Below are 57252 nucleotides of genomic sequence, written 5' to 3' on the forward strand. Positions count from 1 at the left end.
GCGACCCTTGGCTTCGGGGGAGCGCCGACGGATACCGGCCCCCGGATCACGGCTCTCCGCTCCCCACCTCCCCGCTCCCGGGGCGCGCCGCACCCATCGCGATCCGCCGGCCCCCACCCACCGGGGGCAGCGGGCCCGCGTTCCCCTTCCCCGGAAACGCCGAAGACCCCCGGGCTTTCGCCTCGGGGGTCTTCGTCACTGTGGGGCTAACAGGATTTGAACCTGTGGCCTCATCCTTATCAGGGATGCGCTCTAACCAACTGAGCTATAGCCCCGCCGCGTCTTGCGGGATGTCCCGCGCGCCGACCTCTGAAGATTAGCGCACGGGACGGCCAGTCCCAAAATCGATAGCCGGACGGCTGTGAACTGCGGCTACTCGTCCTCGGCCAGCGTGAGCTCGACACCGCCCACGAAGCCCGCCGAGAGGTTGTAGATGAACGCCCCCAGCGTCGCCAGCGCCGTGGCGAGCACCACGTCGATCACCGCGATGATCGACGTGAAGAGCAGCACCCGCGGCAGCGACAGGAACGACTGGAGGTCGAAGCCGTTGGACTCGTTCGAGCCGGTCGCCTCGCTGATCGTGCCGCCGACCGTGGAGAACACACCCATCGCGTCCATGACCATCCACAGCACCGCCGCCGCGACGACCGTGCAGACGCCCAGCGCGATGGACAGCAGGAAGCTGACCTTCATCACCGACCACGGGTCGGCCTTGGCCACCCGCAGCCGTGCCTTGCGCGTACGGGGCGTGGTGCGTGCCCCGGTGCGCGGCCGCCGCACGCCCTCGGCGCCGCGCTGCGGCGCCGGGTAGGCCTGCGGCGGGTGGTAGGGCTGCTGACCGCCGTGCGCCGACTTCTCGCGCTCGCCGGGCAGGGCCCCGCTCTCATACTCCGCGCGGCCCTGTGGGCCCCGGGTTTCCGTCACCGTTACCCCCTGGGAGTCCGCGGCAGGGCCACGGGCACCGTTCGCTCCGGAAGCGGCCGCTCCGGCGCCCGTGGCTCCACTCACGCTTTACTCCTCGTGCTCCCCGGCCGAAGGCTGGACGCCCTCGGCAGCAGCCTCGGCAGTAGCGCCCTCGGCGTCGTCGGCCCCGTCGACCTCTACGGCCTCGCTGCCCGCCTCGGCGTTACGGGCGATACCGACGACGGCATCGCGCTTGCCCAGGTTGATCAGTTGGACGCCCATGGTGTCACGGCCCGTCTCCCTGACCTCGTTGACTCGCGTACGAATCACACCGCCGCCGAGAGTGATGGCGAGGATTTCGTCCGTTTCCTCCACCACCAGCGCGCCGACCAGCGAGCCACGGTCCTCCACGATCTTGGCGGCCTTGATGCCGAGGCCGCCGCGGCCCTGGACGCGGTACTCGTCGACGGGGGTGCGCTTCGCGTACCCGCCATCGGTTGCGGTGAAGACGAACGTACCGGGCCGGACGACATTCATCGAGAGCAGTTCGTCTCCCTCACGGAAACTCATGCCCTTGACGCCGGACGTGGCACGCCCCATGGGGCGCAGCGCGTCGTCGGTCGCCGTGAAGCGGATGGACTGCGCCTTCTTGCTGACGAGGAGCAGATCGTCGTCCGCCGACACCAGCTCCGCGCCGATCAGTTCGTCGTCCCCGCCGTCCGCGGTCTCGCGCAGATTGATGGCGATGACACCACCCGAACGGGGCGAGTCGTAGTCCTTGAGCGACGTCTTCTTCACCAGACCGGCCTTGGTGGCCAGGATCAGATAGGGCGCCGCGTCGTAGTCGCGGATCGCGAGGATCTGCGCGATCTTCTCGTCCGGCTGGAAGGCCAGGAGGTTGGCGACGTGCTGGCCGCGCGCGTCCCGTCCGGCGTCCGGCAGCTCGTACGCCTTGGCCCGGTAGACCCGGCCCTTGTTGGTGAAGAACAGCAGCCAGTGGTGCGTGGTGGACACGAAGAAGTGGTCGACGATGTCGTCCTGCTTCAGCTTGGTGCCCCGCACGCCCTTGCCGCCGCGCTTCTGCGAGCGGTAGTCCTCGGTCTTGGTGCGCTTGACGTAGCCGCCGTTGGTGATGGTGACGACGATGTCCTCTTCGGCGATCAGGTCCTCGATGGACATGTCGCCGTCGAACGGCACCAGGGCCGAGCGGCGGTCGTCGCCGAACTTGTCGACGATCGCGGCCAGTTCCTCGCTGACGATCCCGCGCTGCTTCTCGGGCGAGGCGAGGATCGCGTTGTACTCGTTGATCTTCGCCTGGAGCTCGTCGTGCTCGGCGACGATCTTCTGGCGCTCCAGGGCGGCGAGCCGGCGCAGCTGCATCTCAAGGATGGCGTTGGCCTGGATCTCGTCGATGGACAGCAGGCCCATCAGGCCCTCGCGCGCCACGTCGACCGTGTCGCTGCGCCGGATCAGCGCGATGACCTCGTCGATCGCGTCCAGCGCCTTGAGCAGGCCGCGCAGGATGTGGGCCCGCTCCTCGGCCTTGCGCAGCCGGAACTTCGTACGCCGGACGATGACCTCGATCTGGTGCGTCACCCAGTGCCGGATGAACGCGTCGATCGAGAGCGTGCGCGGCACGCCGTCCACCAGCGCCAGCATGTTGGCGCCGAAGTTGGTCTGGAGATCGGTGTGCTTGTACAGGTTGTTCAGGACGACCTTGGCGACCGCGTCCCGCTTCAGGACGATCACCAGGCGCTGACCGGTGCGCGAGCTGGTCTCGTCACGGACGTCGGCGATGCCGCCGACCTTGCCGTCCTTGACCAGGTCGGCGATCTTCTGCGCCAGGTTGTCCGGGTTGGTCTGGTACGGCAGCTCCGTGACCACCAGGCACTGGCGGTTCTGGATCTCCTCGACCGCGACGACCGCGCGCATCGTGATGGAGCCGCGACCGGTGCGGTACGCCTCCTCGATGCCCTTGCGGCCCACGACCAGCGCGCCGGTCGGGAAGTCGGGGCCCTTGATGCGCTCCATCAGCGCGTCCAGGAGCTCCTCGTGCGAGGCCTCCGGATTCGCCAGGTACCACTGGGCGCCTTCGGCGACCTCGCGCAGGTTGTGCGGGGGGATGTTGGTCGCCATGCCGACCGCGATGCCGGCCGAGCCGTTGACCAGGAGGTTCGGGAAGCGCGCCGGCAGGACCGTCGGCTCCTGGTTGCGGCCATCGTAGTTGTCCGTGAAGTCGACGGTCTCCTCGTCGATGTCCCGGACCATCTCCATGGCCAGCGGCATGAGCTTGCACTCGGTGTACCGCATGGCGGCAGCCGGGTCGTTGCCCGGGGAGCCGAAGTTGCCGTTGGAGTCCACCAGCGGCATGCGCATCGACCAGTGCTGGGCGAGGCGCACCAGGGCGTCGTAGATCGAGGAGTCGCCGTGCGGGTGGTAGGTACCCATGACGTCACCGACGACGCGGGCACACTTGTAGAAGCCCTTCTCGGGCCGGTACCCGCCGTCGTACATGGCGTACAGGACGCGGCGGTGGACGGGCTTCAGGCCGTCCCGCACGTCCGGCAGCGCACGCGAGACGATGACGGACATCGCGTAGTCGAGGTAGGAGCGCTGCATCTCCGTTTCGAGCCCGACGGGCTCGATGCGCAGGGCGAGGGCTTCCTCGGCAGCGGCTTCGGCCGCCGCGGCTTCAGTGGGCGTGGGAGTGTTCTCGTCGGCCATTGCTGGTTCTCAAGTCCTTTCGAAGCGGTCAGCGACAGACCGAGTCAGATGTCGAGGAAGCGGACGTCCCGCGCGTTGCGCTGGATGAAGGAGCGCCGGGCTTCGACGTCCTCACCCATCAGCACCGAGAACAGGTCGTCGGCCTGGGCCGCGTCGTCCAGGGTGACCTGGCCGAGCACGCGGTGCTCGACGTCCATGGTCGTGATGCGCAGCTCCTCGGCGTTCATCTCGCCAAGACCCTTGAAGCGCTGGATCGAGTCCTCGCGGATCCGCTTGCCGTTCTGCTTGCCGAGCTCCACGAGCGCGTCGCGCTCACGGTCCGAGTACGCGTACTCGAAGTCGTCCCGGCCCCACTTGATCTTGTAGAGCGGGGGACGCGACAGGTACACGTGCCCGGCCTCGACCAGCGGCCGCATGAAGCGGAACAGGAAGGTCAGCAGCAGGGTGTTGATGTGCTGGCCGTCGACGTCGGCGTCCGCCATCAGGATGATCTTGTGATAGCGGAGCTTCTCGATGTCGAAGTCCTCGTGGACCCCGGTACCGAACGCCGAGATCAGCGCCTGGACCTCGGTGTTCTGCAGGATCTTGTCGATCCGCGCCTTCTCGACGTTCAGGATCTTGCCTCGGATGGGCAGGATCGCCTGGTACATCGGGTTGCGGCCGGACTTCGCCGAACCACCGGCGGAGTCACCCTCGACGATGAAGATCTCGCACTTGGTGGGGTCGTTGGACTGGCAGTCCGAGAGCTTGCCGGGCAGCGACGCCGACTCCAGCAGGCCCTTGCGACGCGTCAGGTCGCGCGCCTTGCGGGCGGCGACGCGGGCCGTCTGCGCCTGGATGGACTTGCGGATGATGTCCGCGGCCTCGACGGGGTTGCGGTCGAACCAGTCGGTGAGGTGCTCGTGCACCACCTTCTGGACGAACGTCTTCGCCTCGGTGTTGCCCAGCTTGGTCTTGGTCTGACCCTCGAACTGCGGCTCGCCCAGCTTGACGGAGATGATCGCCGTCAGACCCTCGCGGATATCCTCGCCCGAGAGGTTGTCGTCCTTCTCGCGCAGCAGCTTCTTGTCCCGGGCGTACCGGTTGACCAGGCCCGTGAGCGCGGCGCGGAATCCCTCCTCATGCGTACCCCCCTCATGCGTGTGGATGGTGTTCGCAAAGGAGTAAACGCCCTCGCTGTACTGGGAGTTCCACTGCATCGCGATCTCGGCCGAGAGGAGTCGCTCCTTGTCCTCGGCCTCGATGTCGATCACGGTCGGGTGGATCAGCTCGCCCTTGCGCGAGTTGAGGTACTTCACGAAGTCGACGATGCCGCCCTCGTAGTAGTACGTCACCGAGAGGGGCTGCGGCTCCTCGCCCTCCTCCGCGGAGTCCGCGCCCGAGACCGCCTTGGCCGACTCGCGCTCGTCGGTGAGCGTCAGGGTCAGGCCCTTGTTGAGGAAGGCCATCTCCTGGAAGCGCCGCGACAGCGTCTCGAAGGAGTACTCGGTGGTCTCGAAGATGTCGCCGTCGGCCCAGAAGGTGACCGACGTGCCCGTGTCCTCGACGGCCTCGTTGCGGGCCAGGGGCGCGGTCGGGACGCCGAGCTTGTAGTCCTGGGTCCAGCGGTAGCCCTCGGTCCTGACGTCGACCGCGACCTTCGAGGACAGTGCGTTCACGACGGACACACCGACACCGTGCAGACCGCCGGAGACGGCGTAACCGCCGCCGCCGAACTTGCCGCCCGCGTGCAGGACGGTGAGGACGACCTCGACGGCGGGCTTGCCCTCGGAGGGGATGATGCCCACGGGGATGCCACGGCCGTTGTCGATCACTCGTACGCCGCCGTCCGCGAGGATGGTGACGTCGATCGTGTCCGCGTGTCCGGCCAGAGCCTCGTCGACGGAGTTGTCGACGACCTCGTACACGAGGTGATGAAGACCACGCTCACCGGTCGAGCCGATGTACATGCCGGGTCGCTTGCGGACCGCGTCCAGACCTTCGAGGACGGTAATCGCGCTGGCGTCGTACGAGGCGGTGACCTCGCCGTTCTCGCCGACGGCAGTGGACGGGGTGTTCTCGTTGGGGTTGCCGGAATCGGCCACGAAGCGCCCTTTCTGGCACAGCACAAGCCTTCCCCTGTAAAGGCCAAGGGCGGCTGCGTCGTTCAGCGATGGTCGGCGCCGGGCGTTGCCCCAGGGGGAAGCGTCCGGCCGCGTCTTTCGGTGGGTCCCGCGAGGACGGCGGGATTATTGACCAGTCTACCGGTAGCGCCGACATGAATGGGGGTTTGCCGGTACCTGAGTCCGCATGTGCCGCCCTGGGCGGGCGCCTTCCGACTCCCCATATCCGGGGAGGGGCCCCAAGAGCCTCACACGGGCATTCAGCGCTTCGGCCTGTCAACCTCCGACTACGGTGAGGGACGCCTCGTGCGCCGCACCCGTCACCGGAGCCGTCCCACACCTCGTTTTCGCACGTCACAGGGGGTACGGGCAGGGCCGCGCGATGGCATACGGCACGGGTTGCGCTCAGCCGTAGGTGTCGCCGGGCCCGGTGCTCCCGGGGGCGCGCAGTCTGCCGTAGCGCTGCGGCGGGCCGCTCGGGCCGTAGACCTTGATCAGCCGGACCGTGCCGTGGCCGAGATCGGCGTTGATGCGCGCCACCAGCTGGGGTGCGAGCAGCCGCAGCTGGGTCGCCCAGGACGTCGAGTCGCAGCGCACGACGAGGACCTTGTCCTCCTTGTCGTACGGACCCGGGACCGTGTGGTTGGCGAGCTCCTCGCCGACGATCTCCGGCCAGCGGCCGAGCACTCCGGCCACCGCCGTCGGCGTCTCCCAGCCGCTCTCGCTGATCAGCCGGTTGATGGCGGCGCCGAGCGGCAGCGGATCGCGCCCGTCCGCCCGGGCACCGGAGCGCAGCCCGCCGCCCCTGCGCGCCTGGTGCCGCTGCTGCGCGGCCTCACCGCGCGCCCTGGCCTGCTCCCTGGCCGCGCGCAGCGCGACCCGTGCCAGATCGATGCCGGAGGCCTCCGGCACCTTCGGCTGCTCGGCGCCCGGCGCTGCCTCGCTCATACCCGCGCCACCTCGCCCGCCGCGACCTCGTACCGGGCGCCCGCGAGGATCCCCGGCACGTCGTCGTCCACCGCGGCCGTCACCAGGACCTGCTCGCCCGGGGCGACCAGCTCCGCGAGGCGGTCGCGCCGCCTGGCGTCCAGCTCGGCGAACACGTCGTCGAGTACGAGGACCGGCTCATTTCCCTCGGCGCGCAGCAGATCGTACGAGGCGAGCCGCAGCGCCAGCGCGTACGACCAGGACTCGCCGTGGCTCGCGTAGCCCTTGGCCGGCAGGTCGCCCAGACGCAGCAGCAGGTCGTCGCGGTGCGGCCCGGCCAGCGTCACACCGCGCTCGATCTCCTGCTTGCGCACCTCCGCGAAAGCCGCGATGAGCTGTTCGTACAGCTCCTCGCGGGTGTGCCCGGTGCCGGGCGCGGACGGCTTGTACTCCAGGGCCAACGGGCCGCCGCCCGGCGCCAGTTGCTCGTACGCCTTGTCGGCCAGCGGCTGGAGCGCCGCGATCAGGTCGAGGCGCTGGGCGAGCAGCTCGGCACCGGCCTGGGCGAGGTGCTGGTCCCAGACGTCGAGCGTCGACAGGTCCATGCCGCGGCCGCCGTGCCGACGGGCCATCGCGGCGGACTTCAGGAGGGTGTTGCGCTGCTTGAGGACGCGCTCGTAGTCGGACCGTACGGCCGCCATCCGGGGCGAGCGCGCGGTGATCAGCTCGTCGAGGAAGCGGCGCCGCTCGCCCGGGTCGCCCTTGACCAGCGCCAGATCCTCGGGCGCGAACAGGACGGTCCGCACGATCCCCAGCACATCGCGGGGTCTGACCTGCGAGGACCTGTTAATACGGGCCCGGTTGGCGCGGCCCGGGTTCAGTTCGAGCTCGATCAGCTGGGAGCGCTCGCCCTGGGTCACGGCCGCGCGGATCACGGCCCGCTCGGCGCCCATGCGCACCAGCGGCGCGTCCGAGGAGACCCGGTGGCTGCCGAGCGAGGCGAGGTAGCCGACGGCTTCGACCAGATTGGTCTTGCCCTGGCCGTTGGCGCCCACGAAAGCGGTGACGCCCGGGTCGAGCGGAACCTCGACCCGGGCGTACGAGCGGAAGTCGGCCAGCGAGAGATGGGTGACGTGCATGGTGTCGCCGACCTCCCCCGGCTTACCTACTGCTCTTTGCGGCTACTTGGACTCGACCGCGTGGCCGCCGAACTGGTTGCGCAGCGCGGCGATCATCTTCATCTGCGGGGAGTCGTCCTGACGGGACGCGAAACGGGCGAACAGCGACGCGGTGATCGCGGGCAGCGGCACGGCGTTGTCGATGGCCGCCTCCACCGTCCACCGGCCCTCGCCGGAGTCCTGCGCGAAGCCCTTGAGCTTGTCGAGGTGCTCGTCGTCGTCCAGGGCGTTGACCGCGAGGTCCAGCAGCCAGGAACGGATGACCGTGCCCTCCTGCCAGCTGCGGAACACCTCGCGGACGTCGGTGACGGAGTCGACCTTCTCCAGGAGCTCCCAGCCCTCGGCGTAGGCCTGCATCATGGCGTACTCGATGCCGTTGTGGACCATCTTCGAGAAGTGGCCGGCGCCGACCTTGCCCGCGTGCACCGCGCCGAAGTCGCCCTCGGGCTTCAGCGCGTCGAAGATCGGCTGGACCTTGGCGATGTTGTCGGCGGTGCCGCCGTACATCAGCGCGTAGCCGTTCTCCAGGCCCCAGACGCCGCCGGAGACACCGCAGTCGACGAAGCCGATGTCCTTGATGCCCAGCTCGACGGCGTGCTTCTCGTCGTCCGTCCAGCGGGAGTTGCCGCCGTCCACGACGACGTCGCCGGGGGACAGGAGCTCGCCGAGTTCATCGATCGTGGACTGCGTCGCGGCACCGGCGGGGACCATCACCCACACCACGCGCGGTCCCTTGAGACTGTCCACAAGCTCCTTGAGGCTGTGGACATCAGCGACGTCCGGGTTGCGGTCGTAACCGATGACGGTGTGGCCTGCGCGGCGGATGCGCTCGCGCATGTTGCCGCCCATCTTGCCGAGGCCGACGAGACCGAGCTCCATCACATGATCCTTTGACGTTGTGGCGTTTCGTACCCACGTCCGAGCCTACGCCGGGACCCTGGTACACACCTGCGGGGTCAGCCGCTCAGACGTACGCCCCGGGTGCCCGGGACGCACGTCCTCAAGCCACTCAGCCGGACAGGCGCACCGGCATGATCAGGTACTTGTACGCGTCGTCCGCCTCGGCGTCCAGCGCGGGCTTGCCGCTGAGCAGGGCCGGCTTGGTCGAGGTGGTGAAGGCGAGCTGGGCGACCGGCGAGTCGATGGCGCTCAGGCCGTCGAGCAGGAAGGTCGGGTTGAAGGCGATCGAGATGTCGTCGCCCTCCAGGTTGGCGTCGACCCTTTCCACAGCCTGTGCGTCGTCGCTGGAACCGGCTTCCAGGATGAGGACGCCCTGCTCGAAGCTGAGCCGCACCGGGGTGTTGCGCTCGGCCACCAGGGACACGCGCTTGACGGCCTCGACGAACGGCGCGGTCTCGATCACCGCCACCGAGTTGAACTCGGTGGGGAAAAGAGTCCGGTACTTCGGCAGGTCGCCCTCAAGAAGACGTGTGGTCGTGCGGCGGCCGGCGCCTTCGAAACCGATCAGACCCTCACCGGCACCGGAGCCCGAGAGCGCCAGGGTGACCGTGTCGCCGCTCGTGAGCGCCTTGGCGGTGTCCAGGAGCGTCTTGGCGGGGACCAGGGCGACCGCGGAGGCGTCCGGGTTCTCCGGCTTCCACAGGAACTCGCGGACCGCGAAGCGGTAGCGGTCGGTGGAGGCGAGGGTGACCGTGTCGCCCTCGATCTCGATGCGCACACCGGTGAGCACCGGCAGGGTGTCGTCCCGGCCGGCCGCGATGGCCACCTGGGCGGCGGCGGAGGCGAAGACCTCACCGGGAACGGTGCCCGTGGCGCTCGGCATCTGCGGCAGCGCCGGGTACTCCTCCACCGGAAGGGTGTGGAGGGTGAAGCGGGAGGAGCCGCAGACCACCGTCGCCCGTACACCGTCTGTGGAAATCTCCACCGGCCGGTTGGGCAGGGCGCGGCAGATGTCGGCGAGCAGACGGCCGGAGACGAGCACCGTGCCGTCCTCGTCGACCTCGGCATCGACGGAGACCCGCGCCGAGACCTCGTAGTCGAAGCTGGAGAAGCTGAGCGCGCCGTCCTCCGCCTTCAGAAGAAGGCCCGCGAGTACGGGCGCGGGCGGACGGGCCGGGAGGCTGCGGGCCACCCAGGCCACCGCCTCCGCGAGTACATCGCGCTCCACCCGGATCTTCACCGGAACCGCCTCCTGCTGTTGCTGGCTCGCCCTGCTGGCTTTCGTCGTCGGCTGTATCGCCGGGGACCAGTCTGACGTACGCCGCTGACAGTCGGTGCGCGTCGGGGTCAAGTCGCGTCGAGCGGTGTCGGGAGCTCCGGCGGCCAGTTGTGCACAGGCCCCACTTCGAAACGGATTCCCAGCTAACTCTAAGTGGGAGTAGTAGTAGGGCCTGTGGAAACCGTGGATAACCCCGTTTGCGCAGGTCAAACCCACTTTTTTGTCCACTGCCCCTGTGGGTGGCACCGGTGGACAACCCGGGGTTTCTGTGGACGCCCGAAAGTTCTGCACATCCCGTGCACAGGACAGGGGTAGTTCTCCCCAGCCCTGTCCCCAGCTTTACCCCGGTTCCCCACAGCCCAACCCGTCTCCTTCGTGTGACGGCTTTCACTCGCCCCGGTGACCCCGGGCGTTTCGTTGCCGAACAGTGGACAGGGCTGTGGAGAAGCTGGGGACAACGGATCAAGACCTGTGGGCCGCCGGTGGAAAACTTCGCCCACAGGCTGTGGACAGAGGATTCGTCCACAAGCTGTGGAGCAGCGATGCCCACAAATCCACAGGCTGTTGACCTGGGGTGATGGAGTATCAGTCGTGGCGCCTGTGGAAGCAATCTGGACAACTTCGCGGTCCCCAGGGTGTGGACGGAAGAAAGTCCCCGGATCTGTGGAGAATCCCCTCTGACCAGCCGGTATTCGAACACCGGCGGCTTCGCCGACGTCGTACGCACGCTCCCTTCGCCGTCGTACGCACGGATTCCGGGGCCCCGCGGAGCCCTGTCAGAGCCGTTCCTGGGCCCTCAGGAGGTTCCCCACAAGCCCGGAACCGGGCCCGGGAACGCCGAAGGGCGCCCGGAGAATCGATCCCTGGGCGCCCTTCGGGGTGGCCGTGCCGGCCGCGTCAGCCGTTCTTGATGCGGTTGGTGAGCTCGGTGACCTGGTTGTAGATGGAGCGGCGCTCCGCCATCAGGGCGCGGATCTTGCGGTCGGCGTGCATCACCGTCGTGTGGTCACGGCCGCCGAACTGCGCCCCGATCTTGGGCAGCGAGAGATCGGTGAGTTCCCGGCACAGATACATCGCGATCTGGCGGGCCGTCACCAGCACGCGGCTGCGCGAGGATCCGCAGAGGTCCTCCACCGTCAGACCGAAGTAGTCGGCGGTCGCCGCCATGATGGCGCTCGCGGTGATCTCCGGGGCCGCGTCCTCGCCGCCGGGGATCAGGTCCTTGAGGACGATCTCGGTGAGCCCCAGGTCCACCGGCTGCCGGTTCAGCGAGGCGAACGCGGTGACCCGGATCAGCGCGCCCTCCAGCTCACGGATGTTCCGCGAGATCCGGGACGCGATGAACTCCAGTACCTCCGGCGGGGCGTTGAGCTGCTCCTGCACCGCCTTCTTGCGGAGGATCGCGATGCGCGTCTCCAGCTCGGGCGGCTGCACATCGGTGGTCAGACCCCACTCGAAGCGGTTGCGCAGCCGGTCCTCCAGGGTCATCAGCTGCTTGGGCGGCCGGTCCGAGGACAGCACGATCTGCTTGTTGGCGTTGTGCAGCGTGTTGAAGGTGTGGAAGAACTCCTCCTGCGTCGACTCCTTGCTCGCCAGGAACTGGATGTCGTCCACCAGAAGGATGTCGACATCGCGGTACCGCTTGCGAAAGGTGTCGCCCTTGCCGTCGCGGATCGAGTTGATGAACTCGTTGGTGAACTCCTCGGAGCTCACGTACCGCACCCGCGTGCCGGGGTAGAGGCTGCGCGCGTAGTGCCCGATCGCGTGCAGCAGGTGCGTCTTGCCGAGGCCCGACTCCCCATAGATGAAGAGGGGGTTGTACGCCTTGGCCGGCGCCTCGGCGACCGCGACGGCCGCGGCGTGCGCGAACCGGTTCGACGAGCCGATGACGAAGGTGTCGAAGAGGTACTTCGGGTTCAGCCGCGCGTGCGGCTCGCCCGGACCGCCCTGCGCGGGCGCCTGCCCGGACGGCGACGGCGCGAGGTGGCCGGAGCCGCCGCGCTGCGGGGGCTGCCCGTCCGGCAGCTCGCGCCGCTCGGAGCGCTGCTCGTGCCGCTGCTGCTCGTACGGCTGCGGCTTGGGCTGCTCGTAGGAGCCCCGGCCCTGGTCGTACGGGTTGTGGTCCTGGTCGTACTGGCCGCGCTCGGGCGGCGGGGGCGAGCGGTAGTCGTGCTGGGGCTGCTGCGGGCGGGCGCCGCCGTAGGGCTCGCGCCACTGCTCGCCCGAGGAGTCGCGGTCCTGGAAGCCGCCGAGGCGGGGCTGCTGCCACAGGTCCTCCTGGGCGCGCGGCCAGGCGCCGGGCTCCGCGCGCTGCTGGTACTCGCCGGGGTAGGCGGGGCGGGCCGTCGGCAGGCCGTCGTCGGAGGGCCGGCCGTAGGGGTCGTCCTGGTAGCGCGGCTGCTGGGAGGGCTGCTGCTGGGGGGCGGGCGGGGAGGGCTCGCCCACCGAGTCGTCGACGGTGATCGCGATGCGGATGGTGCGGCCGCACTCGCGGCTCAGCGTCTCGCTGATCAGCGGGGCGAGCCGGCCCTCCAGAACGCGCTTGCCCCACTCGTTGGGGACGGCGAGCAACGCGGTGTCGGCCACCAGTGCGAGCGGCTGGCAGCGCTCGATCCACTGCTTGTCCTTGGGCTCGATGCCCTGCTGCCCCTCCCCGAGGAGATGCTCCAGCACTCGTGGCCACACTGCGGCAAGATCGGCAGGTACATCAGCCACAGGGCACGCTCTCTCGCAGGTCCCACGAATGTGTGGTTCTCGGGACGGGATGGGATGGCACAGACAGACAGGCAAGGACACAACGGGAAAAGACCGGGAGTTCAGCCACGGTAGTCGGGCCGACTGACGTGGTTCAAGTTGTTGTCCACAGCCTGTGCATACCGGGGCCCGGCGAGACCCCGGTTTGACCGGATGGCGTAGCCGCGCGTACCGTAACCAGGTCGAGTTGTCGATGGCTGCTGCCGCCTGCCTCCGATGGGCAAAGATCACGATCTGTGATCGTGAAGCGGTGCACACGGGCGTATACGCGAGCTACTCGTGGGCGCACGGTGACAGCCAGGCGATGTCCCGCCGCCAACGAATCATTTCTGGAGCCCCCGAGTGAGCAAGCGCACCTTCCAGCCGAACAACCGTCGCCGCGCCAAGACCCACGGCTTCCGCCTGCGGATGCGTACCCGCGCCGGCCGCGCGATTCTCGCGAACCGCCGTGGCAAGGGTCGCGCGAGCCTGTCCGCGTAAACAGCAAAAGGTCATGACGTGCTGCCTACCGAGAATCGGCTGAGGCGGCGCGAGGACTTCGCGACCGCGGTACGCCGAGGACGCCGGGCCGGTCGCCCGCTCCTCGTCGTCCATCTACGCAGCGGTACAACGGACCCGCATGCGCCTGGGGAGAGCGCTCCCCCGACGCGTGCGGGTTTCGTTGTCAGCAAGGCCGTCGGCGTGGCTGTCGTCCGCAATCTGGTGAAGCGCAGGCTTCGCCACCTCATGCGCGAACGGCTGCCTCAGTTGCCCCCCGGTAGCCTGGTTGTCGTACGGGCATTGCCCGGTGCGGGCGATGCAGACCATGCACAGCTGGCCCGAGACCTGGACGCCGCCCTCGCGCGGCTACTGGGAGGGGGCGCGCGATGAAGTACCCGCTGCTGGCCCTGATCAAGCTGTACCAGTGGACGATCAGCCCACTTCTGGGGCCCGTCTGCCGGTACTACCCGTCGTGTTCCCACTATGGATATACGGCGATCGACCGGCACGGTGCCGTCAAAGGCACCGCCCTGACCGCCTGGCGCATTCTGCGGTGCAATCCGTGGTCGCCCGGTGGCGTGGACTACGTGCCGGAGCGCAAGCGACCTCGGTGGCACGAGGCGCTGCGCGCTGCCTGGCGAGGTGACAAGGGCGGGCAGTCCGCCGCTGAGACCGAGACAAGCCCGGCCGCAGAGACCCCGCCCAATGCTCAAGGAGCCTGATTAGTGGACACGATTGCCAGTCTGTTCAGCTTTATCACCTGGCCTGTTTCCTGGGTCATCGTCCAGTTCCACAAGTTGTACGGCGCGATCTTCGGGCCGGACACGGGCTGGGCCTGGGGCCTGTCGATCGTGTCCCTCGTGGTGCTGATCCGTATCTGCCTGATCCCGCTCTTCGTGAAGCAGATCAAGTCGACCCGGAACATGCAGGCGCTCCAGCCGAAGATGAAGGCGATCCAGGAGCGCTACAAGAGCGACAAGCAGCGTCAGTCCGAAGAGATGATGAAGCTGTACAAGGAGACGGGCACCAACCCGCTCTCCTCGTGCCTGCCGATCCTCGCGCAGTCGCCGTTCTTCTTCGCGCTGTACCACGTGCTCGCCGGCATCGCCAACGGCAAGACCATCGGCGTCATCAACCAGCCGCTGCTGGAGAGCGCCCAGAAGGCCCACATCGTCGGTGCCCCGCTGGCCGCGAAGTTCATGGACAGCGCCTCCAAGGTCGAGAGCCTCGGTGCCTCGCTGACCGATGTCCGCGTCGTCACCGCGATCATGATCGTGATGATGTCGGCCTCGCAGTTCTTCACCCAGCGCCAGCTGATGACGAAGAACGTGGACCTGACGGTCAAGACGCCGTTCATGCAGCAGCAGAAGATGCTGATGTACGTCTTCCCGGTCATGTTCGCCGTGATGGGCATCAACTTCCCCGTCGGTGTCCTCGTCTACTGGCTGACCACCAACGTGTGGACCATGGGCCAGCAGATGTACGTCATCAACCAGAACCCGACGCCGGGCTCCAAGGCCCAGGAGCACTACCTGGACCGCCTGATCAAGAGCGTCAACACGCACGGCGAGGTACGCGGCAAGAAGCGCCGCACCATCGTGCAGGCGATCGTGGCCAAGGGCCCGGACCGCAACGACAACGAGCGCAAGTTCATCACCGGACTCTCCAAGCAGGGTTACGCGGCTCAGGCCGACGGTTCCGTGGTGAAGAGCGACACGGCGCTGCTCGAAGCCGAGGGCGCGGCTCCCAAGCGCCAGCAGCCCAAGCGGCAGACCAAGGCGCAGCGCCAGGCCGGTGCGGTCCAGCAGGACGACGCGGCCGCGAAGACCTCGCTGACCAAGGACGCCGCCGAGACCTCGGATGCGGCGCCCGCGGAGAAGCAGGCCGCGCCGCAGGATGCCAAGCCCAAGCAGGACACCAAGCCGAAGCAGGGCAAGCCCACCGCGGGCCAGGCACGAGCCAAGTCGGGTCAGCGCAAGGGTCAGCAGCGGCCCAAGCACCCGACCAAGAAGTAAGAAGGAGTCCATCCGTGACGGAAGGCACCACCTCCCCGGCCGCTGAGGGCGTCGACACCCTCTCCCGCCTGGAGCAGGAAGGGGAGATCGCCGCCGATTACCTTGAGGGCCTGCTTGACATCGCCGACCTCGACGGCGACATCGACATGGACGTCGAGGCGGACCGGGCCGCGGTCTCGATCATCAGCGACAGCGGACGCGACCTGCAGAAGCTCGTCGGCCGTGACGGCGAGGTGCTTGAGGCTCTCCAGGAGCTCACGCGCCTGGCCGTGCACCGCGAGACCGGCGACCGCAGCCGGCTGATGCTGGACATCGGCGGCTACCGCGCCAAGAAGCGCACGGAGCTCGCCGAGCTGGGCGCCAAGGCCGCGGACGAGGTCAAGAGCACCGGTGCACCGGTGAAGCTGGACCCGATGACGCCGTTCGAGCGCAAGGTCGTGCACGACGCCGTCGCGGCCGCGGGACTGCGCAGCGAGTCGGAGGGCGAGGAGCCCCAGCGCTTCGTCGTCGTACTGCCCGCCTGAGCGGTCATTGCTTCGTCGGCCCCGTCTGTTCGCAGGCGGGGCCGATCTTTGTCAGCCTGATAGTCAGCCGCCGGAGTGCGGTCACGCATAGGTAGGGAAGGACGGTCCCCGTGACGGAGGCAGAGGCAGCAGCGGAGCTTCCCCCGGCGCCCGATGAGGCGCGGGAGGTTTTCGGGGAGTTCTTCCCCGAGGCCGTGCGGTATGCGGAGCTGCTCGCGGATGCGGGGGTCAAGCGAGGTCTGATCGGCCCGCGCGAGGTACCGCGCCTGTGGGAGCGGCATCTGCTCAACTGCGCGGTGCTCTCCGAGGTGGTGCCGGAGGGCGTCACGGTCTGCGACGTCGGCTCGGGGGCGGGGCTGCCCGGTATCCCGCTGGCGCTGGTGCGGCCGGACCTGAAGATCACGCTCCTCGAACCGTTGCTGCGGCGTACCAACTTCCTCCAGGAGGTCGTGGAGCTGCTCGGCCTCGACCATGTCACCGTGGTGCGCGGCCGGGCCGAGGAGATGCTGGGCAAGGTCACTCCGGTCCATGTGGTGACCGCCCGCGCGGTGGCCCCGCTCGACCGGCTGGCCGGCTGGGGCGTTCCGTTGCTGCGCCCCTACGGCGAGATGCTGGCGCTCAAGGGCGACACGGCCGAGGAGGAGATCGTCGGTGCCCGCGCCGCGCTGAGCAAGCTCGGTGTGGTGGAGACGACGGTGCTGCATGTGGGCGAGGGCGTGGTGGACCCGCTCTCCACGGTCGTACGGGTCGAGGTGGGCGAGAGCCCGGGCGGTGTGCGGTTCGCCGCGAAGCGCGCCAAGGCCGCCCGGACGAGCCGGACCCGACGTCGCCGCTGAACTCGGCTCACGGTATCGGGTGTTACGTGGACAAATGGTCCATAGAAGGCCGTATACGTACGCATTTCGGAGTGTCGTAACGGTCTCTCGGTAGCGCGGATGCATCGTGTTTCACGTGAAACGTCGCTCACTGCTGCATGGAATCATCAGCCGCGGCCGTGCGGCTTCCTCGCCGCGCGACCGCAAGCCGTTCGCGGGGGGCCTTGGGTCCCCCACGAGGGCTACGGAGTTGTCCACAGAGGTGGATTCATCCACAGAAGACCGGGCCTCGCTGGTTCACGACCCCGAAGACATGGGAGGCTCTGTTCATTGCGAGCCTGAAGTCGAGGAGAGTGAATCCTTGCGGTCCGACGCCAACATCGCGGGACCGATGACCGATCCGGTCCCCGGTCCCCGTACCGAATCGGCGGGGGAGGATGTTTCACGTGAAACACCGCCCCCGATGGACGACACCCCCATCGGTCGTGCTGCCCAGCTGGCGGTGGAAGCCCTCGGCCGGACCGGCGAGGGGCTGCCCCGGCCTGAGCAGACCAGAATCATGGTCGTTGCCAACCAGAAGGGCGGCGTAGGGAAGACCACCACCACGGTCAATCTCGCCGCTTCCCTGGCGCTGCACGGTGCCCGGGTACTGGTGGTCGACCTCGATCCGCAGGGCAACGCCTCGACGGCACTGGGAATCGACCACCACGCCGAAGTCCCGTCGATCTATGACGTACTGGTCGAGAGCAGGCCGCTCTCCGAAGTCGTCCAGCCCGTCCCGGATGTGGAGGGCCTCTTCTGTGCCCCGGCCACGATCGATCTCGCCGGTGCGGAGATCGAACTCGTGTCCCTGGTGGCCCGGGAGAGCCGGTTGCAGCGCGCCATCCAGGCGTACGAGCAGCCGCTGGACTACATCCTGATCGACTGCCCGCCCTCGCTGGGTCTGCTGACGGTCAACGCGCTGGTCGCGGGGGCCGAGGTCCTGATCCCGATCCAGTGCGAGTACTACGCGCTGGAGGGCCTGGGCCAGCTCCTGAGGAACGTCGATCTCGTGCGCGGCCACCTCAACCCGACGCTCCACGTCTCGACGATCCTGCTCACCATGTACGACGGCAGGACCCGGCTCGCCTCCCAGGTGGCCGACGAGGTGCGCAGCCACTTCGGCAAGGAGGTGCTGCGCACGAGCATTCCGCGCTCGGTGCGGATCTCCGAGGCGCCGAGCTACGGGCAGACGGTTCTCACCTACGACCCGGGCTCCAGTGGCTCGCTGTCGTATCTCGAAGCTGCCCGCGAGATCGCCCTGCGCGGTGTCGGTATGCAGTACGACCCCACGCACGCGCATGTGGTCAGCCAGAACAACCAGCACAGCATGTCGGAGGGGATCCAGTGAGTGAGCGACGCAGAGGACTGGGGCGTGGGCTCGGGGCGCTGATCCCATCAGCCGCGCAGGAGAAGCCGGGCTCCTCGGTGGGGACGGCTTCCACGTCTCCCTCGTCGGTGCCGGTACTGACCGCGGAGCGCGGGGTGGCGGCCGCGAAGGTGGCGACACTGCCGGCGGCCTCTGTTCCACGTGAAACAACGCCGGAACCGGAGCCGGAGGCCACACCTGAGCCGGTCAGCCCGGCCGGTGCGTTCTTCGCCGAACTGCCGATCGACTCGATCACGCCCAACCCGCGCCAGCCGCGTGAGGTGTTCGACGAGGACGCCCTGTCCGAGCTGGTCACCTCCATCAAGGAAGTCGGGCTCCTCCAGCCCGTCGTCGTCCGGCAGACCGGCCCCGAGCGCTACGAGCTCATCATGGGCGAGCGGCGCTGGAGGTCCTGCCGTGAGGCAGGGCTGGAGCGGATCCCCGCGATCGTCCGTGAGACGGATGACGAGAAGCTTCTGCTCGACGCCCTCCTGGAGAACCTGCACCGGGCCCAGCTGAACCCGCTGGAAGAGGCCGCCGCCTACGACCAGCTGCTCAGGGACTTCAAGTGCACCCATGACCAGCTGGCCGACCGCATCGGGCGCTCCCGGCCGCAGGTCTCCAACACGCTGCGTCTGCTGCGCCTTTCGGCTCCCGTGCAGCGCCGGGTCGCCGCCGGTGTCCTCTCGGCGGGCCACGCGCGAGCCCTGCTGTCGGTGGACGACACCGCGGAGCAGGACCGGCTCGCTCACCGCATCGTGGCGGAAGGGCTCTCGGTGCGGGCGGTCGAGGAGATCGTCAGTCTGATGTCCTCGGAGCCCCAGGCCGCTCCCAAGGCGAAGGGGCCGCGGGCCGGGACACGGGTCGCCCCCGCGCTCTCCGATCTGGCGCACCGGCTCTCGGATCGTTTCGAGACGCGGGTAAAGGTCGATCTTGGCCAGAAGAAGGGCAAGATCGTCGTCGAGTTCGCCTCGATGGAGGACCTGGAGAGGATTCTCGGCACCCTCGCCCCGGGTGAGGGGCGGGTCTTGGAGAAGGGCCTCGCCGAGGACACCTCGGAGGACGTCAAGAGCTGAGTCTCCTGCGGTGTCGCTTGACGGCGGGCCGTGTTCCGGTGCATACCGGAACACGGCCCGCCCTTTGCATGAGGACGCTGTCCCTGTCGAGAGGGGCTGGATACGATGCGTTCTGGTATGGCACATCCACCTTGATCCATCCTCTGAGGGAGGGCGGGGGCCATGCGAACGGTGAGCCGCACTCAATTGGTGACGGCGGGACTCGGTCTCGGGGCCGTCGGCGGATTCGTCGGCAGCCTGTTGCGGGAGCGGAGCGCGCTGTGGGCCGCGCAGGGTGCGGCAGGCGAGGGAAGTGAGGAACAGCCTCCATGGGGCGTCGGCTCGTACCGCTCACGCTGGACAACCTTCCGGACCTCCCCAAGCGCTGCCGTGGCTGCGTCTTCTGGGAACTCGACCCCGTCAGCGGAGAAGCCGCGGTAAAGGCCGGCCGACCCGAACTGGAGAAGGAGGCCTGGATCTCGGGCGTGCTCCTGGAATGGGGCTCCTGCGGCCGGGTCGTCTACGTCGATGACGTTCCGGTCGGCTATGTGCTCTACGCGCCCCCGGCCTATGTGCCCCGCTCCACCGCCTTTCCCACCAGCCCGGTGGCCGCCGACGCCGTGCAGCTGATGACCGCCTGGATCATGCCGGGCTATCAGGGACAGGGGCTGGGGAGAGTGCTGGTGCAGACCGTCGCCAAGGATCTGCTGCGCCGCAACTTCAAGGCGATCGAGGCGTTCGGGGACGCTCGTTGGACTGAGCCCGCCTGTGTGCTCCCGGCCGACCATCTGCTGGCGGTGGGCTTCAAGACCGTACGGCCCCACCCGCGGTATCCGCGGATGCGACTTGAGCTGCGGACGACGCTGTCCTGGAAGGAAGACGTCGAGCTGGCCCTGGACCGGCTGCTGGGAGCGGTCCAGAAGGAGCCGGCCCTCAGGCCGTTGTAGCCAGACCGCTGGAAACGGCGTTTCACGTGAAACAACGAACGTGGCGGAACTTACTTCGCGGTGATGAAGCCGTCGAGGTCACGCACCAGCGCGGCCTTCGGCTTGGCGCCGACGATGGTCTTGACGACCTCGCCGCCCTGGTAGACGTTGAGCGTCGGGATCGACATGACGCCGTACTTGGCGGCCGTGTCCGGGTTCTGGTCGATGTTGAGCTTGACGATCTCGATCTCGTCGCCGTGCTCGGCCGCGATCGCCTCAAGCGACGGAGCGATCTGGCGGCAGGGGCCGCACCACTCGGCCCAGAAGTCCACGAGAACGGGCTTGCCGCTCTTGAGGACGACCTCGTCGAAGTCGGCGTCGGTTACGTGCTTCAGGGTGCCGGCCACGGCAGTCTCCTAAGGGGTGTTGGGGGAGGAGGGAAGCTGAAAGGGCGGGATCAGACGCCGGCGGCGGCCTTCTCGCTGTCGGCGAGCGCGGCGAGGAAGCGCTCCGCGTCCAGGGCGGCCGAGCAGCCGGTGCCGGCCGCGGTGATGGCCTGCCGGTAGGTGTGGTCGACGACGTCACCGGCGCCGAAGACACCCGTGAGGTTGGTGCGGGTCGACGGGGCGTCGACCTTCAGGTAGCCCTCGTCGTCCAGGTCGAGCTGGCCCTTGAAGAGCTCGGTGCGCGGGTCGTGGCCCACGGCGATGAACAGGCCCGTCACGGGCAGTTCGGAGGTCTCGCCGGTCTTGGTGTTGCGCAGCGTCAGACCGGAGAGCTTCTGGTCGCCGTGGATCTCCGCGACCTCGCTCTCCCATGCGAACTTGATCTTCTCGTCGGAGAAGGCACGCTCCTGCATCGCCTTGGAGGCGCGCAGGCTGTCACGGCGGTGGACGATCGTGACCGACTTGGCGAAGCGCGAGAGGAAGGTCGCCTCCTCCATCGCGGTGTCGCCGCCGCCGACCACGGCGATGTCCTGGTCCTTGAAGAAGAAGCCGTCGCACGTGGCACACCACGAGACGCCGCGGCCGGAGAGCTTGTCCTCGTTGGGCAGACCCAGCTTGCGGTGCTGCGAGCCGGTGGTCACGATCACGGCCTTGGCACGGTGAACGGTGCCCGCGGTGTCCGTGACGGTCTTGATCTCACCGGTCAGGTCGACGGCGACGATGTCGTCCGGGACCAGCTCGGCGCCGAAGCGCTCGGCCTGGCCGCGCATGTTGTCCATGAGCTCCGGGCCCATGATGCCGTCCTGGAAGCCGGGGAAGTTCTCCACCTCGGTGGTGTTCATCAGGGCACCGCCGGCGGTGACGGCACCCTCGAACACCAGCGGCTTCAGCGACGCACGTGCGGTGTACAGCGCGGCCGTGTATCCGGCCGGCCCCGAGCCAATGATGATCACGTTACGGACGTCGCTCACGGGTTTCTTCCTCGTCTCTGCGGACTGCCTACTGCCTGTCGGGGCCCCGGTCCAGGACTCTCACCCCACCCAACGGATCCTACGGGGGATGCATTCCCGAGCCGGACGGGCGGCGCGGAGCCGGGTCCTTCGAGGCCGCTCAGCGCCGAGGGTAGGAGTGCGTCAGCAGCAGCTTGCCCTGCGTCGGGGACCCGGTGTTCTCGCAGGCCGCGTCGATGAGGTAGGCCTCGACGTTCGCGGGATTCGCCGGATCGGGCAGCACGACGAGATACACCTTGGTTCCCTCGTACGTGCCCTGCTCGGCGGCGAGAGGCGGCTGGGAGGGGCGTCCGGTGCCCGCCTGGACACAGGGTGGAACGCTGGCGGCCGAGCGCAGGCTGTCCGACGGGTTGTCGCTGTCGGGGGCGTTCTTCGTCGACGGCGCGATCCCTGCCGAAGGGGCCTTCCCGGAACTCTGGCCGCCGTGCTGCGCCAGAAGCGACTGGACGCTGCCTTCGAGCGTGCCCGAGGAGAACACGGTGCCGCCGGGCGAAGAAGCCTGGGAAGAGGCCCGCTCGGCCTGGGGGGACGGCGAAGAAGAGTGGATGTTCTGCACGAAGAAGATCCCGGCACCGACGGCGGCGGCGCCGATCACCGCACTGAGCACGGCGGTCCGGCGACGGCGTGCCCTGGCGGCGCGTCCGGGGCCCGTGGCCGCGCGGCTGTGCCCGGAGGGGCGCCCGGCCGGAGACGTGGCCGAGCCGGTGGGCGCCTGAGCGGGGGCGGCCACCGATTCGCTCGGTGAGGTGGACTCGGCCGGCGACTCGCTCGGTGCGACGGCTGTTTCACGTGAAACATGCGCGGTTTCACGCTCGTCGGCTTCGCGGGAGGCGTCGGCTGCAGGGGCCGTGGAGTTGAGAAGTGCTTCTGCGGCCAGTGCCGCGTCGATGCGCCCTGCCACGTCGGCGGGCATCCGCTGCGGCCCGGGCAGAGTGCCGAGCAGATCGCGGATCTCCTCAAGGGAGGCCCGAACGTCGGTGCAGAGCGCACAGCCCTCCAGGTGCCGACGGACGTCCGCGGTACGGGACGGCGACAGAAGGCCTTCGGCGAGCTCGGAGATCTCCGAGACGTCCGGGTGTTGTGTCGTTCCGGTCGTGGTTGTCACGCGCGCCCACCTCCGCCCTTGACGGCAGCCGAATCGCTCGGTCCTGCGTCGTTCGTTTCCGACACCGGTGGGACGGATGTCCCCGGCGTCCGGTTCCTTCCCCCACGGGACTCACCGCTACCCCCCGTATCGGCGCGCAGATGAGTGAGGAGTGGCAGCAGTCGTGCCCGGCCCCGGGCACAGCGGCTTTTCACCGTGCCGGCGGGGACATCGAGCACTTCGGCCGCCTCGGCCACGGGATAGCCCTGCATGTCGACGAGTACGAGTGCGGCGCGCTGGTCCGGCGGAAGGGTGCCCAGGGCCTCGATGAGCTGGCGGTGCAGGTCCTGACGCTCGACCGGGGCCTCGGCCGACTCGTGCGGTTCGAGGAGCTGGTCCAAACGCTCGCTGTCGTCGACCGGGGACGTCTTGCGGGAGGCCGCCTTGCGGGCCCGGTCGAGACAGGCGTTCACCGTGATGCGGTGCAGCCAGGTCGTGACGGCCGACTGGCCGCGGAAGGTGTGGGCGGCCCGGTAGGCGGAGACGAGCGCGTCCTGGACGGCGTCAGCGGCCTCCTCGCGGTCCCCCAGCGTGCGCAGCGCCACCGCCCACAATCGGTCGCGGTGACGCCGCACGATCTCACCGAAGGCATCGGGGTCTCCCTCGACATGGCGCGCCAGGAGTTCCTGGTCGCTTATGTCGCCCAGTGTGGCCTCGTCCAACGGTGAGCCTCCCCCTGCCGTTCGGTCAGCCGGCGAACTTCACATCGGTGATGGCCTGCTTGTGCCCCGCGCGACTGTAATCGTCCCCGCCGCCCGAATAGGGCATCGCCGTCATCCAGAGCAGTACGTACCGCGATGTGACCGGGGTGCTCGCCTTCAGGGCGGCCTTGGTGCCACTGGTCTGGACGGTGGCGATCCGCGTCATCGAGCCGACCGATGCGGACGGCGACAGCGAGTCCGCCGCGTACAGCGTGATCGTGGTGTGATCGCCGCCGTATCGCAGCAGTATCGACGCGGTGGAGATCTCCTTGGCCGAGCCGAGGTCGTACACGATCCCCACGCCGGCCTTCACCGACGGAGCCAGGTTCGGGCCGTCGTCGAAGCTCCTCGTGCGCCAGTAGGTCGAGGCGCTGCCGTCGTAGGTCTTGCTCACGTCGGCCGCGTCCTGCGGCAGTCCGTCCGGCGCGTACTCCTGGGCGCCCTGGATCGCGAGCGGCAGCGGAGCCTTCGGCTTGTCGCCTTCGTCGCCGCTCTGGTCCGTGGTGCGGGTGTTGCCCGTCTCGTTGGAGCCGCCCTTGTCGTGCTGGAGCAGGGCGTCGGCGAGCTGCCAGCTGCCGAGGCCCAGCGCGGCGATCAGAAGGGCCGAGACGGCCCACTTGAGCGCCTTGCCGGTGCGTCCCTGGAGCGGCGGGGGCGGCGGCGTCACGGCCTGGGCGACGGAGGGGCCCGGGCCGTTGGCCGGCCGGCCGTACGTCCCCTGCTGGTAGGTGGTGCGCTGGTACTCGGGCGGCGCGGTGAACGCCGGCTCCGGTGGGCGGATGCGTGGCATCTCCCCGATGGCCTTGACCAGCTCGTCCGGGGTGGTGCACGGGGGTTCCTGGCGGGACGCGGTGGCCCCGTCGTTGACCAGTGCCCGCATGGCGAGCTCCGAAAGCCCCCGGTGGACGCCCGCCCGCACCTGGTCGGGGGCGATCAGGCCGACGCCCTTCGGCAGCCCGTGCAGGCCGTAGGCGTCGCTCTCGTACGGCCAGCGCTGGGTGAGCACGGCGTACAGGAGCGCGCCGATGGCTTCGGTGTCGCTGCGCTGCGGGGTGTCGGAGCTGATGCCGCGCAGGGCGGCGGCCACGGCGAGCCCGCGGATGCGGTACTGCCCCGTCGAGGTCCGCAGGACCGCGCTCGGGGTGAGCCTGAGGTGTGCGAGGCCCTCGCGATGGGCGGCCGCCATGGCCTGGGAGACCTGGGTGACCATCTGGTAGGCGTCGTGCGCCTCCAGCGGGCCGAGCGCCAGCAGGGCGGTGAGTTCGGTCGCGTCCGGCAGCCACTCGTGGACGACGTAGACGAGGTCGTTCTCCTCGACGGCGTCCAGGACCTGCACGAAGCGGGGGTCGCCGAGCAGCGCGGAGGAACGGGCGGCGGCCAGCACGGAGCGGGCCCGCGGATGATCGGCGGGCAGCAGGTGGACGCCGACGGCGCGGCGGAGTTTCTCGTCGACGGCACGCCAGCTGCTGAAACCGTCCAGACGGGTGACGCACTCCTCAAGACGGTAGCGTCTGGCCAGCTTGTGACCGCTGTGCAGTTCGGGCGTCGCGATGGACGGCTCGGTGGCCTTGCGCTCGCCGCCGCCGTTCGCGTTCTGCTCCGCCGCGTCTGCCGTGTCGATGGACTCCGTCACCCCGTCGGTCGTCGCCTTGTCCGCCTTGGCGGTCAGCGGGTTGTCGCCGCTGTTGTCGGCCACGTCGACGGCAGCCGTGCTACGTTCCGCCACCGTCGCTCCTGCCTCCCCATCCGTTGCGTGCTGTAGGCCAGCCATGCAAAGTCACGCCAATTGTGCCCACAGTCCGGCACTATGCACGACACGCGGTGGCCGTCGATGGTTGTGCGCGGGCCGCGGCCTCAGCGGCCGAGCCGCCCCCGGACCATGCCGACCATCGCGTTCAGCTCTTCGATGCGCATCCGCTTGGCCGCGACGAAGAAGACTCCGAGCAGTACGGCACCGCCCACGACCAGCGCCACGACCGATCCTCCCGCGCCCTCGCCCAGGAACTTCAGCAGACCGAATCCCACCACGCCACCGACCACCGCGGCCGGAACCGCGGCGAGGCAGAGGCGGGCGTACGTACGCAGGACGTGCGCGCCGTCCAGGTCGCCGCCCAGCCTGTTGCGCAGCCGCCGCCAGGCCACCCCGACGCCCACGGCGTAGGCCAGGCCGTACGCGGCGGCCATGCCGACGACCGCCCATCGGGCGGGCAGCACTACGTAGCAGGCGGCCGAGGCCGCCGCGTTGACGGCCGCCACGATCACCGTGTTGTAGAACGGCGTACGGGTGTCCTCGTAGGCGTAGAAGCCCCGCAGCACGACGTACTGCACCGAGTACGGGATCAGGCCGAGGGCGAACGCCATGAGGATGAAGCCCATGGACTGGGCGGCCTGGATGCCGCTGGAGGCGTACAGCAGGGTGCACATCGGGACGCCGAGCGCGAGGAACGCGAAGGCGACCGGCACGATCGCGACGGCCGAGTTGCGCAGCCCCTGCGAGATGTCGTCGCGGACCGCGCCCGGGTCGTCGTCGTGCGCGGCGCGCGAGATGCGCGGCAGCAGCGCGGCCATGACCGAGACGGTGATGATGGCCTGCGGCATGCCCCAGATCAGCTGGGCGTTGGAGTAGGCGAGGAAGCCGGCCCCGTCCCGCCCCGACTCCTTGCCCGCCGCCGTGGCGAGCCGTGTGACGACGATGACGCCGGCCTGGTTGGCGAGCACGAACATCACGGTCCACTTGGCGAGCTTGACCGTCTTGCCGAGCCCGTGGCCCTTCCAGTCGAAGCGCGGCCGGAACCGGAAGCCGGTCTCCCGCAGATAGGGGAGCATCGCCAGGGCCTGCACGACCAGGCCGAGCAGGGTGCCGATGCCGAGCAGCTTGACGCCGTCGGGCGGGATCGTCTGGACGCCCATGTGGGACTCGGCGGAGGTGCCGTAGACCCAGATGAACAGGCCGAACGTGCAGATCATCACGATGTTGTTGAGGACCGGGGTCCACATCATGGCGCCGAATTTGCCGCGGGCGTTGAGGATCTGGCCCATCACCACGTGCACACCCATGAAGAAGATCGTGGGCAGGCAGTACCGGGCGAAGGTGACGGCCACGCTGTTGGCGGCCGCGTCGTTGCCGATGGTGGGCGACATCAGCTGGATCAGCAGCGGCGCCCCGATGACGGCGAGCGCCACGATGGTGCCCAGCGCGACCATGACGAGCGTCAGGAGACGGTTGGCGTAGGCCTCGCCGCCGTCCTCGTCGTCCTTCATGGAGCGCACCAGCTGGGGCACGAACACCGAGTTCAGGCCGCCGCCGACGGTCAGGATGTAGATCATCGTCGGCAGGGTGAGCGCGATGGTGAAGGTGTCACCGAGCAGGGCCGCACCCAGCGCCGCGGTGATCACCAGGCTGCGTACGAAGCCGGTGAGCCGGGACACCAGGGTGCCCGCGGCCATCACCGCGCTGGACTTCATCAGGCTGGAGGCGCGGCCGGCCGCCTTGCGGGGCGGTGCGGGCACGGATTCCGGCGCGGCGGGCGCCGGGGGCTGGCCCACCTGCTGCTGGTCCCGGTAGAGGTGCGCGAACGCGTCCTGCTCGGGCAGTTCCTCGCCCGCCTGGGTGACCAGGTCGTCGACGCCCACGAACTGAGTGGTCCGCGCGTCGTCGCCGTAGGGCAGATGGCGTGAGGGACCCTCGGGCTCGGGCGGCGGGGTCTGGGCCCAGATCCGCGGGTCGGGCGCGTACTGCTGCGCGGCGGGCTGCTGGTAGAGCGGCTGCTGGTCCGCGTAGGTGCCCGGGGGCGGTGGCGGATGCGCCGCGCGGTCGTAGAGCGCCTCGGTCACCGGGTCCTGGGCGGACAGGTCCTGCGACCGGTACGGGTCGTAGGCGTAGGCGTCCTGGACGTACGGGTCCGGAGCGGACTGCGGCGGCGGGATCTGCCCCGCCTGGGCGGGTGCCGGGGGCGTGCCCCCGGAGGGCGCGGCGCCGCTGCCGCCACCCTGCCCACGGTCACCGTCGTACGGCGCGTTCATGGTTACCCCACCTCATCGTCCCCGGCCGACCGGCCACGACATAGCTCAATGGTCCACTTTCTCACCCGGGCCGGGCGTGGCCCCGCTTTCCGGACCGGTGTCCGGTGTCGGGTCACTCGGCTGCCCGGGATCGGCGTCCGCCGAACCGTTCGACTGGCCCGGATCGTCGTCGCCCTCGGACTCCTCACGAGCCATGGAACGCTTGCGATGGGTGTACATCCTGATGCCGGCGAGCACCAGGAGGAGGACGCCGCCCGCGATGACCAGCATCACCGTCGGAGTGATCTCGGAGACCTGGACGGTGAACTCCATCGGCTCACCGTACGGCGTGCCGTCCTGGGTGTAGAGCCGCGCGGTCACCGGGACGGGGCCATTGGCGTTGGCGATCGCGGTGAACTTCACCGACTGGCTGCGGTCGCCGTCCACCTTCACGGGCTGTTCGCCGACCGCGTCGCCGTCGTCGCCCAACTGAAGGCGGGTGGGGCTCTTCGGCTGGATCTTCAGCACCAGGTGGTCGACGCCCTGCACCAGCTTGTTCTGCACGGTGACGGCGATCGTCGCGCTGCGCCCCGACATGGTGGCGGTCGACTTCTGGATGAGATGGACCTGGTCGGCCAGGCCGTCCAGGTAGAGCTGAACGCCCGAGCGGTAGTTCTGCGCGCCACCCGAGTCGCCGCGCCAGGATGTCGACATCTCCCGGTTGATCGCGTTGCCGAAGGGCGTGACCACCCGGTCGGGCGCGGTCAGGATCACCTTGAACCGCTCCAGGGTGCCCTGGGTGTCCCTCATGTCCTGGAAGGCGTCGAGGGGCAGTTCCTGCTGGCGCAACGCGTCGGGGTAGGCGCTCGCGCCGGGCACCCGCGTCGTGGCGAGCGGGTCGGGCTTGGCGGCGGACGCCGCGCCGAGGTCGACGAGGGGCTGCGTCCAGCGCTGGGGATCCAGCGCGTGCAGTGCGACGGCCATCGTCTGGGCCTGGCTGACGGTCGGCATGCGTTGCGGGGCGACGACGACGCTGCGCTGCTTGTCGGTGTCCTGGAGCGTCGTGGCGAGAGTCTGCGCCAGGAATTCCTGCACGGCCAGGGTCGAGGTGTTCGCCAAGGACATATCGCCCTGGAAGGCGGTGGAGAGCCGGGCGTCGGCGACGACGGCGTTGGCACCACCGCCGATCGGCCTGGCCGCCGTGGGCGTGTACGCCAGCGCGCCGTCGCGCAGGCTGTCGCTGCGTGCGATCACGTTGTGCGCGCCGGCCGACGTGGCCACGTCGACGATCGACGGGTCGACGGCGCCGTCCACGGGCCAGGCGTAGTCGACCGACGGGGTCACGTGCAGGATCGTGTCGACGGTCTTCTGCGCGACCTCGGTGGCGCTCTGCAGATGACCGAGGGAGCCGGGGACGTCCCGGCCGTGGTGGGCGAGCGAGGCGAGATCCGGGTCGGCGAACGGCAGCGCGACCACCTTCTCGCCCTGGACCGCGGCCTCCAGCTGGCTCAGCCATGCCTTGGCGACGTCCTGGCCGGTGCCGTTGACCAGGCTTTCGCCGACCTTGATCTTGTAGTTGCGGGTCATCGCGTCGACGGTGGCCAGCAGGTCGGGGTCGATCACCCAGGTCACCGGCAGCTGCTTGCCGAGCGAGACCATCTGCTCCAGCCGGCCGCCGGGCCCGATGTCCCTGGCCAGGGAATCATCGGCGAACACCGGCGTCTGCTGGGCGTCCGAGCCCGTCTGGGCGGTGAGGTGGGACGAGGAGATCAGCGGCCACAGGAAGGTCAGCTGGCTCTTCTTGCCGTCGACGGCGTCCGGCTGCCAGGGCAGGAGCGTGTGCTGGATGCCGAGCATCTGGTCGTAGTGCTGGCCCGCGGTCTGGCCCGACAGGGAGACGCCGAGCTGGTACACCCCGTCGTCGCCCAGGCCCAGCTTGGCCACGGGCACCGAGAGCGTGAAGTCCTGGCTGATCCCCGCGTCCAGCTTGGCGAACTTCACCGTCGGGCCGTCGCTGAGTTCGGCGCCGTCGGTCGCCGACGCGGAAGAGCTGTGACGGGCCGCCTCGTCGATCGCCGAGCGCCCGGAGAGCTTCTGGCCCACCCGCAGTCCCACATGGGCGCTGGTGACGGCCTGCTTGCCGGTGTTGGTCACCGTGCCGGAGATCGTCAGCGTGTCGCTCTTGACCGGGGCCTGAGGAGCCACCGAGTCGAGCGAGACCTGGACGCTCTGGCCGCTCACCGCGTCCGGGGCGGCATGCGCCGCCGGGGCGGCCGTGGCGGACAGCAGACCGGCGAACAAAGGGGCGCCGACGAGCAGTGCCGCCGTACGCCGGAGCCACCGGCGGGCAGGAGAGGGAGTCATCCCCTGGAAATCTGCCGCCTCGGCCACGCGCTCGCCCGTCCCTCGCTGTCGTCGCTGTCGGTTGCTGCGTCCACGCATGGTAACGATGCGGACTGTGGCGAAGTGCCGCGGACTGCTCCACATGATCGGAAGAGTGCCGCACGGACGGGCGGCCACGCATACCGGGTCCCGGAATCAACGGTGACGACCCGGTCGGCCGGGCCACGTACCCTTTTCTGTTGTGCCGAACGCCAATGAAGACAATCCCAGTGCACTGAGCCAGGTGCAGCGCCGCGCGGTGAGCGAACTGCTGCGGGTGTCCCCCGTCGCGGACGACCTCGCCATCCGATTCCAGGAGGCGGGGTTCTCGCTCGCCCTCGTCGGCGGCTCGGTCCGGGACGCGCTGCTCGGGCGGCTCGGCAACGACCTGGACTTCACCACGGATGCCCGTCCCGAGGACGTACTGAAGATCGTGCGGCCCTGGGCGGACGCGGTCTGGGAGGTCGGGATCGCCTTCGGCACGGTCGGCTGCCAGAAGGACGGCTACCAGATCGAGGTCACCACCTACCGCTCCGAGGCGTACGACCGCACCTCGCGCAAGCCCGAGGTGTCCTACGGCGACTCCATCGAGGACGACCTCGTGCGACGGGACTTCACCGTCAACGCGATGGCCGTGGCATTGCCGCAGAAGGAGTTCGTCGACCCGTACGGAGGCCTCGAAGACCTCGCAGCGCGGGTGCTGCGCACGCCGGGGACGCCCGAGGAGTCCTTCTCGGACGATCCGCTGCGGATGATGCGGGCCGCGCGCTTCGCCGCCCAGCTGGACTTCGAAGTGGCCCCCGAGGTCGTGACCGCCATGACGGACATGTCCGGCCGTATCGAGATCGTCTCGGCGGAACGGGTCCGGGACGAACTCAACAAGCTGCTGATCTCGGCCCACCCGAAGAAGGGGCTGCGACTCCTGGTGGACACGGGACTGGCCGAGCACGTCCTGCCGGAGCTGCCCGCCCTGCGGCTGGAGAGCGACGAGCACCACCGGCACAAGGACGTCTACGAGCACTCGCTGACCGTGCTGGACCAGGCGATCGATCTGGAGCAGGACGGCCCGGACCTCGTGCTGCGCCTCGCGGCGCTGCTGCACGACATCGGCAAGCCGAGGACGCGACGCTTCGAGTCGGACGGACGGGTCTCCTTCCACCACCACGAGGTGGTCGGCGCGAAGATGACCAGGAAGCGGATGGCCGCGCTGAAGTACTCGAACGAGATGGTCAAGGACGTCTCGAAGCTGGTCGAGCTGCATCTGCGCTTCCATGGGTACGGCACCGGTGAATGGACCGACTCGGCGGTGCGGCGTTACGTCCGTGACGCCGGGCCGCTCCTTGACCGGCTGCACAAGCTGACCCGCTCGGACTGCACCACGCGCAACAAGCGCAAGGCGAGCGCGTTGTCCCGCGCCTACGACGGCTTGGAGGACCGCATCGCGGAGCTTCAGCAGCAGGAGGAGCTGGACTCGATCCGCCCCGACCTCGATGGCAACCAGATCATGGAGATCCTGGGGGTCGGCCCGGGGCCGGCGATCGGCGAGGCGTACAAGCACCTGCTGGAACTGCGCCTGGAGAACGGGCCCATGGAGCATGACGCGGCGGTCGCGGCGCTGAAGGAGTGGTGGGCTTCGCGAGGCTGAGGTCTGTTTCACGTGAAACATGCCGGGACGGCCGGCGGCGGGGGGCGGTGTTTCACGTGAAACACCGCCCCCCCCGCTTCTCCATCAGGCAGCCGCCGACGCCAGCAGCCTCGGCGTATCCCTCAGGGGCGCGAGAACCGGATCATGAACGCGGCCACCGCCGTGTAGATGAGAGCCACGGTGATGACGAGGGGGGCGGAGCGGCCGTCTGCCGGGAGCATCAGGGCGGCGACCGCGGCGGCCCCGACGAACGCCATGTTGAACAGGACGTCGTAGAGGGAGAAGATCCGGCCGCGGTAGGAGTCGTCCACTGTGGACTGGATCACCGTGTCCGTAGTGATCTTCGCGCCCTGGGTGATGAGGCCCAGAACGAAGGCGGCGACCAGCATCGGCGTGGGCGCGAAGGGCAGGCCGAGCGCCGGTACGAGCACGGCGGCGGCCGCCGAGCACAGCACGATCCACCGGAACGGGCCGAGCCGCGCCACCGACCACGGGGTCAGGACGGCAGCCGCGAAGAATCCCGCGCCCGAGACGCCGACGGCGAGTCCGAGCAGAGCGAGGCCGCCCGTACCGGTGTTCCGCTCCGGCCCGTCGGTCCAGGCGTACCGGCACAGCATCAGGAGCATCACGGTCAGCGCGCCGTAGCAGAACCGCATCAGAGTCATCGCGGTGAGCACCAGGGCCGCCGGCCCGCGCCGGCTCAAGTGCCGTACGCCGTCGGCGAGTCCGCGGGCCGTGGAGCTGAGCACCGCGGCGAGGCCGGGCTGGGCACCGGTGGGGTCGGGCCCGAGCAGGCCCGGGGGAAGGCGTAGGGAGGCGAGCGAGGCGCAGAGATAGAGGACGGCACCCAGAATGACGGTGGCGGCGTCCGCGTCGATCACCAGTCGCAGGGCGAAGGCAAGGCCGCCGCCCGCGGTCGCGGCCAGCGTTCCGGCCGTAGGCGAGAGCGAGTTGGCCATGACGAGACGCTCGGCGTCGACCACCCGGGGCAGGGATGCGGAGAGCCCGGCGAGGACGAAGCGGTTGACGGCCGTCACGGCGAGCGCCGAGGCGTAGAAGAGCCAGTCGGGCGCGGACCCGAGCACGAGCAGCGCCGTGCAACCGGCGAGGAGGGCCCGCAGGAGGTTGCCGTAGAGGAAGACCGAGCGCCGTCGCCAACGGTCGAGCAGAACTCCCGCGAACGGCCCGACGAGCGAGTACGGGAGGAGCAGGACGGCCATGGCGGAGGCGATCGCGCCGGGGGATGCCTGTTTCTCGGGGGAGAAGACGACGTAGGTGGCCAGCGCGACCTGATAGACGCCGTCGGCGGCCTGGGACAGCAGCCGTACGGTCAGCAGATGCCGGAAGTGCTTCAGGCGCAGGAGCACGCATAGGTCACGTACGACGGGCATGTGAGCAAGCGTCACATATGAAAAGGGTCCCCGTGCGCTACCTGGCACACAGGGACCCTCAGCCGTTCAGGATGCGAGCTCTAGCGCTCGACCTCGCCCTTGATGAACTTCTCGACGTTGGCGAAGGCCTCGTCGTCGAAGTACTGGACCGGCGGGGACTTCATGAAGTAGCTCGACGCCGACAGGATCGGGCCACCGATGCCGCGGTCCTTGGCGATCTTCGCGGCGCGCAGCGCGTCGATGATGACGCCCGCGGAGTTCGGGGAGTCCCAGACCTCAAGCTTGTACTCAAGGTTCAGCGGAACGTCACCGAAGGCGCGGCCCTCAAGGCGCACGTACGCCCACTTGCGGTCGTCCAGCCAGGCCACGTAGTCCGAGGGACCGATGTGGACGTTCTTCTCGCCCATGTCGCGGTCCGGGATCTGCGAGGTGACGGCCTGCGTCTTCGAGATCTTCTTGGACTCCAGGCGGTCGCGCTCCAGCATGTTCTTGAAGTCCATGTTGCCGCCGACGTTGAGCTGCATGGTGCGCTCAAGACGGACACCGCGGTCCTCGAACAGCTTCGCCATCACGCGGTGCGTGATGGTGGCGCCGACCTGCGACTTGATGTCGTCGCCGACGATCGGGACACCGGCCTCGGTGAACTTGTCCGCCCACTCCTTGGTGCCGGCGATGAAGACCGGGAGGGCGTTGACGAACGCGACCTTGGCGTCGATGGCGCACTGCGCGTAGAACTTCGCCGCGTCCTCGGAGCCGACCGGCAGGTAGCAGACCAGAACGTCGACCTGCTGGTCCTTGAGGACCTGGACGACGTCCACGGGAGTCTCGGCGGACTCCTCGATGGTCATCCGGTAGTACTTGCCGAGACCGTCCAGGGTGTGGCCGCGCTGGACCGTGACGCCCTTGTTCGGGACGTCGCAGATCTTGATGGTGTTGTTCTCGCTGGCGCCGATGGCGTCCGAGAGGTCGAGGCCGACCTTCTTGGCGTCGACGTCGAACGCGGCGACGAACTCCACGTCACCGACGTGGTAGTCGCCGAACTGGACGTGCATCAGACCCGGGACCTTGGTGGCCGGGTCGGCGTCCTTGTAGTACTCGACGCCCTGCACCAGCGAGGCGGCGCAGTTGCCCACGCCGACGATGGCTACGCGAACCGAACCCATTCCGGTTGCTCCCTGTTCGATCTCTTCGAAGTCCTGCGCACGCAGGGCCTTCAGTTGGCGGTGTCCTCGGACGGATCCGGCCGGGTGCTGTCCCGGTGCCGGGGCAGACCGCCCGTCTCTCCTGATGTGTGGTCCTGCTGAGCGGAGCCGGTGGCGGGGCCGGATCGCTGATCCCGTCCCGCCCGCTCGCTCTCGATGAGCTCGTTCAGCCAGCGCACTTCGCGCTCCACGGACTCCATGCCGTGACGCTGCAGCTCAAGCGTGTAGTCGTCCAGGCGCTCGCGCGTACGGGCCAGGGAGGCACGCATCTTTTCGAGACGCTCCTCCAGCCGGCTGCGACGACCTTCCAGCACGCGCATCCGCACCTCTCGCTCCGTCTGGCCGAAGAAGGCGAAACGGGCGGCGAAGTGCTCGTCCTCCCAGGTGTCGGGGCCGGTGTGGGAGAGCAGCTCCTCGAAGTGCTCCTTACCTTCCGCCGTCAACCGGTAGACGATCTTGGCGCGGCGCCCTGCGAGTGAAGCGGCAAGCGCATCCTCGGGAGCGCTGCCCGGCTCCTCGATCAACCAGCCGTTGGCGACCAGCGTCTTGAGGCAGGGATAGAGGGTCCCGTAACTGAAGGCCCGGAAGATTCCCAGCGAGGTGTTGAGCCGCTTGCGCAGCTCGTAACCGTGCATCGGGGCCTCGCGGAGCAGCCCGAGTACGGCGAATTCGAGGATGCCGGAGCGCCTGCTCATCCTTCGCCTCCTCGGTCGTCGGGAACCTTTATGCCGTGCTGATGTATCGACTCGATACATCAGCACGATAGAGCCGAGTCGTGGCTGCGACAAGAGGGGCCATGGTGAACGGCGTCACATCATCAATTCACAGGAGGCAAGTTGCCTGATTTGGGGTGAACTTCGGCCCTAGGGAGGTTTTGAGCGTGCGTAGTCTGTGCGCCATGCAGATCACTGTGTGCCGAGTGACGTCAGGGGGCGTCGGCGTGTTCAGCGCCATCGGCACACGGGATGCAGCGCGGCCGGCTCCTTCCCGGGACCGGCTCGTGCACTGGGGGGACAGGAACTCAGCTGCCGTTTCCAGGCGCTCTCGCCTGCCCGAGGAGTAGTCGTTCGATGAGCGAGCACCGTCGCAAACCGCCGCAGCCTCAGGGCGGTGGACGTGCCGCGGCCCGACGCGCCGCGCAACAGTCCTCCGGACGCCGAGCGGCCCGGCCGGCGGCCGGATCCCAGGAGTCGTCGGCCCCGTCGCCGTCCGGTTCGTACGGATCGACCTCGGCCTCGCCCGCTGATGAGCCCACGTACGGTGGGCGCGCCGAAGCACGGCGGGCCCAGCGGGGCGGCGGCCGCAGGCGCGGCCCTGACAGTGCGGGGCCCCCCGGAGGTCCGGGACGCCGGGCGGGCCGGGGCGCCGCGGGCGGCGGTCGGCCGGGAAAGAAGCGGTTCATCGACTATCCGCGGTTCGGCCGGCAGGGATGGCGGCGCTGGGTACCGTCCTGGAAGCTCGTCACCGCCTGCGGTCTGGGTTGCTTCGGCCTGCTGATCGCCTTCATCGGCGTCGCGTACTACTTGGTGGCCATCCCGGACGTCGCTCGGGCCGCCACGGCTCAGAACAACGTCTACTACTGGGCCGACGGATCCCAGATGGTGGCCACGGGCGGTGAGGTCAACCGGCAGATCATCACGTACGAGCAGATCCCGGCGGCCATGCGGTACGCGGTCATCTCGGCCGAGAACAAGACCTTCGAGACGGACAGCGGTGTCGATCCCCAGGGCATCGCCCGTGCCCTGGTGAACATGGCCAAGGGCGGCCAGACGCAGGGTGGTTCGACCATCACCCAGCAGTACGTGAAGAACGCCCGTCTCGACGACCAGTCACAGACGATCTCCCGTAAGTTCAAAGAGCTCTTCATCTCCATCAAGGTCGGTGCGACCAGGCCGAAGAGCGAGATCATGGCCGGGTACCTGAACACCGCGTACTACGGCCGCGGCGCCTACGGCCTCCAGGCCGCCGCCCGCACGTACTACAGCAAGGACGCCAAGGACCTCGACCCGAGCCAGTGCGCCTTCCTCGCCTCGCTCCTCAAGGGCGCCACCTACTTCGACCCGGCCGGCGCCCCTGAGATCGACCCGGCTGCCACGGCCGAGCAGAACACGAAGAACGCCACGGAGCGCTGGGGCTGGATCCTCGACCAGGAGGTGAAGGACAAGCATCTGAGCCAGGCGGAGCGGGACAAGTACCGGACCTTCCCGATGCCCGACAAGCCGAAGAAGAACGCGAACCTGAGCGGCCAGATCGGCTACCTCGTGTCCCTCGCGCAGGCCTCGGCGAAGAACAGCAACCCGGACATCGACCTGGCCAAGGGCGGCTACCGGATCTACACGACCTTCGACAAGGCGAAGGTCCAGGAGATGGAGGGCGTGGTCAAGAAGGTCCGGGACAAGAACATCGACCCCAAGAAGCGACCCGACAAGGACACGTTCGTCCAGTTCGGTGCTGCCTCGGTGGATGTGAAGACCGGCGCCATCGTGGCCATCTACGGTGGTGAGGACGCGACCAAGCACTTCACCAACAACGCCGACGAAACCGGAGCCCAGGTCGGTTCGACCTTCAAGCCCTTCGTCCTCGCGGCCGCGATGCAGTACGGAAAGCGCGACCCCAACAAGCCGGCGTCGCAGAGCGATTCGTCCCGCACACCCGTCTCCCCGGACAGCATCTACAGCGGCAAGAACAAGCTGAAGATCAAGAACTATGACGGGACCGTCTGGAAGGACGAGCACGGCGGCGAGTGGCTCCAGACCAACGACGGCAACCAGTCGTACAACCCGCCGAGCTTCGGCATCGACCTCCGCTACGCCATGCAGGAATCGGTGAACTCCCCCTATGTCCAGCTCGGCATGGACGTCGGCACCGACAAGGTGAAGCAGGCCGCCATGGCCGCGGGCCTGCGCGACAACAAGACCAGCATGGCCTCCTCCAGTGTGCCGTCGTTCTCGATCGGTACGTCGTCGCCCAGCGCGATCCGCATGGCCGGGGCGTACGCCACCTTCGCCGCCAGCGGCACGCAGCGCGACCCGTACTCCGTGACCAAGGTCCTCAAGAGCGGGACCACCATCTACGAGCACAAGGACGAGACCAAGAGCGCCTTTCCTGCTGCTGTGGCCAACAACGTCACCGACGTCCTGAAGGGCGTCGTCGACAAGGGAACCGGCACGAACGCCAAGCTCAGCGGGCGCCAGGTTGCGGGCAAGACCGGTACCACCGACGGCAACCGATCGGCATGGTTCGTCGGCTACACCCCGCAGTACTCGACGGCCGTCGGTATGTACCGCCTCGACGACAACGAGACCAGCAAGAAGCGTGAGTTCCTGAGCATGTTCGGGACGGGCAACCAGGAGAAGATCCATGGTGCCTCCTTCCCGTCGACCATCTGGCACGACTACATGGAGCAGGCGCTCGGCAGCTCCCCCGCCGAGTCGTTCCCGACCGCGGAGAAGATCGGCGACAAGGTGTACGGCGGCGGAATGTCCCCCAGCCCCACTCCCTCCCCGACTCCGAGCGCCCCGGCTCCTTCGCCCTCCCCGTCCCTCAAGCCGTCGCCCAGCCCCTCGCTCACCCCGTCTCCGAGCCCCAGCGCCTCCTGTAGCAAGTGGGACTGGACCTGCGGCAACACGGGCGGTGCCAACGGGGACCCGGCGACCGGTGGAACGGACGGCGGGCCGCCCCCCAGCCCCTCGCCCAGCAGGTCGAAACCCGGCGGCGGGCCTGGCGGAGGCAATACCGGGGGTTGGTTCGGCAATACCGGCGGTTAGATCGGACGACTGACGGCGGGGCGGTGTTTCACGTGAAACACCGCCCCGCCGTTTCACGTGAAACAACCTCTTCGTTTCACGTGAAACACGGCCGATCCCCGTATCCACAGCCCTGTACGGCAGGATGTCGGGCATGACGAGCGAGACGAGCCCCCGTGTGTACGAGGACCGACGCGAAGCCTCCGCGGAACCCGTCGTGCGCCCCACGGAACAGGACGAGGTCGCCGCTGCCGGCAGCCAGCTGATCGGCGGCCCGCTCGGACGCTGGGCCAAGCCCGGCCGCCACTGGCTCACCCCGATCAGGGTCGTGGTGCTCGTCGCGATCGGGATGTTCGCCCTGGGGATGGCCCAGAAACTGCCCTGCTACGACTGGGCCTGGTTCCGGGGCGCAAATTCGCAGTACACCCACGCCTGCTATTCGGACATCCCGCATCTCTATTCGCTGCGCGGCTTCGCCGACAATCTGGTGCCGTACTTCGACCGGCTCAACGGCGACATGAACTACCTCGAATATCCGGTGCTGACCGGGCTGTTCATGGAGGTCGCCTCCTGGCTGACACCGGGCGGCGGAGACATGCAGCACCGTGAGCAGCTGTACTGGATGGTCAATGCGGGGATGCTGATGGCCTGCACGGCCGTCATCGCCGTCTGTGTCACCCGGACCCACCGCCGTCGCCCCTGGGATGCCCTGCTCGTCGCCCTGGCCCCGGCCTTCGCGCTTACGGCCACGATCAACTGGGATCTGTTCGCCGTAGCCCTCACCGCGGCCGCGATGCTGATGTGGTCGCGCGGGCGGACGCTCGCCTTCGGCATCCTGATCGGCCTCGCCACGGCCGCCAAGCTCTACCCCGTACTGATCCTCGGGCCGCTGCTCGTGCTGTGCTGGCGGGCAGGGAAATGGCGGGAGTTCGGCGCCGCGGCGCTGGGGGCGGCCGGTGCCTGGCTGGTCGTGAACCTGCCGGTGATGATGCTGGCGCCCGAAGGGTGGAAGAAGTTCTACACCTTCAGCCAGGAGAGGGCCGTCGACTTCGGGTCGTTCTGGCTGATCATTTCGCAGCGTACGGGCAAGAGCCTGGACACCGATCTGGTGAACACGCTGGCCATGATCCTGATGGTGCTGGCCTGCGCGGGAATCGGGGTCCTCACCCTCACCGCGCCGCGTCGCCCGCGCTTCGCACAGCTCGCGTTCCTCGTCGTCGCGGCGTTCATCCTCACCAACAAGGTCTACTCACCGCAGTACGTGCTGTGGCTGATCCCGCTGGCCGCACTCGCCAGGCCGCGCTGGCGGGACTTCCTGATCTGGCAGGCCGGAGAGGTCGTCTACTTCCTCGGCATCTGGCTGTACCTCGCCTACACGATGAGCGGCGAGAAGCATCAGGGGCTGCCTCCCGAGGGCTATCAACTGGCCATCGCCGCACACCTTTTGACCACGCTGTATCTGTGCGCCGTCGTGGTGCGCGACATCCTGCTGCCCGACCGGGACGTCGTACGCCGTGACGGTTCCGACGACCCGTCGGGCGGCGTCCTCGACCGGGCCGAGGACGTGTTCGTGCTGGGCCAGGCGGCGCACCCGCCACGGCACGCGGCCCTGCTCGAAGAGAGGCCGCGGGTCGACTGGGGTATGCGGACCCCGGCCCCCTGAGGGGGCGTGTACAGAGCTCGGGCCCCTGACCGACGGCGGCTGTCGTCGGTCAGGGGCCCGATGTCATGCGTGCCCGTAGGCGGCTTTCTAGCGCTCGATGAGACGGTCGAACTGCGTCGTGGTGTGCCGCAGATGGGCCACCAACTCGTCACCCACGTGGGGCTCCTGGGAGTCCGACGGCACGAACAGGATCGAGACCTGCATGTGCGGCGGCTCGGCGAACCAGCGCTGCTTGCCCGCCCAGACGAACGGCGACAGGTTGCGGTTGACGGTGGCGAGTCCTGCACGGGCGACGCCCTTGGCGCGCGGCATCACGCCGTGCAGCGCCTTCGGAGCCTCCAGGCCCACCCCGTGCGAGGTGCCGCCGGCGACCACGACCAGCCAGCCGTCCGAGGCGACCTTCTGCTGGCGGTAGCCGAACCGGTCCCCCTTGGTGACGCGGGTGACGTCGAGGACGGATCCCCGGTACTCGGTCGCCTCGTGGTCGCCGAGCCACAGCCGCGTACCGATGCGGGCCCGGAAGCGGGTCTGCGGGAACTGCTGCTGCAACCGGGCCTGTTCCTCGGCGCGCAGATGGCTGACGAACATGGTGTGCAGCGGCAGCCGGGCCGCGCGCAGCCGGTCCATCCACGCGATGACCTCCTCGACGGCGTCCGAGCCGTCGGCGCGGTCCAGGGGAAGGTGCAGCGCAAAACCTTCGAGGCGCACGTCCTCGATGGCGGAGCGGAGCATCCCGAGCTCCTCCTCCTTCACACCGTGGCGCTTCATCGAGCTCATGCACTCGATGACCACACGTGCGCCCACCAGGGCGTGGACGCCGTCCACCGAGGAGACCGAGCGGATGACCCGGTCGGGCAGCGGCACCGGCTCCTCGCCGCGTCTGAACGGCGTCAGGACGAGCAGATCGCCGCTGAACCAGTCCTTGATCCGGGCGGCTTCGTAGGTGGTGCCGACCGCCAGGATGTCCGAGCCGAAGCGGGACACCTCGTCCGCGAGCCGCTCGTGGCCGAAGCCGTAGCCGTTGCCCTTGCAGACCGGGACGATGCCCGGGAACTGGTCGATGACGGACTTCTGGTGCGCCCGCCAGCGAGCGGAGTCGACATAGAGGGTGAGCGCCATGGCCGTCCGGACCTTTCTGATGGCTGCGATGTGTGGGAGGTACGAGGAACGAGGTTACGCAACCGCTCAGCGACGCGACATATACATGTCCAGCGCCTTGTGGAGGAGCTTGTTCAGCGGGAAGTCCCACTCGCCGAGGTACTCGGCCGCCTCACCACCGGTGCCCACCTTGAACTGGATGAGACCGAAGAGGTGGTCGGTCTCGTCCAGCGAGTCGGAGATGCCGCGCAGGTCGTAGACCGTCGCGCCCATCGCGTACGCGTCGCGGAGCATTCGCCACTGCATCGCGTTGGACGGCCGCACCTCGCGGCCGATGTTGTCGGAGGCGCCGTAGGAGTACCAGACGTGGCCGCCGACGACGAGCATCGTCGCGGCCGAGAGGTTCACACCGTTGTGGCGCGCGAAGTAGAGCCGCATCCGGTTGGGGTCCTCGGAGTTGAGGACCGTCCACATGCGCTGGAAGTACGACAGCGGACGCGGCCGGAAGTGGTCGCGCACGGCGGTGATCTCGTACAGGCGCTGCCATTCGGCGAGGTCTTCGTAACCGCCCTGGACGACTTCGACGCCGGCCTTCTCGGCCTTCTTGATGTTGCGGCGCCACAGCTGGTTGAAGCCCTTGAGGACATCGTCGAGCGAGCGGTTGGCCAGCGGCACCTGGAAGACATAGCGGGGCTGTACGTCGCCGAATCCGGCGCCGCCGTCCTCGCCCTGCTGCCAGCCCATCTTGCGCAGCCGGTCGGCCACTTCGAAGGCACGCGGCTCGATGTGGGTGGCCTCGACATCGCGCAGGCGCTTCACATCGGGGTCCTGGATGCCGGACTTGATGGCGGTCGAGTCCCAGCGGCGGATGACGACCGGCGGGCCCATCTTGACCGAGAACGCGCCCTGCTGCTTGAGATGGGCGAGCATCGGCTTCAGCCACTCGTCCAGATTGGGCGCGTACCAGTTGATGACGGGGCCCTCGGGCAGATACGCCAAGTAGCGCTTGACCTTGGGGAGCTGGCGGTACAGAACCAGACCGGCGCCTACGAGCTGGCCGGTCTTGTCGAACCAGCCGAGGCTCTCCGAACGCCACTCCGTCTTGACGTCAGCCCACGCCGGGACCTGGCAGTGGCTCGCCGCGGGCAGGGTCTGGATGTACGCCAGATGCTGCTCACGACTGATGGTCCTCAGGGTCAGGCTCATGCAGGGCGCTCCTCGGCAGGTGTGTCCCCATGGGTACAGGGGCTCCGGCTCTCGTGCCGAAGCCTACTTGGCCACAGGAGCGCCCCGGATGGCCGTACGGCTCGGCGTCGTACGGGATTTCCGGTGGGGACGGGGTCGTGCGGCCGTCAGCCGCCGACGACACCGCCGAAGAGGCCGCCGTGTGCCATGCCGAGGAAGAACCCGACGGCGGAGGCGCCGAGCCCGAGGATCAGCAGGAACCGTTCGCGCGTCGTCGCCGAGATGAACTGGCCGTAGGCGCCCGTGACGATGCCGAGCAGACCGGCCCACGAGCTGACCAGGTGGAGGTTGTAGAACCACGCGGTGGTGAAGGCCAGCACGCCCAGGACGAGCGTGACGGCCGCGAGCGTGTCCTGGAGCGGATGGGGCTTGCCGTCGGTGGCGAAGAGGGAGACGGGAGCATTCGGTCGCACTGCTTGTGCCATGGGGCACCTCCTGGCGGAAGGCGGCGCCGGGTGACGCCGCACACACCCGATCTGTACAGATTGCGTCCCCTGCCCACCGGATTTCAACCGGAAGCGGGTCAACAGGTACTCTGGACGGTCTGCACCGGTGTCAGCCGTGCCCGCATGCCCTCCCACTCCTCACGGAGGGGGATTGTCAGTGGGGGCCGATACCGTTGCTTACGCATCACGACCCTCCTGCCACGGAACGACCGTGGCCGCTGAGTCCAAAGGAGGTGGGTTCCACATGCGTCACTACGAGGTGATGGTCATCCTCGACCCCGATCTGGAGGAGCGCGCTGTCTCTCCCCTGATCGAGAACTTCCTCTCCGTCGTCCGCGAGGGCAACGGAAAGGTCGAGAAGGTCGACACCTGGGGCCGTCGGCGTCTCGCCTACGAGATCAAGAAGAAGCCCGAGGGCATCTACACGGTCCTCGACCTGCAGGCCGAGCCTGCGGTCGTCAAGGAGCTCGACCGTCAGATGAACCTGAACGAGTCGGTCCTCCGGACCAAGGTCCTCCGTCCCGAGACCCACTGAGCTTCCGCTCAGCGGTAATCGGGTTCGAGTAGCAACACAGCAGCCAGCAGCAATCCCCGCCGAGAGGTTCATCCATGGCAGGCGAGACCGTCATCACGGTCGTCGGCAATCTCGTCGACGACCCCGAGCTGCGCTTCACCCCCTCCGGTGCGGCCGTCGCGAAGTTCCGTGTCGCGTCCACTCCCCGCACCTTCGACCGTCAGACCAATGAGTGGAAGGACGGCGAAAGCCTGTTCTTGACCTGCTCGGTCTGGCGTCAGGCGGCGGAGAACGTCGCGGAGTCGCTTCAGCGAGGCATGCGCGTAGTCGTGCAGGGCCGGCTGAGGCAGCGGTCCTACGAGGACCGCGAGGGCGTCAAGCGCACGGTCTTCGAGCTGGACGTCGAGGAAGTCGGCCCCAGCCTCAAGAACGCCACGGCCAAGGTCACCAAGACCACCGGTCGCGGCGGCCAGGGTGGATACGGCGGCGGCGGTGGCGGTCAGCAGCAGGGTGGCGGCAACTGGGGTGGAGCCCCCAGCGGCGGCCAGCAGAGCGGCGGCGGTGCTCCCGCCGACGACCCCTGGGCCTCCAGCGCGCCCGCCAGTGGCGGACAGTCGCAGAGCGGCAGCGGTGGCGGCTGGGGCGGAAGCTCCGGCGGCGGCTACTCGGACGAGCCGCCCTTCTAGGGCCCTCGTCATCCCCACTTCTTGATCACACAGGAGAAACACCATGGCGAAGCCGCCTGTGCGCAAGCCTAAGAAGAAGGTCTGCGCTTTCTGCAAGGACAAGACCGCTTACGTGGACTACAAGGACACGAACATGCTGCGGAAGTTCATTTCCGACCGCGGCAAGATCCGTGCCCGCCGCGTTACCGGCAACTGCACGCAGCACCAGCGTGACGTCGCCACGGCCGTCAAGAACAGCCGTGAGATGGCGCTGCTGCCCTACACGTCCACCGCGCGATAAGGGAAGGGTGACCGAAAAATGAAGATCATCCTCACCCACGAGGTCTCTGGCCTCGGCACTGCCGGCGACGTCGTTGACGTCAAGGACGGCTACGCTCGCAACTACCTGGTCCCGCGTGGTTTCGCGATCCGCTGGACCAAGGGTGGCGAGAAGGACGTCGCGCAGATCCGTCGTGCGCGCAAGATCCACGAGATCGCGACCATCGAGCAGGCCAACGAGATCAAGGCCCGTCTCGAAGGCGTGAAGGTGCGTCTGGCTGTTCGCTCCGGCGACGCCGGCCGTCTCTTCGGCTCCGTCACCCAGGCCGACGTCGCTTCGGCGATCAAGGCTGCCGGTGGCCCGGACGTGGACAAGCGCCGCGTCGAGCTCGGTGCGCCGATCAAGACCCTGGGTGCTCACCAGGTGTCCGTGCGTCTGCACGCCGACGTTGTCGCGAAGCTTGGCGTCGAGGTCATCGCCGCCTAAGCGCAGCACAGCACAGCAAGAAGGGCCGTACCCCTCGGGTGCGGCCCTTCTTCTGTTGCCTGATGCTGTTCCACGCGTCTGTCCCATGCTTCTGTTTCACGTGAAACAGAGGACCGTCCCGCGGTCAGCGCATCGCGCCCGTGACCAGCCAGCGCCCGGAGCGGGCCCGCCATCCGAGGGTGAGCATGCGGACCGCCATCATCAGCGCCATGGCCCACCACAGTGCGGTCAGGCCGCCGCCAAGGGGCGGGACCAGAAGCGCGACGGGAGCGAAGACGGCCAGGGTCACCACCATGGCCCGGGCCAGATAGGGTCCGTCACCCGCGCCCATCAGTACGCCGTCGAGCACGAAGACCACGCCGGCGACGGGCTGGATCAGGGCGACCACGAGCAGCGCGGGCGTCAGGGTGTGCTGGACGGCGTGGTCGCTGGTGAAGAGCGGCACGAACAGCGGGCGGGCCGCCACCACGAGCAGACCGAGCAGCACGCCGAAGGCGATGCCCCACTCCACCATGCGGCGACAGGCCTGCCTGGCTCCCTTGGCGTCGTCAGCTCCGAGATAGCGGCCGATGATCGCCTGCCCGGCGATGGCGATCGCGTCGAGGGCGAAGGCCATCAGGTTCCACAGGGAGAGGATGATCTGGTGCGCGGCGATGTCGACGTCCCCGAGCCGGGCGGCGACAGCGGTGGCGATCATCAGGACGGCCCGCAGGGAGAGGGTACGCACCAGGAGCGGGACGCCGGCCTGTGCGCTGTTCCTGATGCCCGCGAGATCGGGCCGCAGGGAGGCGTGGTGGCGCCGGGCCCCGCGTACGACCACGACGAGATAGACGGCGGCCATGCCGAATTGCGCGATGACGGTGCCCCAGGCAGACCCCGCGATGCCGAGCCCGGCACCATAGACGAGCCCCACGTTCAGGACACCGTTGGCCGCGAAGCCTCCTATGGCCACGTACAGCGGCGTCCGGGTGTTCTGCAGTCCGCGCAGGACGCCGGTCGAGGCGAGCACGACGAGCATGGCGGGAATGCCGAGCGCGGAGATGCGGAGATAGGTGACGGCGTAGGGGGCCGCCGTGTCCGAGGCGCCGAACAGACCGACCAGCCAAGGGGCGCTGGGCAGTACGGTGGCGACCACCGCGGCGCCCAGGAGCAGGGCCAGCCAGATGCCGTCCATGCCTTGGCGGATCGCGGCCCGCAGATCGCCGGCGCCGACACGGCGGGACACGGCGGCGGTGGTGGCGTACGCGAGGAAGACGAAAATGCTCACGGCTGTGGTGAGCAGTGGCGCGGCAATACCCAAACCGGCCAGTTGTGGGGTGCCGAGGTGGCCCACGATCGCGCTGTCGGCCATCACGAAGAGTGGCTCGGCGACGAGGGCGCCGAAGGCGGGAACGGCGAGGGACACGATCTCGCGGTCGTGCCGACGCCGGGAGATCCGCCAGTCGTTCTCCGGTGCCGTGGGGGCCTGTTTCATGGGGTCAATCTAATCTTCCACAGGTAATGGATGCAATGAGTATGTGGTCCTTACTTCAGGGCCGCTCTCCGGTTCGTGCGGGCGCCGTCCGCCAGGATCTTGAGCCAGTCGGGAAAGTTTTTCTCCCCCACAGCCGGTGGATGGAGAAAGTGCAGGTCAGAGTAGTTACGGGTGAGGCGCTATGACTTTGTCCACAGCGCTGTCCCCCGGTCCGTGCACAGGTTCCGAAGACTTCTCCACAGCATCCGGTCGTTCGTCCACATGCCCTGTGGATAACCAGATTGGCTGACGCCGCTCACGGGCCTACCGTGGTCCGGCGCCCGACGCGCCCGAACCGGAGTCGGGCACATCGATTTGTCAGTGTCGTGCCGTAGAAAGAGTGGCACGGCTAGGTCCGCTGAGCGGACGGGAGGAGGTGGCCCGGTGAGCATTCCCGAGCCGTTGGACGAGCCCTGGGCCGACACCGGTCCAAGTGACCGTCTGCCTGTTTCCCGCCAGCGCGGCGACAGCGAGGTCCGCGGCCGCGGACGTGGCAGAGGCCGTGAAGACCAGCACGACCGGGGGCAGGACGACTGGGACGGCGGGTCCTCCGGCTTCGAGCGCGTGCCGCCCCAGGACATCGACGCCGAGCAGTCGGTGCTCGGCGGCATGTTGCTCTCCAAGGACGCCATCGCGGACGTCGTGGAGATCATCAAGGGCCACGACTTCTACAAGCCGGCCCATGAGACGGTCTACACCGCCATCCTCGACCTCTACGCCAAGGGTGAGCCGGCCGACCCCATCACGGTCGCCGCCGAGCTGGTCAAGCGCGGCGAGATCACCCGGGTCGGTGGCGCCTCCTATCTGCACACGCTGGTCCAGTCGGTCCCGACCGCGGCCAACGCCTCGTACTACGCGGAGATCGTCCACGAGCGGGCGGTCCTGCGCCGGCTCGTCGAGGCCGGTACCAAGATCACGCAGATGGGATACGCGGCGGACGGCGATGTCGACGACATCGTCAACTCCGCGCAGGCCGAGATCTACGCGGTCACCGAGCAGCGCACCAGCGAGGACTACCTGCCGCTCGGCGACATCATGGAGGGTGCGCTCGACGAGATCGAGGCGATCGGCTCACGCAGCGGCGAGATGACCGGAGTGCCCACCGGATTCACCGACTTCGACTCGCTCACGAACGGTCTGCATCCCGGCCAGATGGTCGTCATCGCCGCCCGTCCCGCGATGGGTAAGTCCACCCTGGCGCTCGACTTCGCCCGGGCCTGTTCGATCAAGCACAACCTGCCCAGCGTGATCTTCTCGCTCGAAATGGGGCGCAACGAGATCGCGATGCGTCTGCTGTCGGCCGAGGCCCGGGTCGCGCTTCACCACATGCGCTCCGGCACGATGACCGACGACGACTGGACACGGCTGGCCCGCCGCATGCCGGACGTCTCCCAGGCGCCGCTCTACATCGACGACTCGCCCAACCTGTCGATGATGGAGATCCGCGCCAAGTGCCGCCGTCTGAAGCAGCGCAACGATCTCCGCCTCGTCGTCATCGACTATCTGCAGCTGATGCAGTCGGGCGGCTCCAAGCGTGCCGAGAGCCGCCAGCAGGAAGTCTCGGACATGTCGCGAAACCTCAAGCTCCTCGCCAAGGAGCTCCAGCTGCCGGTGATCGCGCTCTCCCAGCTGAACCGTGGCCCCGAGCAGCGCACCGACAAGAAGCCGATGGTCTCCGACCTTCGCGAATCCGGCTCCATCGAGCAGGACGCGGACATGGTCATCCTCCTGCACCGCGAGGACGCCTACGAGAAGGAATCGCCCCGCGCGGGCGAGGCCGACCTGATCGTGGCCAAGCACCGTAACGGTCCGACCGCGACCATCACCGTCGCCTTCCAGGGCCACTACTCGCGCTTCGTGGACATGGCAGCGACCTGATCCCGGGTGCCGTAGGACGTCAACTACCGTCTCCACCCATGGAGATGGAAGGCTGGCTGGCCGACACCCGGGCGTCCTACGACGCCGTCGCCGCCGATTACGCGGCGCAGGTACGCGACCTTCTGAGCGAGACGCCCTACGAACGATCGGCCCTGGCCCTGTTCGCCGAGCTGGTGCTGGCGTCCGGTGGCGGGCAGGTCGCGGACGTGGGGTGCGGACCCGGAAGGATCACGGCCCATCTACGGGGTCTCGGCGTCGACGCTTTCGGCATCGATCTGTCGCCCGGAATGGTCGAGACTGCGCGGCGTGAGCACCCCGGTCTGCGGTTCGAGGTCGGCTCCATGACAGAACTGGACCTCCCCGCAGCCTCGTTGGCGGGACTTGTGGCCTGGTACTCGTTGATCCACATCCCGGACCAGGGGATCGGCCCGGTCCTGGCCCACTTCCGGCGGGTCGTGCGACCCGGTGGCCTTGTGCTGCTCGGCTTCCACGTGGGGGACGGGTCCCGGCTCACGACGCGGGGCTATGGGGGCCACCCCATGAAGGTCCTGGTGCATCGTCGTCAGCCCGCACAAGTGGCTGCCCGGCTCGATGGCGCCGGCTTCACGGTCGAGGCGCACATGACGCTCACCTCGGCCGAGAGTTCGCTGGGCGCGATCGTCTTCGCACGCAGGCGCCCCGACGGGCCGGGAACGGAAGGTTTCCTGTCGCGCTCGACGTGATGAATTGGCGCCCCCCTGGGCCGAGTTGCTCGCCGCGGCGATCCTGCGGGTCGGATCCGGGGAAGGTGATGGCGGGTCAGAGCGGGCGACTCCGGGCGAAAAGCACTCGCCTCGGCCCGGGTGCGCGACTAGACACTAGCCTTATGACCTCACCTCATGCGCCCGCATCACCAGTCCCCTCCGCAGACCTCCTGCCGTCCACGGAACGCGCGCTCCTGCACCGCATCGCCGTAGCCCAAGCCGAAGGGCGGGCGCCCTCGCTGGTCGCGGCCGTGGCGCGGGAGGGCCGGATGATCTGGTCCGGTTCGCGGACGTCCGTCGACGGGCACGGCCCGGACGCCGACGTCCAGTACCGCATCGGCTCCATCACCAAGACCTTCACCGCCGTGCTGGTGCTGAGGCTGCGCGACGAAGGGCTCCTCGACCTCGGAGACCCGCTGGAGAAGCACCTCCCCGGCACCACAGCGGGCGGTGCGACCATCGCCCAACTCCTCTCCCACACAGCGGGGTTGGCTGCCGAAGCGCCCGCTCCCTGGTGGGAACGGACGCCGGGGGATCTCCGACCGGAACTGAGCGATGTGCTGGGGGACCAGCCGCAGCCGCACCCCCCGGGCCGGCTGCACCACTACTCCAACCCGGGCTATACGTTGCTGGGTTCCCTGGTGGAGGCCGTGCGGGGGGTGCCCTGGGAGGAGGCGCTGCGGACGGAGATTCTCGAACCCCTGGGCATGGACCGCACGACGACGCAGCCGGTGCATCCCCACGCGGGCGGCTGGGCCGTTCACCCATGGGCCGATGTACTGCTGCCGGAGCCGTCCGAGGACCTCGGCCTGATGGCCCCGGCCGGGCAGCTGTGGTCGACCGCAGCGGACCTCAGTCGTTTCGCCGTCTTCCTCGCGGCGGGGGATGAGCGAGTGTTGAGCGCCGAGTCGGTGGCGGAGATGCGCACCCCTGCCGTGGCGCCGGAGACGGGGGACTGGGACGCCGGCTATGGCCTAGGTATGGCGCTCACCCGGAGCCACGGCCGTGAACTCGCCGGACACACCGGCTCGTTGCCCGGATTCGTCGCGACCCTCTGGGTGAGCGTGGCGGATGACGTGGCCGCCGTCGTGCTCGCCAATGTCACCTCCGGCCTGATGGTTGGCGCGCTGGCCGCCGATCTCGTACGGATCGTGGCGGAGGCCGAGCCGCGTTTCCCGGAGCCCTGGCGCCCCCTTCCTGAGGTGGACGAGGAACTGCTGGCGCTCACCGGCCCCTGGTACTGGGGCACCCAGGCAGTCGGGCTGCGCCTGACCGCCGACCGTGGCGTGGCTCTGACCCCCTTGCGGGGCGCCGGCCGGGCGGCCCGGTTCAAGGCTGTCACCGATGGCACCTGGGTCGGCCTGGACGGCTATTACCGGGGAGAGGCGCTCCGAGTGGTGCGGCGGGCAGACGGCTCGGTGAGCCACCTCGATCTCGGATCGTTCGTGTTCACTCGCGAGCCGTACGGACCCGAAGCGGCTGCGGTACCGGGCGGCGTGGACCCCGAGGGCTGGCGCGGGGTCTGACGTTTCACGTGAAACGGCCGTGCAGGCCTTCTCCGTAGGTCCTGTTTCACGTGAAACAGGACCTACGGGCCGGCCCGCGACAGGCCGACCTCAGGTCTGGAGAGCCTTCTTGAACCCTACGTGCGATGCCTCGAACCCCAGCCGCTCGTAGAAGCGATGGGCGTCGACGCGGGTGGCGTCCGACGTCAGCTGGACCAGACGGCAGCCTTGGCGCTCCGATTCGGCGACGGCCCACTCGATGAGGAGGGTGCCGAGGCCGCCGCCGCGCTCCGCGCTGTGAATGCGTACACCTTCGATGATCGAGCGGGTCGATCCGCGCCGGGAGAGCCCGGGGACCACGGTGAGCTGGAGGGTCCCCACGACCTGGCCGTCGCGGGCCGCGACCACCACGTGCTGGTTGGGGTCGCCGGTGAGCCGGTCGAAAGCGGCGCGGTAGGGCGCCAGGTCGTCGGGAGATTCGCGTTGGGCACCCAGCGGATCGTCCGCGAGCATGGCCACGATCGCCGGGAGGTCGTCGGGTGTCGCGGGCCTGATCTCAAGATCACTCATGACGGGGAGCGTACGCCCAGCGGCTTCACGCGGAGATGTTCAGGGCCTCGACCGTACGTACCAGGGGCGCGAGTTGAGGGTTTCCGGCCGCCTCGTCCAAGGCCTCGCGCAGGGCCCGGTCGTTGGTGGGCCGGGCACTGGCGAGCAGGGCCAGACCGGACTCGGTGACATCGGTGTAGATGCCGCGCCGGTCGGTGTCGCAGAGGTACCGGGTCAGCAGACCGCGGTCCTCAAGCCGGGTGACGAGCCGGGTCGTGGCCGACTGGCTGAGAACGACGGCATCGGCGACCTGCTTCATCTGGAGATGCCCGCCCGGACCGCTGTGCTGGCGGCTGAGGACATCCAGCAGCGAGTACTCGCGCACGCTGAGGTCGTGCCCCGACTGCAGGGCGCGCTCGATGTGGGCGTCGATCTTGCCGTGCAGCAGGGAGAGCGCACACCACCCCTGGGCGAGGGCGGTGAGTGCGGGGTCCGTCGCGGTCATGCGTGTGTCCTCCGTCCGGAGCTGCTTGCCCTCAGGATAGTCCACGGCTGCAATAGCCCGCGTTTGCAATTAGTCGGCGTCTGCAATTATTGTGAACGCTCGTAAGGGGCTCACGCAATCGCCTGGAAGGTCATCCCATGCCACTCGCCCTCCTAGCCCTCGCCATCGGGGCGTTCGGTATCGGCACCACGGAATTCGTGATCATGGGGCTGCTCCCCGAGGTCGCCGGCACCTTCGGTGTCTCCATCCCCACCGCCGGATACCTGGTCAGCGGCTATGCGGTCGGCGTCGTGCTCGGCGCCCCGCTGATGACCGTCCTGGGCACGAAGATCACCCGTAAGCGGATGCTGATGCTGTTGATGGGCTTCTTCATCGCCGGCAACGTTCTCTCCGCCCTCGCGCCCGCCTTCGGGCTCATGCTGGCCGGACGTGTCGTCGCCTCCCTCGCACACGGTGCGTTCTTCGGCATCGGCTCGGTCGTCGCGGCGGATCTGGTAGCCCCCGAGAAGAAGGCCGGGGCCATCGCGATGATGTTCACCGGCCTGACCGTCGCCAATGTCGTGGGCGTGCCGGCCGGCACGCTCATCGGCCAGCAGGTCGGCTGGCGCGCCACGTTCTTCGTCGTCGCCTCGCTCGGGGTGCTCGGTCTGCTCGGAGTGGCCAAGCTCGTCCCGGACATGCCGAAGGCCCAGGGCGTGCGGCTGCGGCACGAGATCGCCGCGTTCCGCAACGTCCAGGTGCTGCTCGCCATGGCGATGACCGTGCTCGGGTTCGGCGGAGTCTTCGCGGCGATCACCTACATCACACCGATGATGACGAACGTCGCCGGATACGCCGACACCTCCGTCACCTGGCTGCTCGTTCTCTTCGGCCTCGGCATGGTCACCGGAAACCTCATCGGGGGCCGGTTCGCCGACCGTGCGCTGATGCCCATGCTCTATGTGGCGCTGTCCGGGCTCGCCGTGGTCCTGGCGCTGTTCACGGTGGCCGCCCACGACAAGCTCGCCTCCGCGGTCATGGTCTTCCTCATCGGCGCTCTCGGCTTCGCGACCGTGCCCCCGCTGCAAAAGCGCGTCCTCGACCAGGCCGCAGGAGCGCCCACCCTGGCGTCCGCCGTCAACATCGGCGCCTTCAACCTCGGCAACGCGCTCTCCGCCTGGCTCGGCGGCATCGTCATCGCCGCCGGCCTCGGCTACACCGCCCCCAACTGGGTGGGTGCCGCACTGGCCGCCTCCGCCCTTCTGCTCGCCTTCGTCTCCAGCGCACTGGAGCGGCGTACGAGCACCGGCAGCCGGGTCGTCGCGGGCACCGTCCCCGAGCCGGCCCGGGCCACCGCGGCTCACCACTGAATCAACTGCCCATCAATCAAAAGGAGTTACTCCCCCATGAGCACCCCCACTGTCACCATGGCCCCGCTCACCACCCACGAAGCGGAAGCCCTCGTGGAAGCGGCGCGCGCGGCCGCCGAGTCGGCCGGGGTCGCCACTGCGGTCAGCGTGCTCGACGCGGGCGGCCATCTGCTCGCCTTCCGCCGGGACGACCGGGCCGTACTGATCGCCGGAGAGACCAGCACCCGCAAGGCCTACACGGCCCTTCAGCTGAACGCCCCGACCACCGACCTGGTGGACGCGGTCCAGCCGGGCGGCCTCTTCCACACCCTGCCGACGGCCCTGGACCGCCCGCTCCTCTTCATCGCGGGCGGCGTGCCCGTCCACCGCGACGGCCGACTGATCGGCGCGATCGGTGTGGGCGGCGGCGCCCCCGACCAGGACCACGGCTTCGCCACGGCGGCCGTGGAGGCTCTGACCCGACGCTGAGACCGTGGAGGCTCGACCTGGCGCTGAGCGCACCGACACGGAGAAGCCCGCCCTCAACTGGCCACGGAATCGCGGCACATGAGGGCGGGCGTCCGTCGTCGCGGGAGCCGCATGGGGCCCTAGCCCGCTGCCACCGTCAGGGGCGCGAAGCGGCGCGTCCAGTCGCCGGGGAGGGCCGGAATGCCGTACGTCATCACCGCGTTGAACCCGACCGACTCGACGCCGGACGCCTTCAACCAGCTCAGTAGTTCCTCATGGCGTACATCCACATCCGTGCGCAGGGGACGGTCCGTGCCGGCTGCCAGCGAGGCGACCAACGCCTTCGCGGTCTCTGTGTCCCGGGCGATCAGCGGGCCCACCACCTGGGTGTCCATGTTGGGCCACGCCGCCGCGAAGCCGGTCAGTCCGGCCGCGTCCCGCGCGACCCGCAACTGGTCGCAGAAGGCCGGCAGGCGGGTGATCATGTGGGTGCGATCCTGGCCGAAGACCTCGGCGTCGAGCCGGAGGATCGCGGGCAGGTCGTCCGCGCTCGCGGGACGGGTGGCCACCGTCGGGGCCGGTCCGGACGACTGGAAGTGGCCCCGGACCATTTCGGCGCGACCGGTCGTCTCGAAGCCCAGCTCCTCGTACAGCGGCCGCCCGTTCGGCGTGGCGTGCAGTGTGAGCGGAGTGCCGTCCCACTCCCGGAGCACGTCCGTCATCAACCGCCGTCCGACGCCCTGCCGGGCGAAGCGCTCGGCCACCAGAACCATGCCGATGGCCGCGAGACCGGGACCGTACGAGGTGACGACGCAGGCGCTGACCAGCCCCTTGCCGTCCGGGGCGTCGATTCCGTAACCGGTGCCCGCCGCGAGCAGAAGCCCCCATTTGTGCTCCTCGCGTGGCCAGCCCCGGTCCTCGGAGAGGTCGGCACAGGCGATGAGGTCGGCGGTGGTCAAGCGGCGCAGAGGAAGCGCGTCGAGCGGTGAGGGCATGAGGCTCAGGTTGTCCGACGCACCGATGCGGCGTCCACCGTTTTCCGGCTCTCGGCACGGTGCTTCCGGCCACGCCGGGTCAGTCCCCACGGCTTGAGCACCGAGATCGCCGTCATGAAGAAGTACGCGCTGGAAGAGACGACCGGTGCGGCCACGAGACTGGTGTCGGGCACTCCGGCCGCGACCGCACCATTGATCTCCGGCCGCAGCAGAAAGGCCGACAGACAGAGCGTGACCAGGGTCAGCCAGAATTTGATCCATACCCAGCGATGACGGGCGAGCCCCCAGCGGGTGCCCAGCGACAGCACGACGCCTGAGACGAGGGTCAGCAACGCGATGGGCAGCACGAGCCAGTCGCCGAAGACCTTCATGGCGCGGTAGGCGGCCTCGGTCATGCCGGGCGAGTCCGCGGCGTAGGCGGTGATGCCAAGTGCGAGAAGGCCGAGGGTGAGGCCCAGCCAGCTGACCGAGACGGCGACATGGGCCACCAGCCAGCCCCTCCGGGCTGCTCGCCGTAGATGTTTCACGTGAAACGGCGGCCGGGTCGTGGGGGCGGATACGGGGAGAGGTGGATGTTTCACGTGAAACAGCGTGTCGTCGAGAGCCCACGCCAGACGTCCCGCAGGGGGAGTAACCCCACGTACTAGGCTCGGCGTACATGGCGAGACTTCACCTCTTCGACCTCGACGGCACTCTCATACGGGGCTCCGCCGCGCCGGTTGAGATTTCCCGGCAGCTCGGGCTCCTCGATGAGATCGGCGAGCTGGAAGTGGCGTTTTCCACCGGCCGGATCGGGCCGCCGGAGTATGCGGTGCGGGTGCACGCCCTGTGGGCCGGGCTCACCGAGGCGCATGTGACGACCGCATTCGAGACCGCCCCCTGGCTCATGGGGATCCAGGACGTCTGGCAGGAGATCCGCAGGGAGGGGGATTACTGCGCCGTGATCTCGCTGTCTCCGTCCTTCTTCGTGGAACGGCTGCTCGGCTGGGGCGCTCATGCGGCCCACGGCTCGCTCTTCCCGGAGGTGCCCTTCACCCGGCCCGTGGAACCCGAGGGGCTCCTGAGCCCGGCCGCGAAGGTGAGCGTGATGAACCGGCTGTGCGCCGAGTTCGGCGTCGGCAGCCAGAATTGCGTGGCCTACGGGGACTCGATGTCCGACGTGGACCTCTTCGCCGCGGTGCCCGTATCGGTCGCGGTGAACGCGGACCACCATCTCGCGGACCGCGCCACCCACACCTACACCGGCGGCGACCTTCGCGAGGCCTACGCCCTGGTCCGCTCGGCCCCGTGAGCCGCCGCTAGCCCAGATCGGGTGCGTGCATGGCCCGCACGCCCTCGATGTTTCCGTCGAGATAGTGCCGGAGGGACAGCGGAACGAGATGCACCGAGGCGATCCCGACACGGGTGAACGGGATGCGGACGATCTCGTACTCGCCGCAGGGCTCCTCGATCTCGGGCCCGTGCCGCAGCGAGGGATCCATGGAATCGAGGCGACAGACGAAGAAGTGCTGCACCTTTACGCCGGTCGCGCCCCCGTCGGCACCGATGTGCTCGACGGTGTCGACGAAGCAGGGCACTACATCGGTGATCTTCGCGCCGAGTTCCTCGTCCACTTCGCGGTGCAGGGCCTCGACGACGGTGGCGTCCTCGGGCTCGACCCCGCCGCCGGGGGTGAGCCAGTACGGGTCCATCCCGGGCTTGGTGCGCTTGATCAGAATCAGGTCGTCACCGTCAAGCAGAACGGCTCGTGCGGTGCGCTTGACCACTGGACGTACGGTCATGGGAGAAATGTGGCCCGAAGGGACGCCTGCGAAACTCCTCGGGTCTCCTCCACTGCGCCTCAGCTCCAGTCGGCCGCGGCACGCAGCAGCCATTCCTGCGCCCGCGCGATGTGCGGGAGGCCGAGTGTGCCGGTGCGCGCCGCGAGGAAATAGGTGCGCAGCGGAGGTACCGGAGGGTCGAGGAGCGCCACCACCTCGCCTTGTTCCAGGGCCGTCTCGCACAGATAGCGTGGCAGCACGGCCAGGCCCGCTCCCGCGGTCACCGCGGCGAGGACCGCCCGTAGATCGGGTGCCACGACCGTGCCCGCGGCGGCGGGCTTGGCGTCGAACACCGACGCCCAGTAGCGCGTGACCAGGGGCAGCGACTCATGGACCTCCACCACTGGGATGGCCTCCAGGACGGCGGGCCCGCCGTGTCGCACCGCGCCCGGCCCGAGCCGTGCGGCCCAGCGCACTCCGGCGACCAGCACGTGCTCCTCGTCGCACAATGCGGTCGAGGTCAGCAGTCCGCCGCGCGGCCGGGCCGTGGCGATGGCGAGATCGTGGTGGCCGGCGGCCAGGCCCTCCAAGGTCTCCTCGGCGTTTCCGAAGGTTGCCCGCAGCGCGAGACCCTGCGGGATGAGCCGGGTGAGCGCGGGCAGGGCGCGCAGCGCGGTGAACTCCGGTGGGCCGGCCAGGTGCAGGGTCCGCAGGGCCGGTGCCTCGCCCAGGCCGGACTCGGTGATCTCGACCAGCGCGTCCAGATGCGGAGCGGCCCGCTGGGCCAGCTCGTCGCCCATGGCCGTCGGGGCCACCCCGCGCGCTTGGCGCAGGAAGAGCGGATGGCCCAACTGCCGCTCCAGCGTGCGTATCTGGCCGGTCACGGCGGGCTGCGAGAGCCCGAGCAGGGCTGCGGCCCGGGTGAACGAGCCCGCCCTGTGCACGGTGACGAACGTACGCAGCAGGGCAAGGTCCATGGTGCCCTCCCGTCCTGAACTGCTTCATGACGTCCCCGGCCGGACACAACTATAAATATGTCGATAGGCCCCTGTCGCTACCGTGATTGGACACTGACGCAGAGTCAACTAGCCTTGTCCGGGCGGTTCTCGTACGCGGGAACCGGGGCGGTCCGAGCCATGAGGGGGGAGGCTCGGACCGCCCGTCCTACGTACGGGGCCCGGCCGTCGAACCCGCCTCCTCCAAGGCCCGTTCCACGTCCGCGATCAGGTCGGGGGCGTCCTCCGCCCCGACCGAGAAGCGGATGAAGCCCTCCGAGACGGCGTCGCCGCCCCAGCGCCCGCGCCGCTCCGCCGTGGAGCGGACGCTGCCGAAGCTCGTGGCGTCGTCCACGAGGCGCAGCGCCTCCAGGAACCGCTCGGCGAAGGCGCGGTCGGGCAGGTCGAAGGAGATCACGCAGCCGAAGCGCCGCATCTGCGCCGAGGCCGTCCGGTGGGACGGGTCCGACGGAAGTCCCGGGTAGCGCAGGCCGGTCACCTCCTCCCGCTCGGCCAGTGCCCCGGCCAGGGCCAGGGCGTTCGCGGCCTGCCGGTCGGCCCGCAGGTGCAGCGTCGCGAGGGAGCGGTGGGCCAGCCATGCCTCCATCGGGCCCGGGATCGCGCCGACGACCTTGCGCCACTGGCGTACGCGTGCGGCGAGTTCGGGATCGCGGCAGACCACATAGCCGAGCAGGAGATCGCCGTGGCCGGTCATGCCCTTGGTGCCGCTGGCCACCGCGAAGTCCGCGCCGAGGTCGAGGGGACGCTGCCCGAGCGGCGTGGCCAGGGTGTTGTCGACGGCCACCAGAGCGCCCGCGTCATGCGCGGCCCGAGCCAGCCGGCGCACGTCGCACACATCGAGACCCGGGTTGGACGGTGTCTCGATCCACAGCAGCTTCGCGCCGTCCAGATGGGCGAGTTGGGCGTCGCCGGCGGTGGGCGCGGTGCGCACCTCGA

At 68.9% G+C, this 57252-nt stretch carries 51 protein-coding genes and 1 tRNA gene (1 of these 52 only partly in view); 22 read left to right on the forward strand and 30 right to left on the reverse strand.

The features are described 5' to 3' along the window. Positions 1-201: 201 nt before the first annotated feature. The 9 genes from ACFYNP_RS02820 to dnaA all read right to left on the reverse strand — a co-directional run bounded on the left by ACFYNP_RS02820 (position 202) and on the right by dnaA (position 12728). Positions 202-275, reverse strand: a tRNA-Ile gene (locus tag ACFYNP_RS02820). A 97-nt stretch (positions 276-372) separates the two neighbouring features. Then, a complete protein-coding gene (locus ACFYNP_RS02825) occupies positions 373-924 on the reverse strand; it encodes a DUF3566 domain-containing protein (RefSeq protein ID WP_388781974.1) in 552 nt (183 codons plus the stop codon). An 87-nt stretch (positions 925-1011) separates the two neighbouring features. After that, entirely contained in the window at positions 1012-3627 is a 2616-nt protein-coding gene (gene gyrA / locus ACFYNP_RS02830; RefSeq protein ID WP_100575611.1) for a DNA gyrase subunit A, read from the reverse strand. Between the two features lie 44 nt (positions 3628-3671). Then, on the reverse strand, positions 3672-5735 hold the full coding sequence (gene gyrB / locus ACFYNP_RS02835) for a DNA topoisomerase (ATP-hydrolyzing) subunit B (RefSeq protein WP_388781977.1): 2064 nt from the start codon (positions 5733-5735) through the stop codon (positions 3672-3674). Positions 5736-6134: 399 nt separating this feature from the next. Next, positions 6135-6677: a DUF721 domain-containing protein gene (locus ACFYNP_RS02840; protein ID WP_388781980.1), complete on the reverse strand. Its 543-nt coding sequence runs from the start codon at positions 6675-6677 to the stop codon at positions 6135-6137. After that, a complete protein-coding gene (gene recF / locus ACFYNP_RS02845) occupies positions 6674-7795 on the reverse strand; it encodes a DNA replication/repair protein RecF (RefSeq protein WP_388413984.1) in 1122 nt (373 codons plus the stop codon). Before recF ends, ACFYNP_RS02840 begins: the two co-directional genes overlap by 4 nt. A 42-nt stretch (positions 7796-7837) precedes the next feature. Continuing rightward, complete coding sequence (gene gnd, locus ACFYNP_RS02850) at positions 7838-8713, reverse strand: phosphogluconate dehydrogenase (NAD(+)-dependent, decarboxylating) (RefSeq protein WP_388413986.1); 876 nt, start codon at positions 8711-8713, stop codon at positions 7838-7840. Positions 8714-8843: 130 nt separating this feature from the next. Continuing rightward, on the reverse strand, positions 8844-9974 hold the full coding sequence (dnaN, locus tag ACFYNP_RS02855; protein ID WP_388413989.1) for a DNA polymerase III subunit beta: 1131 nt from the start codon (positions 9972-9974) through the stop codon (positions 8844-8846). Positions 9975-10910: 936 nt separating this feature from the next. After that, a complete protein-coding gene (gene dnaA, locus ACFYNP_RS02860; protein WP_388413992.1) occupies positions 10911-12728 on the reverse strand; it encodes a chromosomal replication initiator protein DnaA in 1818 nt (605 codons plus the stop codon). 381 nt (positions 12729-13109) lie between these two features. On the opposite strand from dnaA, the gene rpmH reads away from it, so the two are divergent. The 9 genes from rpmH to ACFYNP_RS02905 all read left to right on the forward strand — a co-directional run bounded on the left by rpmH (position 13110) and on the right by ACFYNP_RS02905 (position 20011). After that, positions 13110-13247, forward strand: a complete 138-nt coding sequence (rpmH, locus tag ACFYNP_RS02865) for a 50S ribosomal protein L34 (RefSeq protein ID WP_006381191.1) — start codon at positions 13110-13112, stop codon at positions 13245-13247. An 18-nt stretch (positions 13248-13265) separates the two neighbouring features. After that, a complete protein-coding gene (gene rnpA / locus ACFYNP_RS02870) occupies positions 13266-13637 on the forward strand; it encodes a ribonuclease P protein component (protein ID WP_100575618.1) in 372 nt (123 codons plus the stop codon). Next, positions 13634-13969: a membrane protein insertion efficiency factor YidD gene (gene yidD / locus ACFYNP_RS02875; RefSeq protein ID WP_078966182.1), complete on the forward strand. Its 336-nt coding sequence runs from the start codon at positions 13634-13636 to the stop codon at positions 13967-13969. Before rnpA ends, yidD begins: the two co-directional genes overlap by 4 nt. A 3-nt stretch (positions 13970-13972) precedes the next feature. Further along, complete coding sequence (yidC, locus tag ACFYNP_RS02880) at positions 13973-15262, forward strand: membrane protein insertase YidC (RefSeq protein WP_388413996.1); 1290 nt, start codon at positions 13973-13975, stop codon at positions 15260-15262. 14 nt (positions 15263-15276) lie between these two features. Next, entirely contained in the window at positions 15277-15786 is a 510-nt protein-coding gene (locus ACFYNP_RS02885) for a R3H domain-containing nucleic acid-binding protein (protein ID WP_100575620.1), read from the forward strand. Between the two features lie 110 nt (positions 15787-15896). Beyond that, positions 15897-16622, forward strand: a complete 726-nt coding sequence (gene rsmG / locus ACFYNP_RS02890; RefSeq protein ID WP_388413999.1) for a 16S rRNA (guanine(527)-N(7))-methyltransferase RsmG — start codon at positions 15897-15899, stop codon at positions 16620-16622. A gap of 292 nt (positions 16623-16914) precedes the next feature. Beyond that, positions 16915-17991, forward strand: coding sequence for a ParA family protein (locus ACFYNP_RS02895; protein WP_384900263.1), 1077 nt, complete (start codon positions 16915-16917; stop codon positions 17989-17991). Then, the gene (locus tag ACFYNP_RS02900; protein WP_388781983.1) at positions 17988-19085 is read left to right on the forward strand and encodes a ParB/RepB/Spo0J family partition protein; all 1098 of its coding nucleotides are present in this window, start codon (positions 17988-17990) and stop codon (positions 19083-19085) included. The genes ACFYNP_RS02895 and ACFYNP_RS02900 overlap by 4 nt, the downstream gene beginning before the upstream one ends. A 308-nt stretch (positions 19086-19393) precedes the next feature. Further along, positions 19394-20011, forward strand: coding sequence for a GNAT family N-acetyltransferase (locus ACFYNP_RS02905; protein WP_388414005.1), 618 nt, complete (start codon positions 19394-19396; stop codon positions 20009-20011). Between the two features lie 50 nt (positions 20012-20061). Here ACFYNP_RS02905 and trxA read toward each other — a convergent pair whose 3' ends face one another. The 7 genes from trxA to ACFYNP_RS02940 form a co-directional block, all read right to left on the reverse strand. Beyond that, positions 20062-20397: a thioredoxin gene (gene trxA, locus ACFYNP_RS02910; RefSeq protein WP_388414008.1), complete on the reverse strand. Its 336-nt coding sequence runs from the start codon at positions 20395-20397 to the stop codon at positions 20062-20064. A 50-nt stretch (positions 20398-20447) separates the two neighbouring features. Next, positions 20448-21407 carry a thioredoxin-disulfide reductase gene (gene trxB, locus ACFYNP_RS02915; protein ID WP_100575626.1) on the reverse strand — a complete coding sequence of 320 codons (960 nt, stop codon included), beginning with the start codon at positions 21405-21407 and terminating at the stop codon, positions 20448-20450. 139 nt (positions 21408-21546) lie between these two features. After that, positions 21547-22551: a hypothetical protein gene (locus ACFYNP_RS02920; RefSeq protein WP_388781987.1), complete on the reverse strand. Its 1005-nt coding sequence runs from the start codon at positions 22549-22551 to the stop codon at positions 21547-21549. Continuing rightward, on the reverse strand, positions 22548-23252 hold the full coding sequence (sigM, locus tag ACFYNP_RS02925; RefSeq protein WP_388781990.1) for an RNA polymerase sigma factor SigM: 705 nt from the start codon (positions 23250-23252) through the stop codon (positions 22548-22550). The genes ACFYNP_RS02920 and sigM overlap by 4 nt, the downstream gene beginning before the upstream one ends. Before the next feature lie 25 nt (positions 23253-23277). Then, entirely contained in the window at positions 23278-25017 is a 1740-nt protein-coding gene (locus tag ACFYNP_RS02930) for a serine/threonine protein kinase (RefSeq protein WP_388414017.1), read from the reverse strand. 128 nt (positions 25018-25145) lie between these two features. Beyond that, positions 25146-27314, reverse strand: a complete 2169-nt coding sequence (gene murJ, locus ACFYNP_RS02935) for a murein biosynthesis integral membrane protein MurJ (RefSeq protein ID WP_388781993.1) — start codon at positions 27312-27314, stop codon at positions 25146-25148. A gap of 45 nt (positions 27315-27359) precedes the next feature. Beyond that, on the reverse strand, positions 27360-29684 hold the full coding sequence (locus ACFYNP_RS02940; protein ID WP_388781996.1) for a DUF6049 family protein: 2325 nt from the start codon (positions 29682-29684) through the stop codon (positions 27360-27362). Between the two features lie 193 nt (positions 29685-29877). On the opposite strand from ACFYNP_RS02940, the gene ACFYNP_RS02945 reads away from it, so the two are divergent. Continuing rightward, entirely contained in the window at positions 29878-31320 is a 1443-nt protein-coding gene (locus ACFYNP_RS02945) for a CCA tRNA nucleotidyltransferase (protein WP_388781999.1), read from the forward strand. A 122-nt stretch (positions 31321-31442) separates the two neighbouring features. On the opposite strand, the gene ACFYNP_RS02950 is transcribed toward ACFYNP_RS02945, so the two are convergent. The 3 genes from ACFYNP_RS02950 to ACFYNP_RS02960 form a co-directional block, all read right to left on the reverse strand. Next, the gene (locus ACFYNP_RS02950) at positions 31443-32711 is read right to left on the reverse strand and encodes an MFS transporter (protein WP_388414027.1); all 1269 of its coding nucleotides are present in this window, start codon (positions 32709-32711) and stop codon (positions 31443-31445) included. A gap of 80 nt (positions 32712-32791) precedes the next feature. Then, positions 32792-33874, reverse strand: coding sequence for an inositol-3-phosphate synthase (locus tag ACFYNP_RS02955; protein WP_388414030.1), 1083 nt, complete (start codon positions 33872-33874; stop codon positions 32792-32794). 50 nt (positions 33875-33924) lie between these two features. Then, positions 33925-34608, reverse strand: coding sequence for a PadR family transcriptional regulator (locus ACFYNP_RS02960; RefSeq protein ID WP_161245733.1), 684 nt, complete (start codon positions 34606-34608; stop codon positions 33925-33927). Positions 34609-34983: 375 nt separating this feature from the next. Here ACFYNP_RS02960 and ACFYNP_RS02965 point away from each other — a divergent pair, with 375 nt between their 5' ends. Together ACFYNP_RS02965 and ACFYNP_RS02970 are read left to right on the forward strand one after the other, a co-directional pair. Continuing rightward, the gene (locus ACFYNP_RS02965; RefSeq protein ID WP_388782002.1) at positions 34984-37680 is read left to right on the forward strand and encodes a transglycosylase domain-containing protein; all 2697 of its coding nucleotides are present in this window, start codon (positions 34984-34986) and stop codon (positions 37678-37680) included. Between the two features lie 133 nt (positions 37681-37813). Then, positions 37814-39322 (forward strand): glycosyltransferase family 87 protein, encoded by a 1509-nt coding sequence (locus tag ACFYNP_RS02970; protein WP_388414036.1) that lies wholly within the window; start codon positions 37814-37816, stop codon positions 39320-39322. Positions 39323-39409: 87 nt separating this feature from the next. Here the strand turns inward: ACFYNP_RS02970 and ACFYNP_RS02975 are convergent, their stop codons facing one another. The 3 genes from ACFYNP_RS02975 to ACFYNP_RS02985 all read right to left on the reverse strand — a co-directional run bounded on the left by ACFYNP_RS02975 (position 39410) and on the right by ACFYNP_RS02985 (position 42090). Then, positions 39410-40441 (reverse strand): alanine racemase, encoded by a 1032-nt coding sequence (locus ACFYNP_RS02975; protein ID WP_388414038.1) that lies wholly within the window; start codon positions 40439-40441, stop codon positions 39410-39412. Between the two features lie 66 nt (positions 40442-40507). Continuing rightward, entirely contained in the window at positions 40508-41626 is a 1119-nt protein-coding gene (locus ACFYNP_RS02980; protein ID WP_345260636.1) for a peptidoglycan bridge formation glycyltransferase FemA/FemB family protein, read from the reverse strand. A gap of 146 nt (positions 41627-41772) precedes the next feature. Further along, positions 41773-42090 (reverse strand): hypothetical protein, encoded by a 318-nt coding sequence (locus tag ACFYNP_RS02985; protein ID WP_388414041.1) that lies wholly within the window; start codon positions 42088-42090, stop codon positions 41773-41775. Positions 42091-42355: 265 nt separating this feature from the next. On the opposite strand from ACFYNP_RS02985, the gene rpsF reads away from it, so the two are divergent. From rpsF to rplI, 4 genes are all read left to right on the forward strand, one after another. Continuing rightward, on the forward strand, positions 42356-42646 hold the full coding sequence (gene rpsF, locus ACFYNP_RS02990) for a 30S ribosomal protein S6 (RefSeq protein WP_100575641.1): 291 nt from the start codon (positions 42356-42358) through the stop codon (positions 42644-42646). A 74-nt stretch (positions 42647-42720) separates the two neighbouring features. After that, positions 42721-43311, forward strand: coding sequence for a single-stranded DNA-binding protein (locus tag ACFYNP_RS02995; RefSeq protein WP_388414044.1), 591 nt, complete (start codon positions 42721-42723; stop codon positions 43309-43311). Positions 43312-43354: 43 nt separating this feature from the next. Beyond that, positions 43355-43591: a 30S ribosomal protein S18 gene (gene rpsR, locus ACFYNP_RS03000; protein WP_005315025.1), complete on the forward strand. Its 237-nt coding sequence runs from the start codon at positions 43355-43357 to the stop codon at positions 43589-43591. A gap of 18 nt (positions 43592-43609) precedes the next feature. Continuing rightward, positions 43610-44056: a 50S ribosomal protein L9 gene (gene rplI, locus ACFYNP_RS03005; RefSeq protein WP_388414047.1), complete on the forward strand. Its 447-nt coding sequence runs from the start codon at positions 43610-43612 to the stop codon at positions 44054-44056. Positions 44057-44180: 124 nt separating this feature from the next. On the opposite strand, the gene ACFYNP_RS03010 is transcribed toward rplI, so the two are convergent. Continuing rightward, the gene (locus ACFYNP_RS03010; protein ID WP_388782005.1) at positions 44181-45530 is read right to left on the reverse strand and encodes an MATE family efflux transporter; all 1350 of its coding nucleotides are present in this window, start codon (positions 45528-45530) and stop codon (positions 44181-44183) included. 423 nt (positions 45531-45953) lie between these two features. On the opposite strand from ACFYNP_RS03010, the gene dnaB reads away from it, so the two are divergent. The 3 genes from dnaB (at position 45954) to ACFYNP_RS03025 (ending at position 49716) form a co-directional block, all read left to right on the forward strand. Then, positions 45954-47447 (forward strand): replicative DNA helicase, encoded by a 1494-nt coding sequence (dnaB, locus tag ACFYNP_RS03015; RefSeq protein ID WP_388414053.1) that lies wholly within the window; start codon positions 45954-45956, stop codon positions 47445-47447. A gap of 38 nt (positions 47448-47485) precedes the next feature. Continuing rightward, positions 47486-48169 carry a class I SAM-dependent DNA methyltransferase gene (locus ACFYNP_RS03020; RefSeq protein WP_388782008.1) on the forward strand — a complete coding sequence of 228 codons (684 nt, stop codon included), beginning with the start codon at positions 47486-47488 and terminating at the stop codon, positions 48167-48169. A gap of 143 nt (positions 48170-48312) precedes the next feature. Next, a complete protein-coding gene (locus ACFYNP_RS03025; RefSeq protein ID WP_388782011.1) occupies positions 48313-49716 on the forward strand; it encodes a serine hydrolase domain-containing protein in 1404 nt (467 codons plus the stop codon). Between the two features lie 90 nt (positions 49717-49806). Here the strand turns inward: ACFYNP_RS03025 and ACFYNP_RS03030 are convergent, their stop codons facing one another. Further along, entirely contained in the window at positions 49807-50265 is a 459-nt protein-coding gene (locus ACFYNP_RS03030; RefSeq protein WP_388782014.1) for a GNAT family N-acetyltransferase, read from the reverse strand. Positions 50266-50290: 25 nt separating this feature from the next. Next, positions 50291-50749, reverse strand: coding sequence for a MarR family winged helix-turn-helix transcriptional regulator (locus ACFYNP_RS03035; protein WP_388414063.1), 459 nt, complete (start codon positions 50747-50749; stop codon positions 50291-50293). Between the two features lie 137 nt (positions 50750-50886). Between ACFYNP_RS03035 and ACFYNP_RS03040 the strand changes: the two genes are divergently transcribed. Together ACFYNP_RS03040 and ACFYNP_RS03045 are read left to right on the forward strand one after the other, a co-directional pair. Then, complete coding sequence (locus ACFYNP_RS03040; RefSeq protein WP_388782017.1) at positions 50887-52098, forward strand: MFS transporter; 1212 nt, start codon at positions 50887-50889, stop codon at positions 52096-52098. 36 nt (positions 52099-52134) lie between these two features. Continuing rightward, positions 52135-52566 carry a heme-binding protein gene (locus tag ACFYNP_RS03045; RefSeq protein WP_388414068.1) on the forward strand — a complete coding sequence of 144 codons (432 nt, stop codon included), beginning with the start codon at positions 52135-52137 and terminating at the stop codon, positions 52564-52566. 119 nt (positions 52567-52685) lie between these two features. Here ACFYNP_RS03045 and ACFYNP_RS03050 read toward each other — a convergent pair whose 3' ends face one another. Then, positions 52686-53540, reverse strand: a complete 855-nt coding sequence (locus ACFYNP_RS03050; RefSeq protein WP_388782020.1) for a GNAT family N-acetyltransferase — start codon at positions 53538-53540, stop codon at positions 52686-52688. A 5-nt stretch (positions 53541-53545) separates the two neighbouring features. Then, complete coding sequence (locus tag ACFYNP_RS03055) at positions 53546-54067, reverse strand: DUF2269 domain-containing protein (RefSeq protein WP_388782023.1); 522 nt, start codon at positions 54065-54067, stop codon at positions 53546-53548. Between the two features lie 131 nt (positions 54068-54198). On the opposite strand from ACFYNP_RS03055, the gene ACFYNP_RS03060 reads away from it, so the two are divergent. Beyond that, the gene (locus tag ACFYNP_RS03060) at positions 54199-54831 is read left to right on the forward strand and encodes an HAD family hydrolase (RefSeq protein WP_388414077.1); all 633 of its coding nucleotides are present in this window, start codon (positions 54199-54201) and stop codon (positions 54829-54831) included. A gap of 7 nt (positions 54832-54838) precedes the next feature. Here ACFYNP_RS03060 and ACFYNP_RS03065 read toward each other — a convergent pair whose 3' ends face one another. The 3 genes from ACFYNP_RS03065 to ACFYNP_RS03075 form a co-directional block, all read right to left on the reverse strand. Further along, the gene (locus ACFYNP_RS03065; RefSeq protein ID WP_100575655.1) at positions 54839-55321 is read right to left on the reverse strand and encodes an NUDIX domain-containing protein; all 483 of its coding nucleotides are present in this window, start codon (positions 55319-55321) and stop codon (positions 54839-54841) included. Between the two features lie 59 nt (positions 55322-55380). After that, complete coding sequence (locus ACFYNP_RS03070; protein ID WP_388782026.1) at positions 55381-56277, reverse strand: LysR family transcriptional regulator; 897 nt, start codon at positions 56275-56277, stop codon at positions 55381-55383. Between the two features lie 187 nt (positions 56278-56464). Beyond that, on the reverse strand, positions 56465-57252 hold the 3' portion of the coding sequence (locus ACFYNP_RS03075) for a cystathionine gamma-lyase (protein WP_388782029.1). 349 nt of this gene lie beyond the right edge of the window; the window shows 788 of its 1137 coding nt (coding positions 350-1137); its start codon lies off the right edge, out of view; its stop codon occupies positions 56465-56467.

It is taken from the genome of Streptomyces sp. NPDC006691, from assembly GCF_042869955.1.
GTDB lineage: Bacteria > Actinomycetota > Actinomycetes > Streptomycetales > Streptomycetaceae > Streptomyces.

What these genes read in the sequence shown, in the direction of transcription:
- ACFYNP_RS03070 (WP_388782026.1), bottom strand. Translation starts at nt 56,277, where the DNA reads ATGGACCTTGCCCTGCTGCGTACGTTCGTCACCGTGCACAGGGCGGGC.
- rplI (WP_388414047.1), top strand. Translation starts at nt 43,610, where the DNA reads ATGAAGATCATCCTCACCCACGAGGTCTCTGGCCTCGGCACTGCCGGC.
- gyrA (WP_100575611.1), bottom strand. Translation starts at nt 3,627, where the DNA reads ATGGCCGACGAGAACACTCCCACGCCCACTGAAGCCGCGGCGGCCGAA.
- ACFYNP_RS02905 (WP_388414005.1), top strand. Translation starts at nt 19,394, where the DNA reads ATGGGGCGTCGGCTCGTACCGCTCACGCTGGACAACCTTCCGGACCTC.
- ACFYNP_RS02960 (WP_161245733.1), bottom strand. Translation starts at nt 34,608, where the DNA reads ATGAGCAGGCGCTCCGGCATCCTCGAATTCGCCGTACTCGGGCTGCTC.
- ACFYNP_RS02895 (WP_384900263.1), top strand. Translation starts at nt 16,915, where the DNA reads ATGGGAGGCTCTGTTCATTGCGAGCCTGAAGTCGAGGAGAGTGAATCC.
- ACFYNP_RS02950 (WP_388414027.1), bottom strand. Translation starts at nt 32,711, where the DNA reads ATGCCCGTCGTACGTGACCTATGCGTGCTCCTGCGCCTGAAGCACTTC.
- rpsF (WP_100575641.1), top strand. Translation starts at nt 42,356, where the DNA reads ATGCGTCACTACGAGGTGATGGTCATCCTCGACCCCGATCTGGAGGAG.
- recF (WP_388413984.1), bottom strand. Translation starts at nt 7,795, where the DNA reads ATGCACGTCACCCATCTCTCGCTGGCCGACTTCCGCTCGTACGCCCGG.
- rpsR (WP_005315025.1), top strand. Translation starts at nt 43,355, where the DNA reads ATGGCGAAGCCGCCTGTGCGCAAGCCTAAGAAGAAGGTCTGCGCTTTC.
- ACFYNP_RS03020 (WP_388782008.1), top strand. Translation starts at nt 47,486, where the DNA reads ATGGAGATGGAAGGCTGGCTGGCCGACACCCGGGCGTCCTACGACGCC.
- yidD (WP_078966182.1), top strand. Translation starts at nt 13,634, where the DNA reads ATGAAGTACCCGCTGCTGGCCCTGATCAAGCTGTACCAGTGGACGATC.
- ACFYNP_RS03065 (WP_100575655.1), bottom strand. Translation starts at nt 55,321, where the DNA reads ATGACCGTACGTCCAGTGGTCAAGCGCACCGCACGAGCCGTTCTGCTT.
- ACFYNP_RS02980 (WP_345260636.1), bottom strand. Translation starts at nt 41,626, where the DNA reads ATGAGCCTGACCCTGAGGACCATCAGTCGTGAGCAGCATCTGGCGTAC.
- ACFYNP_RS02840 (WP_388781980.1), bottom strand. Translation starts at nt 6,677, where the DNA reads ATGAGCGAGGCAGCGCCGGGCGCCGAGCAGCCGAAGGTGCCGGAGGCC.
- ACFYNP_RS03010 (WP_388782005.1), bottom strand. Translation starts at nt 45,530, where the DNA reads ATGAAACAGGCCCCCACGGCACCGGAGAACGACTGGCGGATCTCCCGG.
- ACFYNP_RS03025 (WP_388782011.1), top strand. Translation starts at nt 48,313, where the DNA reads ATGACCTCACCTCATGCGCCCGCATCACCAGTCCCCTCCGCAGACCTC.
- ACFYNP_RS02975 (WP_388414038.1), bottom strand. Translation starts at nt 40,441, where the DNA reads ATGGCGCTCACCCTCTATGTCGACTCCGCTCGCTGGCGGGCGCACCAG.
- ACFYNP_RS02970 (WP_388414036.1), top strand. Translation starts at nt 37,814, where the DNA reads ATGACGAGCGAGACGAGCCCCCGTGTGTACGAGGACCGACGCGAAGCC.
- murJ (WP_388781993.1), bottom strand. Translation starts at nt 27,314, where the DNA reads ATGAACGCGCCGTACGACGGTGACCGTGGGCAGGGTGGCGGCAGCGGC.
- ACFYNP_RS03050 (WP_388782020.1), bottom strand. Translation starts at nt 53,540, where the DNA reads ATGCCCTCACCGCTCGACGCGCTTCCTCTGCGCCGCTTGACCACCGCC.
- ACFYNP_RS03040 (WP_388782017.1), top strand. Translation starts at nt 50,887, where the DNA reads ATGCCACTCGCCCTCCTAGCCCTCGCCATCGGGGCGTTCGGTATCGGC.
- ACFYNP_RS02955 (WP_388414030.1), bottom strand. Translation starts at nt 33,874, where the DNA reads ATGGGTTCGGTTCGCGTAGCCATCGTCGGCGTGGGCAACTGCGCCGCC.
- ACFYNP_RS02985 (WP_388414041.1), bottom strand. Translation starts at nt 42,090, where the DNA reads ATGGCACAAGCAGTGCGACCGAATGCTCCCGTCTCCCTCTTCGCCACC.
- gnd (WP_388413986.1), bottom strand. Translation starts at nt 8,713, where the DNA reads ATGGAGCTCGGTCTCGTCGGCCTCGGCAAGATGGGCGGCAACATGCGC.
- ACFYNP_RS03045 (WP_388414068.1), top strand. Translation starts at nt 52,135, where the DNA reads ATGAGCACCCCCACTGTCACCATGGCCCCGCTCACCACCCACGAAGCG.
- ACFYNP_RS02965 (WP_388782002.1), top strand. Translation starts at nt 34,984, where the DNA reads ATGAGCGAGCACCGTCGCAAACCGCCGCAGCCTCAGGGCGGTGGACGT.
- ACFYNP_RS02995 (WP_388414044.1), top strand. Translation starts at nt 42,721, where the DNA reads ATGGCAGGCGAGACCGTCATCACGGTCGTCGGCAATCTCGTCGACGAC.
- ACFYNP_RS03060 (WP_388414077.1), top strand. Translation starts at nt 54,199, where the DNA reads ATGGCGAGACTTCACCTCTTCGACCTCGACGGCACTCTCATACGGGGC.
- ACFYNP_RS03030 (WP_388782014.1), bottom strand. Translation starts at nt 50,265, where the DNA reads ATGAGTGATCTTGAGATCAGGCCCGCGACACCCGACGACCTCCCGGCG.
- ACFYNP_RS03035 (WP_388414063.1), bottom strand. Translation starts at nt 50,749, where the DNA reads ATGACCGCGACGGACCCCGCACTCACCGCCCTCGCCCAGGGGTGGTGT.